A 53,707-nucleotide genomic window follows, 5' to 3' on the forward strand; every position below is an offset into this window, starting at 1 on the left:
GCCCATGGCGGCCGCGAGGTCGTGCTCACCGGCGTCGACCTCCCCGCCTACGGCCGCGACCTCGCCGGCGCGTCCGAAAGCCTCGGCACGCTGGTGCTGGCGATCCTCGCCGCGGTGCCGGCCCTCGCGCGCCTGCGGCTGTCCTCGTCCGCCACCTCGACGGCGAGGTCGGGCGCTCGCACCGGGTGCTGGCCGAGCGCGGCGGCATCGGCCGCACGGAAGGCTTCACGCCGGTGCGGCTCACGGCGGAGCCGGGAACGATCCGGACGGTGGCGATCCTGGGCCACGACGGCCGCGCGCTGCTCGCCGCCTGATCGCAGGCCGTCGGCTGCGCACCCCGCCCGCCCCCGCAGCTCAGGCGGTCCAGCCGCAGGCGAGGAGCCCGCTCCGCATGTGCTCCGGCGCTGGCGCCTCGGCGACGACCGGCGGCTTCTTCGGGTAGAGCGGCAGGGCGAGCTGCCGGGCATGGAGCTTCAGGCCGGGGCCGCCGTGGCGCGGCGCGGTGCCGTAAATCGGGTCTCCCACGATCGGAAACCCCGATGCGGCGCAGTGGACGCGAAGCTGATGGGTGCGGCCGGTGACCGGCACGAGCTCGAGCCAGGCCTGGCTCCCGGACCGGCCGAGCACGCGCCAATGCGTCAGCGACGGATCGCCGGCGGGATCCGCCTTCATCCACCACGAGCGCGGATCGCTCGAGCGCCGGGCGAGTGGCAGGTCGACGCTGCCGGTCTCCTCCGTCGGGCCGCCCTCGACCAGGGCCCAGTACGCCTTCCGGGCCCGCCCGTCGGCGAACAGCTTGTTCAGGCGGGCGAGCGCCTGCGCGTGGCGCCCGAGCGCGAGGCAGCCGGAGGTGTCGCGGTCGAGCCGGTGCGCGGCCTCCGGGCGCCGCGGCAGGCCGAAGCGCAGCCCGTCGAGGTGGTCGGTCAGGGTCTCGCCGCCCTTCGGCCCCGGATGCACCGGCAAACCCGCAGGCTTGTCGATGACGAGGACCAGGGCATCGCGGTAGAGCAGGCGCGCGCCTATGTCAGGGTGGATAGCGGCGGGCGACGACATGCCTCCCGGCTAACGGTGCCGGGGCGCGGGAGCAAGGACGACATGAGCCAAGACGAGAAGCCGGGCTGGTTCGGCCGCCTGTTCGGGCGCAAGGGCGCGACCGAAGCCCCCGAGCCGCCGGCGGACTCGCCCGCTTCGCCGGCGGAGGGCCAGCCGGACTTCGCCACCGGCGCCGACGACGTGGCGCACGTGCCGCTGCCGCCGGCCGAGCCGTCGCCGGTCGACCCCGCCCGCAACGCGGTGCCCGACGCGACCGAGGGCGCAGACCTGCAACCGATCGAGGGCGAGCCCGAGACGCCGCCGGCGGGCACCGCGGGCGACGACCCCGCCCACGGCGCGGGGCCGGCCGACGCCACCACCGTCGCCCGGGAACCGGCGACCGGGACCGAGACCGAGACCGAGACCGGTGCGGCGGCCAGCGCGCCCGACATCCAGCCGGTCGACGTCGCCGCCTCCCTCGCCCACGACGCCGTCAACGACGCGGCGCCGGCCGAGGCGGAGCCGGAGAAGCGCGGCTGGTGGACCCGGCTGACCTCGGGCATGAAGCGGACCTCCTCGGCTCTGTCCGACCGCGTCACCGGGTTGTTCACCAAGCGCAAGCTCGACGCCAACACCCTGGAGGACCTGGAGGACGCGCTGATCCAGGCGGATTTCGGCGTCGAGACCGCCACGCGGATCTCGGAGGCCGTCGGCAAGGGCCGCTACGAGAAGGGCATCTCCCCCGACGAGGTCCGGGCGATCCTGGCGACCGAGGTCGAGCGCGCGCTGGAGCCGGTGGCCAAGCCCCTGGTGATCGACGCCGCCAAGAAGCCGTTCGTGGTCCTGATGATCGGCGTGAACGGCGCCGGCAAGACCACGACGCTGGGCAAGCTCTCCCTCAGCCTCAAGGCGGAAGGGCGCTCGGTGATGCTGGCGGCGGGCGACACCTTCCGCGCGGCCGCGATCGAGCAGCTCAAGGTCTGGGGTGCGCGCACCGGCACGCCGGTGGTGAGCGGGGCGCAGGGCGCGGACGCGGCGGGCCTGGCCTTCGACGCCCTGAAGCGCGCCAAGGCCGACGGCACCGACGTGCTCCTGATCGACACCGCCGGCCGGCTCCAGAACAAGGCCGGCCTGATGGCGGAGCTCGAGAAGATCATCCGCGTGCTGCGCAAGAGCGACCCGGAAGCGCCGCACGCCACGCTGCTGGTGCTCGACGCCACCGTCGGCCAGAACGCGCTGTCGCAGGTCGAGCTGTTCTCCAAGGCCGCGCCGGTCTCGGGCCTGGTGATGACCAAGCTCGACGGCACCGCGCGCGGCGGCATCCTGATCGCGCTCGCCGCGAAGTTCGGCCTGCCCGTCCACTTCATCGGCGTCGGCGAGGGCGTCGACGACCTGGAGCCGTTCGCGGCACGGGACTTCGCGCGGGCGATCGCGGGGCTGGAGAAGGGCTGAGGCCGATCGCCTCCGGTAGACCTCACCATTCCCCGTCGATAGAGACGCCCTGACGTGACGGACCGTTCGGGGACGTGACGGACCGCTCGGATTCCCTGGCCAGACGCATGCAGATCGAATCCGTCCCCCCGCACCGCCACCTGCCGCCGGCCCTGAAGCTCGCCCTGGAGATGGGGCCGCTGGTGATCTTCTTCCTCGGCAACGCCTATGCCGAGCGCTTCGGCGTCGCCGCCGATCAGAAGCTGTTCGTGGCGACTGGGGTGTTCATCGCGGCGACGGTGCTGGCGCTCGCCGTGCACTTCGCCCTGGTGCGCCGGCTGCCGATCATGCCGATGGTCTCGGGCGTGGTGGTGGTCGTGTTCGGCGGGTTGACCCTCTATCTGCAGGACAAGACCTTCATCATGGTGAAGCCCACCATCGTGAACACCCTGTTCGGCCTGGTGCTGCTCGGCGGGCTCGCCTTCGGCAAGTCCCTGCTCTCGGTGGTGCTCGACTCGGTGTTCTCGCTCACCGAGGAGGGATGGCGGAAGCTGACCTTCCGCTGGGGCCTGTTCTTCCTCGCGCTGGCACTGATCAACGAGGTGGTGTGGCGGACCCAAAGCGAGGATTTCTGGGTGAACTTCAAGGTCTTCGGCATCATGCCGCTGACCGTGGTGTTCGCGCTGGCCCAGACGCCCCTGCTCGCCCGCTACGAGCGCAAGAAGACCGACGCGTGAATCGGGCGCAAGCCGAACCGGCGCCGCCGGCTCGGCGGACGGCCCGCCCGGGCCGGTGCGGACCGTCCCTTCCTACTTCGCGGCCACCTTCCCGGCCGCCCGGATCTTGGCGATCACGTCCGCGAGGTTCTCCGGCGTGACGATGCCGACGAGCTTGTCGCGGATCACGCCGTCCGGGCCGATGATGAAGGTCTCGGGCACGCCGTAGACCCCGAAATCGATGCCGACGCGGCCGGTTTCGTCGTGACCCACCGCCTGGAACGGGACGCCGTTCTTGGCAAGGAAGCGGCGCCCGTTCTCGGCCGCGTCCTTGTAGTCGATCCCGACGAGCCGGATGCCGGGCTCGCGCGCCAGCCGCATCAGCATCGGATGCTCGACCTGGCACGGCGCGCACCACGAGGCCCAGACGTTGAGCACCGTGACGCCGCCCTTCAGGTCGGCGCTCGACAGGCCCGGCACCGGCTTGCCGTCCGCGGTCAGGCCGGGCACCGCCGGGAGCGCGAAGCTCGGCACCGGCTTGCCGATCAGCGCGGAGGGGAGGGCGGCCGGATCGACGCCGGAGCGCAGGCGCAGGAAGAACACGCCGGCCAGCACCGCGAAGGCCAGCACCGGGACGACGACGAGGAGCGAGCGGCGGACCGGCTCCGGAGGGGCCTCGACGCTCACCGGCGATCCTCCGGCTGGAGCTGGGCCAACGCCCGCCTCTGCGCCCGCCGGTCGCGGATCGCGTTGAGGACGAGGGCCGCCATCACCAGGGCGGTGAACGCGTAGGAGGCGAGGATGAAGCCGCCGTGGCTGCCGAGGTCGAAGGTCATGGGTTCAGGCGATCCGGATCGGTTTCATGCGTGGGCCACCCGCTCGAGGGCGGCGACGTCCAGCTTGATCATGCCCTGCATGGCCGAGAAGACCCGGGCCGACACGGCGGGGTCCGGGTCGGCCAGGAGGCGGGGAAGCACCTCCGGCACGACCTGCCAGGGAATGCCCCAGCGGTCGCGGAGCCAGCCGCACATGATCGCGGTGCCGCCGTCGGCGGTCAGGCCCGCCCAGAGCCGGTCGACCTCGGCCTGACCGGCGCAGGAGACGGAGATCGACGCCGCCGTGCCGTACTCGACCGGCGTACCGCCGTTCAGCGCCTGGAAGCTCTGGCCGCCGAGGGTGAACGCGACGAGGATCACGTCGCCCGCGGCGCCGCCCGGCCACGCGCTCGGCGCGCGCTGGATGTGATCGATGCGGGAATCGGGCACGAGCCCGACATAGCGGCGCACCGCCGCCTCCGCATCGGTGCCGAACCAGAGGCAGGTTCTCACCGTCTTCATGGGCCGCGTCTCCTTCCGGGATGCGGGGCGCGCCGCACGCGGACGCGTCTCGCGATCAGACGGCCTGGCCGAGCGGCAGGTCGCGCCCGGCGTCCGAGGTCGTCACGGTCGACCCGGCATCGAGGCGCTCGGCCTCGCGGATCGTCAGGGTCCGCACGCGTCGGCGCATGATCTCGGTCCGCATGGCATAGAGGTGCAGGGTGGTGCCGCCGAGGGTGGCGGCGCCGATCATCACCAGCAACGGGTAGAGCATCGACGGGTCGATGGTCGAGCCGCCCATGCGCAGGATCGAGGCCGGCTGGTGCAGGGTCGACCACCAGTTCACCGAGAACTTGATGATCGGCAGGTTGATCGCGCCGACGAGCGTCAGGATCGCGACGGAGCGGGCGGCCCGGTTCGGGTCCTCCATCGTCCGCCACAGGGCGATGATGCCGCAGTAGATCAGGAACAGGATCAGCATCGAGGTGAGCCGCGCGTCCCAGACCCAGTAGGTCCCCCACATCGGCTTGCCCCAGAGCGAGCCGGTGACGAGGCAGATCAGGGTGAAGGACGCCCCGATCGGCGCGGCGGCGCGCTGCGCCACGTCGGCGAGCGGATGGCGCCAGACCAGGGTGCCGATCGCCGACAGGCTCATCGACGCGTAGAAGAACACCCCGAGCCAGGCCGCCGGCACGTGGATGAACATGATCCGCACGGTCTCGCCCTGCTGGTAGTCGGGCGGGGCGACGAACCAGGACAGGTAGAGCCCGAGCGCGAGGATCGCGGTCGAGATCGCGGCGAGCCACGGCACCAGCGTGCCGGACCAGCGCATGAAGTGACTCGGGTTGGACAGGCGCGTCCACAGGGGCGTCGACATGGGCGATGTCTTAGCCCGGGGTGCGGTGCAGCGGCAATGCGCACGTCTGGCGCAGCCTCGCTCGGCGCGGGCACCGGCGGCCTGAGCCCTCGACGCGCGCAGGCGTCGATGTCGCCGCATGCGCCGTCCGGTGAGCCCGGTCGGCGGACGCAGCGGTCGATCAATCACCCCTGGAGGCCGCCGATCCGTCGTGCGGCGTCGCAGGGTGGAACGGTCATTCGCACTCGGAGAGGACGAGCTTGCAGCTGGGGCACTTGTCGAAGGCCATCTCCTTGGCGGCGGCCTCGGTCCGGCCCCAGCCCACGCCGTAGGTGGTGCGATTGGAGACGTAGGCGCCGCAGGCGTCGAAGCGGGCCACCACCTTGCAGTTGTCGTTGCCCATCTTGGCGCATTGGCGCATCGCGGCGGCGCCCGCGGCCTCGCGCGAATCGCCCCAGCCGATGCCGTAGCCCTCGTCGCCGGCCTTCTGGCCCTCCTCGGTGTCCACGGCGAAGGCGCCGGCCGCGGCGGCGGGAGCGGTCGCGAGGAGCGCCAGGAGCAGCGCGGACATCAGGGTCTTCATCGTTACGTCCCCATCGAGCTTGACAGGGCGGCCGAACCCTTCGCGCCGCCGCTGCCAGCCGTCTGATAAGGCAGGGCGGCGCAAAGGAAATTGCACGACCGTTCCGATCTCTTGCGCGAGCGTCCCGCCCTCATTCCGACCAGCGCAGGGCCGCCGCCGCCGCGAAGGTGCCGACCAGCGCGGCAATCAGGCTGAGGCCGGACAGGATCATCAGCGGGGTGGCGAAGGGGACGGTGCCGCCGAGGGCCGACTGCGCGGCCGAGACGCCGAAGATCAGCGTCGGGATCATCAAGGGTAGCACCAGCACGGCGAGGATCAGGCCGCCCCGGCGGATCGAGGCGGTGAGCGCCGCGCCGACCGCGCCGACGAAGGTCAGCGCCGGCGTGCCGACGAGCAGCGTCAGGGCGGTCGCGGCCATGGCGGTCCCGTCGAGCGCGACGAGCAGGCCGAACAGCGGCGAGGCCAGCGCCAGGGGCAGCCCGGTGGTGATCCAGTGCGCGATCACCTTGGCCAGCACCACGAGCTCGAGCGGCACCGGCGCGGCGGTCATCAGGTCCAACGAGCCGTCCTCCTCGTCGGCCTGAAACAGCCGGTCGAGGCCGATCAGCGTCGCCAGCACCGCCGAGAGCCAGAGGATGGCCGGGCCGATCCGCGAAAGCAGGTTGAGGTCCGGCCCGAGGGCGAACGGCACCAGCGCCACGATCATCAGGAAGAAGACCAGCGACAGCATGCCCGACCCGCCGACGCGGGAGGCCAGCGTCAAGTCGCGGGCGACGAGGGCTGCGAGGATGCGGATCACGCCCACGCCTCCTCCGCGTCGTCCGCCGGCTCGGGCGCCCGCGGGGCGGCCTGCGCGATGTGGAGGTTGCGCGCGTCCTCGAGCCCGAGGGCCTGGTGGGTGGCGGCGATGACGAGGCCGCCGGCCGCCCGGTGCTCGGCCATCAGACCGGCGAGCACGCCCTGCGAGGCGGTGTCGAGGGCGGCCGTCGGCTCGTCGAGGAGCCAGAGCGGGCGCGCGCAGACGAGGAGCCGCGCCAGCGCCACCCGCCGCCGCTGCCCGGCGGACAGGTAGGCGACCGGCAGGTCGAGCGCGTGGGCGAGGCCGAGCCGGTCGAGCGCCGCCCGCGGGCTCAGCCGCTTCGTCCCGAGAAGGCTTTGCGCGAAGGCGAGGTTCTCGGCCGCCGTCAGGCTGCTCTTCAGCCCGTCGCGATGGCCGACGGCGTGCAGGCACTCGGGCAGGGCCGCCTCGCCCATGTCGTGGACGGTGAGCCGGCCCGAATCCGGCCGCAGCCGCCCGGACAGGATCGCGAGGAGGCTCGACTTGCCCGCGCCGTTGCGGCCGGTGACGGTGATCGCCTCGCCCGGGCCGATGGCGAAGGTCAGCCCGGAGAAGATTTTTCGCCCCGAGCGGCGGCAGCAGAGGGCATCGACGGTCAGCCGCACGAAGGTTGCCTGTTCAGAGAATGAAACGCTTCGATCTACCGGTAGATCGCGCGCCGGTGGCCGATCCGTACCACGACGACCCTGACGGTCGCGTCGTCGATCGCAGCGATGATCCGGTAATCGCCGACCCGATATTTCCAGAGGCCGCCCAGCCGCGAACCTTTGAGCGCCTCACCGAGGCTTCTCGGATCGTCCAGGGGCGACAGGCGATCCCGCAGGAAACGGAGAATCCGCGCGGCGGCCTCACGATCGAGCCTATCGAGTTCGCGTTCCGCGGACCGTTCGAACTCAATCCGACAAGCCATGCCGATCTATCACCGCCTGCAGCGTGACGGTCCGGCTCTCGCCGCTTTTCAGAGCTGCGACCCGGCTCTCCGCGAGCTCGACGTCCTCGATCTCGTCGAGGTGGTCCTGGATCGCCTCACGCACGTGATCGTCCGCGCTGCGGCCGGTGCGTCGGGCCAGGGCGTCGAGGCGGCGTTCGATCTCCGGCGGCAGGTCGAGGGCGAGCATGGAAGTCTCCGAGGCGCGTCAGGCTTACGATGGCGGCGCGCATCCGTCCATTCTCGGCACCAAGCCCTCTTGCACGACGAGCCCACGGCACCCGCGCCGCCTTGCCCGATTGCGCAAGACGAAGGAGCCGCGCAACCTCACCGTCATCGGGCAAGCGGCGTTCCGCGATCGTGGGACGCCGGGACGCACCGCCGACACGGAGGATGTCGCCATGACCAAGCCGTCGCAATCCGCGAAGCTGCGCGTGAACGACCCGCGGGTCCGCACCGAAGCCGAGATGGCCCGGGATCCCGACGCGCTCGCCGGCCGCGCGATGGTGGAGGCGCGGGTCGCGCGCTGCACCGCGGACGAGCAGGCCGCGTTCTGGGCGGCGGTGCGGCGCTGCTTCGGCGGCCCGGCGCCGGAAGCCGCCGCCTGAGCCGGACGGGACCGAGGACGCGGGCGGACAGCCTCGCGGCACTGTCACCCGCGACCCGGTAGCGGGCAGATTCGAATCGTTCTATACGGTCCCCAGGCTGCGCCGCGCGACCTTCGAGCGTCCAATTCGCTCCTCGCGCACCCTCCTGCCCGGGCACCCCCGGGGCGGCGCGCGCTCCCTGCGAGCGCAGTCAGGCCGAACACCGGTTTCGTGGCGCGGGTTATGCCTGCGCGTGTTCGACAAACGCCAGCGAGGATCAGACCAGCCGTGGCTTCCATCGACAGCTTCAAGTCCCGACAGACGCTTCAGGCGGCGGGCAAGACCTACACCTACTACTCGATCCCCGAGGCCGAGAAGAACGGGCTCGCCAACTCCACGGCCCTGCCCTTCTCGATGAAGGTGATCCTCGAGAACCTCCTGCGCTACGAGGACGACCGTTCGGTCAGGAAGGGCGACATCGAGGCGACGGTCGCCTGGGTCGACAACCGCGGCAAGACCGAGACCGAGATCGCCTTCCGCCCCTCCCGCGTGCTGATGCAGGACTTCACCGGCGTGCCCGCCGTCGTCGACCTCGCCGCGATGCGCGACGCGATGGTGGCCCTCGGCGGCGACCCGCAGAAGATCAACCCGCTGGTGCCGGTCGACCTCGTGATCGACCATTCGGTGATCGTCGACGAGTTCGGCACGCCGAAGGCGCTGGCCGACAACGTCGCGCTGGAATACGAGCGCAACGGCGAGCGCTACACCTTCCTCAAGTGGGGCCAGTCGGCGTTCGACAACTTCTCCGTGGTCCCGCCCGGCACCGGCATCTGCCACCAGGTCAACCTCGAGTACCTGTCGCAGACCGTGTGGACGAAGCGGGACCCCGACGCCTCGGACGGCTCCGAGATCGCCTATCCCGACTCGCTCGTCGGCACCGATTCGCACACCACCATGGTCAACGGCATGGCCGTGCTCGGCTGGGGCGTCGGCGGCATCGAGGCGGAAGCCGCGATGCTCGGCCAGCCGCTGTCCATGCTGATCCCCGAGGTCGTCGGCTTCAAGCTCTCCGGCAAGCTGCCCGAGGGCACCACCGCCACCGACCTCGTGCTCACCGTCACGCAGATGCTGCGCAAGAAGGGCGTGGTCGGCAAGTTCGTGGAGTTCTACGGCCCCGGCCTCGACGAGATGGCGGTGGCCGACCGCGCCACGATCTCGAACATGGCGCCCGAATACGGCGCGACCTGCGGCTTCTTCCCGATCGACCGCAAGACCATCGACTTCCTGAAGGTCACCGGCCGCACCGACGAGCGCATCGCGCTGGTCGAGGCCTACGCCAAGGCGCAGGGCATGTGGCGCGACGCCCAGACCCCCGACCCGGTCTTCACCGACACGCTCGCGCTCGACATGGGCGACGTGCGGCCCTCGCTCGCCGGCCCCAAGCGCCCGCAGGACCGGGTGCTGCTCGACGCCGCCAAGCCCGGCTTCGCCGGCTCGATGGAGACCGAGTTCCGCAAGGCGGCCGACATCGCCAAGCGCTACCCGGTGGAGGGCGCGAACTACGACATCGGCCACGGCGACGTAGTGATCGCGGCGATCACGAGCTGCACCAACACCTCGAACCCGTCGGTGATGATCGGCGCCGGGCTGCTGGCCCGCAACGCGGTGGCCAAGGGCCTGCGCTCGAAGCCCTGGGTGAAGACCTCGCTGGCGCCGGGCTCGCAGGTCGTCGCCGAGTACCTCGAGAAGGCCGGGCTGCAGCAGCCGCTCGATGCGCTGGGCTTCAACCTCGTCGGCTTCGGCTGCACCACCTGCATCGGCAATTCCGGCCCGCTGCCGGCCGCGATCTCGAAGGCGATCAACGACAACGACGTCGTGGCCGCGGCGGTGCTCTCGGGCAACCGCAACTTCGAGGGCCGCGTGAACCCCGACGTGCGGGCGAACTACCTCGCCTCGCCGCCGCTCGTCGTCGCCTACGCCCTCGCCGGCTCGATGCAGATCGACATCACCACCGAGCCGCTCGGCACCGGCTCGGACGGCCAGCCGGTCTACCTCAAGGACATCTGGCCGACGACGGCCGAGGTGGCGCAGTTCATCGAGGCGAACATCACCTCGGCGCTGTTCAAGTCGCGCTACGCCGACGTCTTCACCGGCGACGCGAACTGGCAGGGGGTCGAGGTCACCGAGGCCGAGACCTTCGCCTGGAACGGCGGCTCCACCTACGTGCAGAACCCGCCCTACTTCGAGGGGATGCAGAAGGAGCCGGCGCCGATCACCGACATCCAGGACGCCCGCATCCTCGGCCTGTTCCTCGACTCGATCACCACCGATCACATCTCGCCGGCCGGCAACATCCGCGCGGCCTCGCCCGCCGGCGCCTACCTGCAGGAGCATCAGGTCCGGGTGCAGGACTTCAACCAGTACGGCACCCGCCGCGGCAACCATCAGGTGATGATGCGCGGCACCTTCGCCAACATCCGCATCAAGAACCAGATGGTGCGCGATCCCGCCGGCCAGGTGGTCGAGGGCGGCTGGACCCTGTTCCAGCCCTCGGGCGAGCAGATGTACATCTACGACGCGGCGCAGAGATACGCCGAAGCCGGCACCCCGCTCGTGGTCTTCGCGGGCAAGGAGTACGGCACCGGCTCGTCGCGCGACTGGGCGGCCAAGGGCACGAAGCTGCTCGGCGTGCGCGCGGTCGTGGCCGAGAGCTTCGAGCGCATCCACCGCTCGAACCTCGTCGGCATGGGCGTGGTGCCGCTGGTGTTCCAGGGCGAGACCTCGTGGGCCTCGCTCGGGCTCAAGGGCGACGAGACCGTCACGATCAAGGGCCTCGCCGGCGAGTTGAAGCCGCGCCAGACCCTGACGGCCGAGATCACCGCGGCCGACGGCACCAAGCAGGAGGTGCCGCTGACCTGCCGCATCGATACGCTGGACGAGCTGGAATACTTCCGCAACGGCGGGATCCTGCCCTACGTGCTGCGCTCGCTCGCAGCCTGAAGCTCGGTTCGGGCGGCCCTCGGGTCGCCCGGCCTCACGACACGTCGTCGAGCCGCCGCGGGTCCGTCCCGCGGCGGCTCTTTTCATGCGGTGCGTGCCGGTCGGATCAGGCGGCCGCCTGCGCCGCGTCGAACGCCGCCGCGAAGGCGGCGCCGGGCCGCGCGGTGCAACGATCGACCCAGGCATCGATGGCCGGCACGCCGGGCTTGCCGAACCACGCGAAGGGCGAGTGCAGCAGCAGGTCGACCGCGGTGAAGCGGTCCCCGAGCAGGAACGGGCCGCCGGCGAGTGCGGAGGCCAGGCGTGCCCTGGCCTCCGCGCCGTTCCGGAACGTCTGCGTCAGGAACGGGTGATCCAGCCCGGCGGCCTCGACGACCAGAACCGGCTCCAGCACGCCCGCGTACCAGGCGAGCCACCCGAGATAGGCGCCGCGCTGCCTGTGCCCGTGGGGGACGGCGAGCCCGGCCTTCGGGAACAGCTCGGCGAGGTACTGCACGATGGCGCTCGATTCGCGGACCAGCGTGCCGTCGTGGTCGAGCAGCGGCACCTTGCCCTCGGGATGCGGGTTGCCGGAATCGCGGGTCCCCGACCCGTCCCTGCGCGGGATGGTCACCCGCTCGATCCGGACGTCGTCGAGGGCGTCGAGCTCCTTGAGCAGGGCGACGATGCGGGTCGAGCGGCTGTTGGGGGAATGGTAGAGCGTGATCACGGCGATCTCCTGCTGGCGGGTCGGCAGGGGATGGTCTAGCCAAGGTCTCCTGCCAGTTTCCGTCAGTTGTACGATGGCCCGAGCCGATCGGCTTCTCCGACTGCTCCACGCGATGCGCGTCCTGCCGGCGCCGGTGACGGCGGCCCGGCTGGCCGAGGAGACCGGGGTGTCGTTGCGATCGATCTATCGCGACATCGACAGCCTGCGCACGGCCGGCGCCGGGATCGAGGGCGAGCGCGGCTACGGCTATCGCCTCGTCGAGGACGTCGCGCTGCCGCCGCAGACCTTCGACCGGATCGAGATCGAGGCCCTGGTGCTGGGTCTCGGTGAGGTCCGCCACATGGGCGACCCGGCGCTCGTGGAGGCCGCCGCCTCGGTGCTGGCGAAGGTCGCGGCAACGCTGTCCGACCGGCGCGAGCAGCACCTGCTCCACGCGGTGTCGCAAGTCCGCCGCTTCGGGACGCGCTACCCGGCGACCTTCGACATGACGACGATCCGCACCGGGTGCTGGCGCGAGGAGGCGGTGACCATCCGCTATGCCGACAAGGACGGAGCGACGACCGTGCGGACGATCCTGCCGCTCTCCATCGTCTACCTCGACGACAAGATGACGGTGCTGGCCTGGTGCTGCCTGCGCGCGGCGTTCCGCATGTTCCGCGCCGACCGCATCGCGGCGGCGGAACCGGCCGGCACCAGCTTCCGCCCGCGACGGGTGGCGTTGCTGCGCAGCTACGTCGCCGAGCTCGGCCGCCGCGGATGATGCGGGCCGGGCCCGCCGGCCGGGCGATGCGCGTCTGAGCCAGAAATAAGAGCCGGCGACCGCGAATAGATTGTGCGCAAGGGTGTTTTGCGGCCGCCGCCGCCCCATAACCTCCCGACCACAACCGGGAGATGCCCCATGAAGACCCTGAATGTCCTCGCCCTTGCCGGCCTGATGACCCTGTCCGGCGCCGCCCTCTCGGCCCAGGCGCTGGAGCGCGTCCGCGGCACGATCGAGAAGGCCGACGGCGGCATGGTGACGATCAAGACCGTCGACGGCGCGACCGAGACCGTCGACGTCGGCGGCGCCAAGTTCGCCTGGGTGGTGAAGTCGAGCCTCGACCAGATCAAGGACGGCGTCTTCATCGGCACCGCGACCAAGGGCGAGAACCCGATGACGGCGCTCGAGGTGGTGCTGTTCCCCGAGTCGATGCGCGGCACCGGCGAGGGCCATTACGGCTGGGATTCGATCACCGATCACACCGCCGCGGGCGGCACGGCGGTGAAGAGCTCGATGACCAACGGCACCGTCAAGGCCGAGTCGGGTACGCCGCGCGTCAAGAGCGCGATGACCAACGGCACGGTGAAGGCCGACACGGCCGGCGCCTCTGGCACCAAGACGCTGACCGTCGGCTACGGCAAGGACGGTGCGGCCAAGACCATCGAGGTGCCGCCGACCGCGCCGATCGTCGCCTTCGAGCCGGCCGACAAGGCGATCCTGATGCCCGGATCGAAGATCTTCGCCGTGGTCGACAAGGCCGGATCGAAGATCGAGGGCAAGCTGATCGCCGTCGGCAAGGACGGCCTCACCCCGCCGATGTGATCCCGGGCGCCGGCGGCACGCGGGTCAGTGCCGCCGCGCCTGACTGATCATGTCCGAACGGCCGCGGGATCTCGGATCCCGCGGCCGTTCGCATGTCAGGGGGCCTTCGCGTCTGCGCCGACCGTGAACTCGCGCCACAGCAGCATCAGCGCCGCCATCACCGCCGGGCCGAGGAACAGACCGAGCAGGTGGAAGGTCTCGACCCCGCCGAGGATGCCGAGCAGCACCCACAGGAACGGCAGCTTGGTCGTGCCGCCGATGAGCGCCGGGCGCACGAAGTGGTCGGCCACGAACGTCACGACGAAGCCGGCCACGGCCACGATCACCGCCGCCTTCACCGAGCCGGCGGCCACCAGCAGCAGCGCCGCGATGGCGATGGCGAGCGCGGCGCCGAACGGGATCATCGCGGCGACCGCGGTGAACGCGCCGAGCAGCACCGGGTGCGGCACGCCGGCGAAGTAGTAGACGATGCCGAGCACGACGCCCTCGCCGAGGCCGACGAGGACGAGGCCGTCGACCGTGCCGTGCACCGAGGCGACCATCTGCCGGCCGACCCGCTCGCCGCGCGGCCCGAACAGGCGGTTGCAGGCGACGAGGACCTGATCGCGGATGGTGCGGCCGTCGCGGAACAGGAAGAACAGCGCGACCAGGCTGAAGCCGAACAGCACGATGCGGTGCACCACCTCCTTGCCGACGTTGCGCGACACCCCGATCACCGAATTGTTGTCGAGCCTGCGCAGCATGTCGGAGCCGGCATCCGGATGGCTGAGGTTGGCGCTCCACCACGCCGAGGCCTGCGCCGCGCCGTAGGGCAGGTGGTTGACGACGTCCGGCACCGGAATGCCGTCCTTCTCGGCCGCGCGCACGAAGTCGAGGACGTCGTGGGCCTCGCGCGCCGCCTGGATGCCGAGGACGACGAGCGGCGCGAGGAAGACGAGGGCGACGAGGAGCGTCGCGACGAGCGGGAGCACGACGTTGTGTCCGCCCGGCGGGAAGCGCCGCTCGACGCGCACGTAGAGCGGCCACAGCGCGATCGCGAGCACCACCGCCCAGGCCAGCGCCGGCAGGAAGCCGGACAGGATCCAGAGCCCGAGGGCGGCGAGCGCCAGCACCAGCACGACGCGGGCGACGCCCTGGCCCCTGGCCTTCTCCACCGGCGGAAGCGGCGGCGCGTGTTCGGTGCGAAGCGTCTGGTCCATCAGGCGGGTCCTCCGGCGCGATCCGCCGCGCGCTCATGTAGGCCGCCGCGGGACCTTTGCCATACGCGGAATCCGGGCCCCGGGGGCGGCACGGTTGCCGGGCCGGACCCCCTCGTGTAGAGGTCGCGGCCACATGACGGGGCGGCGCGCGGCGCCCTCCGCCACTGGGCCGTGCGGATGGGGGCGCCGCGTCGAGCACCGGCGGCGGCCCGTCGCACCAATCCCGATTCGGCGAGAACGCATGTCAGACCAGCCCAGCACCGGCACCGCCACCTTCGAGCGCGTTGCCGACATCATCGCCGACACCGCCGACATCCCGCGCGAGAAGATCACGCCCGAGAGCCACGCGATCGACGATCTCGGCATCGACAGCCTCGCCTTCCTCGACATCGCGTTCGCCGTCGACAAGGCCTTCGGGATCAAGCTGCCGCTCGAGCGCTGGACCCAGGAAGTCAACGAGGGCAAGGTCCCGGCCGAGGAGTACTTCGTACTGAAGAACCTCTGCGCCCGCATCGACGCGCTGGTCGCGGAGAAGGCCGCCAAGGTCTGATCCCGGGGTCTCGGCACCGAGACCGGCACCGGCAAGACCCGGGCGGCGACGCCCGGACCGAACGACCCTCCGAAAGCCTGCGGATCGGCAGCCCATGCGCCTCGAATATTTCGAGATGATCGATTCCGTGGTGAGCCTCGACCGCGCCGCCGGCCGGATCGAGGCCCTGGCCCAGGTGCCGATGGAGAGCCCGGTCTTCGAAGGGCACTTCCCCGGCCATCCGCTGGTTCCTGGCGTGCTGCTCACCGAGACGATGGCGCAGGCCTCGGGCTACCTCGTGCTCGCGCACCTGAACTTCGCGCAGATGCCGTTCCTGATGGCGGTGGACAAGGCGCGCTTCCGCTCCTTCGTCGGCCCCGGGGCGACGCTCAGCGTCACCGCGAGCCTGGAGCATGACGGCTCGGGCTACGCCGTGACCAAGGCCGCGATCCGCCACGACGGCAAGCTCCTGGCCGATGCCGAGCTCCGCTTCCGCACCATGCCGTTCCCGGACGGGCTCGACGCGCTGATGCGCGCGCGCACCGCGAAGATCGGCCTGGTGATGGACGGGGATCCGGCGGAGGCCCCGGCAGGAGAACCCGCATGAGCCGCGCCGTCGTCGTCACCGGGATCGGCCTCGTCTCCTGTGCCGGCGAGGGCCTGGCCGCCCATCTCGAAGCGCTCGCGGCCGGCACGCCGCCGCGGACCGACGCGACGACGTTCGCGCCCTATCCCGTCCACCCGGCGCCGGCGCTCGCCTGGGACGGTCAGATCCCGAAGAAGTCCGACCAGCGGCAGATGGAGGCGTGGCAGCGCCTCGGCGTCTACGCCGCCGGGCTCGCCCTCGACTCGGCCGGCGTGAAGGACGACGCCGCCTTCAAGCAGGCGCTCCACCTCGTGGTCGCGGCCGGCGGCGGCGAGCGCGACTACGCGGTCGACGGGGCGATCCTCACCGGCCTGCGCGATGCCGCCGATCCCGGCGCCTATCTCAACGAACGGTTGCAGAACGACCTGCGGCCGACGCTGTTCCTGGCGCAGCTCTCGAACCTGCTCGCCGGCAACATCGCCATCGTCCACGGCGTCAGCGGCGCGTCGCGCACCTTCATGGGCGAGGAGGCGGCCGGCGTCGACGCGCTGCGCATCGGCCAGGCGCGGATCGCCTCCGGCCAGATCGACGCGATGCTGGTCGGCGGGTCCTACAGCGCCGAGCGGCCGGACGTGATGGTCGTCCACGAGATGGGCGGTTTCCTGCGCAAGCCCGACTATGCGGCGGTCTTCGCACGCGAGGACGCACCCGGGTTCATCCTGGGCAGCTGCGCGGCCTTCCTGATGCTCGAGGCCGCCGAGACCGCCGCGGCCCGCGGGGCGCGGGCGCTCGCCCGCCTCGGGCCGGTCGCGAGCGACCGCACCCGGCGCGCGCCCGGCAGCGTCTCGAACAGCCTCGACGCCCTGTGGCGGCAGGCCGGGATCGGGCAGGCGCAAGCGGTCGTCTCCGGCGCCACCGGCGTCGCGGCGATCACCGGCGAGGAGCACGCGTGCCTGTCCGCCCTGGCGCCCGACCGGCCGGTCCATGCGCTGGGCGACCTGATCGGCCACGGCCTCGAGGTGACGGCGCCGTTCGGGGCCGCCCTGGCAGCCGGGCTCGTGGCCGATCGCGGCCTGTCGGAGGTCGCGGTCACCGCCGTGGGCCACCGCCGCGGCGAGGGCGTTCTGCGCCTGATGGCCGTCTGAGCGGCGGCCGTCGCGACAGTCTCCCCGATGCGCCTTCGGCAAGGGTCACTCCCACCCGCCGCCTCATCCTGAGGCGCCTGCCTCGGCGGCCCTCGAAGGGGGCCTCCCGCCGACGCGCGATCCCTCAAGGTCTCCTTCGAGGTCTCCTTCGCGGCGGCTCGCGCCGCACCTCAGGATCAGGGGGGTGGATGGGAGTCGGCCGCCACGGGTCGGCCGCTTCGTCCCTGCTTTCCGGTCCTACTTCGCCGCCGTCGTCAGCGGGCAGCCGCTGGCCTCGGCGGTGGCGAAGGCCTCCGGTCCGGGCACGGTGGCGAGCTTCCTGTAGAGGTCCCACTCGCCCTTGGATTCGGCGGGCTTCTTGACCTCGAACAGGTACATGTCGTGGACCATGCGCCCGTTCGGCAGCACCTTGCCGCCCTTGGCGAAGACGTCGTCGACCGGCATCGTGTGCAGCAGCGTGTTGACCGCCTCGGTCTCGTCGGTCCCGGCGGCCTTCACCGCCTTGAGGTATTGCAGCACCGCCGAATAGGTGCCGACGTGGATCATGTTGGGCATCTTGCCGGTGCGCTTCATGAAGCGCTGCCCGAAGGCGCGGGTCTCGTCGGTGAGGTCCCAGTACCAGCCCTCGGTGAGCGTCAGGCCCTGCGCGACCTTGAGGCCGAGACCCTTCACCTCCGCCAGGGTGAACAGCAGCGCCGCGAGCCGCTGCCCGCCCTCGACGATGCCGAACTCGGCGGCCTGCTTGATGCTGTTGGAGGTGTCGAGGCCGGCATTGGCCAGCCCGATCACCTTGGCGCCGGAGCCCTGCGCCTGGAGCAGGAACGAGGAGAAGTCCTGCGCCGAGAGCGGATGGCGGACGTTGCCCAGCACCTTGCCGCCCTTCGAGGTGACGTAGCGGGCGATCTCGGCTTCCAGCGAGTAGCCGAAGGCGTAGTCGGCGGTCAGCATGAACCAGGTGTCGCCGCCCTGCTGCACCAGGGCGCCGCCGGTGCCGACCGCGAGCGCGTGGGTGTCGTAGGCCCAGTGATAGCCGTAGGGCGTGCAGGCCTTGCCGGTGAGGTCGGCGGTGGCCGCGCCGGTGGTGATGGTGATCTTGCGCTTGTCCTTCGACAGGCCCTGGACCGCGAGCGCCACCGACGAGGTCGTCAGCTCCATGATCGCGTCGACGTTGTCGCGGTCGTACCATTGCCGCGCGATGCCCGACGCGATGTCGGGCTTGTTCTGGTGGTCGGCGGAGACGAGCTCGATCGGCGTCCCGTTCATCGAGCCGCCGAAATCCTCAACCGCCATCCGCGCCGCCTCGATCGAGGAGCGGCCGCCGAACTCGGCGTAGGTGCCGGACTGGTCGTTGAGGATGCCGATCTTCACGACCCCGTCCGAGAAGCCCTGCGCGGCGGCGGGTGCGGCGAGCGCGGCGAGCGCGACCGCCAGCGCGAGACGGACCTGTCCCTTGGTCATGCGTATCCTCCCGGAAGACGTGATCTTGTCGATCGGCCGCCGTTCGGGCGGTCCGGGGCGCATGCTAGGCGAAGGGCGGCCGCGCAACCACGGCGGGCGTAGCCCTCCGTGTTACGCTTTGCGCGGAGCTTCATTCTCGAGGAAGGGGCGGAGCGCCGCGAGGGTCGCGGCCGGGTTCTCCTCGGCCAGGAAGTGGCCGGACTCGATCTCGGCGCCGACCGCGTTCGGCGCCAGCGTCCGCCGCCACGCCGCGAGCGCCGTCTCCGGCTTGTCGCGATCCAGGTAGCGGCTGCTGGCGAGAACGAGGACCGGCATCGCCAAGGTCCGCCCGGCGGCGATGTCGGCCCGGTCGGCTGCGCGGTCGGGGCCGGCGCCCGCGCGGTAATCCTCGCACATCGCATGGATGCGCTCGGGCACGGACCAGGCCTGGGCATAGAGGTCGAGCGCGCGCGGGTCGAACGCCGAGAGGTCCTTGGCCGACGTCCAGCCGGCGATCAGCGTCCGGAAATAGCCGTCGGGATCCCTGCCGATCGCGGTCTCCGGGTTCGGGGCCGGCTCGGCGAGGAACGGCCAGTGCGGGTTGGCGCCCGGCGCGGCCTCGATCCGCTCCCACTGGACCGCCGTCGGCACGACGTCGAGCAGCGCGAGCGTCGAGACGCGGGCGGGCTGGTCCAGGGCGAGGCGGTAGGCCACCCGCGCGCCGCGATCGTGCCCGGCGAGCGCGAAGCGGACATGGCCGATCCGCTCCATCAGCGCGACGATGGCCCCGCCGATCCGGCGCTTGGAGTAGCCGTCGTGGGCCGGATCGCCCTCTGGAGCGGCCGACCAGCCGTAGCCCGGCAGGTCGAGGCAGATCACGCGGTGGTCGCGGGCGAGGTCGGGGGCGATGCGGTGCCAGAGCGCGTGGCTCTGCGGGAAGCCGTGGAGCAGCAGGAGCGGCGGCGCATCCGCCGGGCCGCCGACGCGGGCGAAGGCCTTGCCCCAGGCCGCCTCGGTCCACAGCGCCTCGAACCCGGGAAACAGATCGTCGCCACCGCTCGACATGGGCCTTGCTCCAACCTTCGCCGATCGCGACCCGCGGGTGGCGGCGTCGCGCGCCAGCGTCAAACGCGCTCAGGGGCGTCGGGCTCCGGCGGCGATGCGCCCACGCGCGGCAGGGAATGCGAATAAAATCTTAATCCCTGTCGTGGAGGGTCGCATCACGACTGATGGTGCCCGAATGCCCGTTCAAACCCTGGAAGAGCTCGCGAGGATCGACTCCGACTGGGTCTGGCAGACCGATGCCGCGCAGAACTTCACCTATCTGTCTCCCGAGGTGGAACGCTTCCTCGGCCGAACCGCCGGCGCGCTGACCGGCACGTCGCGGATGACGATCGCCGCGAACGGCGGCGACGGCAGCTTCTGGGAGCCCTACTTCACGGCGCTCGACCGGCGGCAGGCCTTCACCGGCTTCATCTATCCCTACGCCCATCCCGACGGCCACGTGCGCTGGTTCCGCATCAGCGGCGAGCCCGTCGTCGCGCCGGACGGGACCTTCTGCGGCTATCGCGGCACCGGCACTGACATCAGCTCCGAGGGCCAGGCGCGCAGTGCCCTCGCCGACGCGCTCGCGGAGCTGCGCACCTCGCACGCCAGCCTGGTGGAGCAGAACAAGCGCTTCGAGGCGGCGCTGAGCAACATGACCCAGGGCCTGTGCCTGTTCGACGAGGCGGCGCGCCTCGTCGTCTACAACCAGCGCTATTGCGAGATCTTCGGCCTGGCACCGGAGGCCCTGCGGATCGGGATGTCCCAGCGCGAGATCTGCGCGATGCTGGTGGCGGCCGGCTGTTATCGCGGAGGCACCACCGTCGACGTCCTGTGCGAGGGCACGCGCCAGGCCCTGCTCGACCCGGACCCGAAGCCGATCCAGCGCGAGCTCGCCGACGGCCGGATCCTCGCCGTGTGCTATCGGACGATCGAGGACGGCGGCTGGGTCTCGACCTTCGAGGACATCACCGAGCGCCGCCGCAACGAAGCGCGGATCGCGCACATGGCGCGCCACGACGCGCTCACCGACCTGCCCAACCGCACGGCGTTGCGCGAGCACGGCCTCAGCATGCTCGGCAAGCCGCGGCGTGCGGGCGAGACCACGCGGCTCGCGATCCTCTGCCTCGACCTCGACCGGTTCAAGGCGGTCAACGACACGCACGGGCACGGCGCGGGCGACGCGCTCCTGCGCGCGGTGTCCGAACGGCTCTGCGCGCGGGTCCGCACCGGCGACCTGGTGGCGCGCCTCGGCGGGGACGAGTTCGCGGTGCTGCACCGCGTCGCCGACGCGGCCGGCGCGCTGGCCCTGGCCGAGCGGATGATCGAGCTGGTGAGCACGCCCTACGATCTCGACGGCTACACCGTCGAGATCGGCATGAGCGTCGGCATCGCCATCGCCGACGAGGCGGCCGACGACATCGACCGCCTGCTCAAGAACGCCGACACGGCGCTCTACCACGCCAAGGGCAAGGGCCGCGGCACCGCCTGCCTGTTCGAGGCGGCGATGGACGAGACCGCCGAGGTCCGCCGCGCGATCGAGCGCGACCTCGCCGACGCCCTGAAGCACGGGATGTTCGAGGTGCATTACCAGCCGCTGGTCAACCTCGACAGCAACCGGGTCACCGGCCTGGAGGCCCTGGTCCGCTGGCGCCATCCGCAGCGCGGGCTGATCCCGCCGGCCACCTTCATCCCGGTGGCCGAGGAGACCGGGCTGATCGTCGCCCTCGGGGAATGGGTGCTGAACCGGGCCTGCCGCGACGCCGTCGCCTGGCCGGGCGGGATCAGCGTCGCCGTCAACGTCTCGGCCGTGCAGCTGCGCCACCGCACCTTCGCGCAGACGGTGCTGCTCGCCCTGGCCGCGAGCGGGTTGCGGTCCGACCGGCTGGAGCTCGAGATCACCGAGAGCGTCCTGCTCGACGACACCGAGGCCAACCTCGAGACCCTTCATCTGCTGCGCCGGACCGGCATCCGCATCTCGATGGACGATTTCGGGACCGGCTACTCGAGCCTGACCTACCTGCGCCGCTTCCCCTTCGACAAGATCAAGATCGATCGGTCTTTCGTCCAGGATGCCGGGAAGGCGACCGAGGCCGGGGCGATCATCCGCGCCTTGGTGAGCCTCGGCACCAGCCTCGGCATCACCACGCTGGTCGAGGGCATCGAGACCGAGGAACAGCTCGCCGCCGTCCGGGCCGAGGGCTGCCAAGAGATGCAGGGCTTCCTGTTCAGCCGGCCGCGCACGGCCGACGAGATCGCGGCGATGCTGACGGCCGCGCGCGACGAAGCCGCCGCAGCCTGAGACCGGCATATACAACTCCGGATTGTATTTACATCTTTCCTTAAGCCGAAACCCATACGGTAGGTTGCATAGCCGGTTTGCGATGCAAGCTCATGGGATCGCGTGCGATGGGAACGAGGGCGGGACGCGGGGGCGGAAGGCTGGCGGCCTGCCGCGGCGGAAACGCGGCGGTCGAGTTCGCGCTGGTCACGCCGCTCCTGCTGCTGCTGTTCGCCGGCATCTCCGCCTTCGGCATCTATCTCGGCGCCACGCACACCCTGCGCGATATCGCGGCGGAGGCGGCACGCGCCTCGGTCGCCGGCGTCAGCGACGGCGAGCGCGCCTCCCTCGCCCAGGCGGTGGTGCAGCGCAGCCTCGCCGCCAGCGCGATGTTCAAGGCCGGCAGCGTCGGGGTCTCGGTCGGCACCAGCCCGAGCGACGCCACCGTCTACACGGTCACGCTCACCTACGATTCCTCCGGGCTCGGGCTGAAGTCCCTCGGCAAGCTGGTCCCGCTGCCGCCGGACATCTTCACCAGCACGGTCAGCGTGCGCCGGGGCGGGCTGTGAGCCGCCGGGCGCGCGACCTGCGATCGGCCCGGGGCGGCTCGGTCGCGGTTCTGGTGGCGCTCGGGGCCACCGCGCTGATGGGCGCGGCCGCGGTCGGGATCGATCTCGGCATGGTGGTGCAGGCCAAGCGCAAGGCGCAGGGCGCCGTCGACATCGCCGCGATGCTGGCCGCCGCCGGCGGCGGCGGGGCCGACGCGCTCGCCCGCCGCTCGCTGGCCGACAACGGCTACGCCGCCGCCACGGTGACGGTCTCGCCCGGGAGCTACGCCGGCAACGCCAGGATCGCGCCCGCCAGCCGGTTCCAGGCCGGCGCCAGCCCCGCCAACGCCGTCCGCGTCGGGCTGCGGACGGGGGTGCCGGTGCATTTCGCCCAGGTGCTCGGCCTGCCCAGGACCGTGCCGATCCAGGTGACGGGCACGGCCGCGAGCGCGCAGTTCGCCGCCATCTCGATCGGCTCCGGCGTGGCCGCGCTCGATGGCGGCATCGCCAACGCCCTGCTCGGGGCGATGCTGGGGACGAAGCTCTCGCTCTCCGTCCTCGACTACAACGCGCTGCTGTCGATGCATGTCGACGCCTTCCGCTTCCTCGACGCGCTGGCGACCAACCTAAACCTCCAGGCGGCGGACTACACCGACCTCGTCGCCGCCAACGCCAGCGTCGGGCAGCTCACCGCCGCCCTCAAGGTCGCGGCACAGGGCACGTCGGGGGCGGGCGCCGCGGTGACGGCGCTGACGAAGCTGATGGGCGCGCTGCCCAACGCCGGGGCGCTGATCCCCGTGGCGCAGGTCGTCGACCTCGGGGATGCGGCCGCCCTGTCCCCGGCGCGGGGCGCGGCCGGCCCCCTCGTCGGCCTGATGGACGTGATCTCCGACATCGCCGCCAACGCCAACGGCCAGAACCAGATCGCGCTCGACCTCGGCGCGACGGTCCCGGGCCTGCTCAACACGCGGCTGACGCTGGCGATCGGCGAGCGGCGCCAGGATTCCGGCTACGTCCAGCCGGGCACGCCGAACGCGACGGTCCACACCGCGCAGGTGCGGATGCTGCTCGAGACGACGCTGACCGCGCCGCTCGGCCTCGGAACCGTGACCCTGCCGATCTATCTCGAGGCGGCGCAGGCCTCGGCGACCCTGCGCGGGGTCGCCTGCCCCTGGACCGCCTCGACCCGGCGGCAGGCGACGGTGGATGCGCAGCCCGGCCTCGCGACCCTCGCCGTCGCCAACGTCCCGCGCAGCAGCATCGCGGTCGGCGCCGGCACGCCCGACCTGAGCCGGTTCGCGAACCTCATCGCGCTGCCGCTGCTGACGGTGCAGGGAACGGCGCGGACGACCATCGCCAGCCCGGCGCCGCAGACCCTGACCTTCTCCGACGACGAGATCACGCGGCAGGTCACCAAGACCGTGTCCACCACCGGCCTGACGCAATCGCTGACCGGAAGCCTGGTCCAGGGCCTGTCGCTCTCGATCAACGGGTTGATCGTGCCGCCCCTGCTCGGGCCGCTGCTGTCGACCGCGCTGATGGCGGTGACCCCGGCCCTCGACATGGTGCTCGACACGACGCTGCGCATCCTGGGGCTGCGCCTCGGCTACGCCGACGTCACCGTCGACGGCACAATGTGCAACCAGGCCGTGCTGGTACAGTAGCACGCCGCCGCTTCGGCCCGGCGCCTGCCGGACGCCCGGCCCGGCACGATCGATGTGCCGAAGCCCGGCCTCGCCGGCGGCGCGGCGGCACGCGCGCCGCACCGGCCGGTTCGACGATCAGTGCCCGCGCCCCGGCCCGCGCGACAGGGCGGCGATCTGCTGGCCGAGGCTGAGGAGCAGCACGTCGACGAGAAGACGCAACTCCGAGTTGTCGAGCTGATCGATCGTCTCGCGGCAGGCCAAGGCGTGAGCGGCGGCGGTGTCGAGGATCGCCGAGGGGTCCTTCCGCTCGATCTCGGCGAAGGCGCCGAGGTCGAGATCGCCCTCGGTGACGTCGATGATGATCCCGTGGCCGTGCAGCACGGTCCCCGACTCGTTGCGGACGAGCCGGCCGCGATCGAGGATCCGGCGGACGCGGCCGGCGGTCGAGACGGTGCGGTATTCCGCGACGAACAGGCCCCCGCTGCGGCGCAGGCGCTTGAAGTGGCGCGACAGCTTCGGCAAGTCGTCGGGATGGACGCGGGCCTTGGCCCGCTCGAACGGCACGGGCAGCCCGGCGATCGCATGGTCTCCCGCCAGAACGTCGGCGGCCCCGGCATCCAGAATGCAGCGGTCGGGCTGGGCCGACCAGGCCCAGGTTCCGACCACGCCGGAGGCCGACAGGGCCGCCGTCAGGTCGACGGGCCGCGAGCGGGACCGGTCGATCGTTTCTGAGCGCATGGAGGACCTCCACGGTTCGGTTGCAGTTTCGCTTGGGAACCGCCGATATACAACCCAAGATGGAATTAACAACGCGTTAATTCAACACTCGGATCAGGCTCGACACCGCTGCATTCTACCGATTCATGGGGGATGCAGGGCTATCCGATGCTGGGAATGCTGTTCGAGCCCAGTGCAGGCGCGCAGGCCCGGCCGACGAGGCCGAGACGTCGCCCCGTTCGATTCCCGACATCGCTCGGGCGAGGCCCGAGACCGGACGAGGGGGGACGATCAGCCGATCTGGCTGAACAGGGTCACGGCCCCGAAGATCAGAACGGATACGACCACGACGGCGATCAGGATCAGGGCCGCACGCGATTCCTGCAATTCCGGCGACATGCCCGCTCCATCACAGCCGGCGGACACGATGCCTCCGGCCGGCGCTATTCCGGACGAAACCTTGCATCGATCGATCCGGCTGTCGAGATGCGCGCGGTCGCCGGCCGCGGTGCGACAGCGCACAGCTTGGCCGCACGTTCACCCCTACGTTGAAGTCCTGCCGAAGGCCGACCCGTGCTCGCGCGTGAACGGCCGAGCCGGCATGGAGTGATGATCATGACATCGTCCCTGCGCATCGCCGCCCTCGTCCTCGCCGCCCTGCCGATCGCCTCGGCTCACGCCGGCGACACCCGGTTGAAGCCGCTGAGCCCGCGCGACCGCGCCGCCCTCGAGACCGCCCAGAAGTTCTCCGCCCGCATGAGCCGCCTCGATGCGCTGATGGGCGGCGTCCCGCAGAGCCCGGGGACGGCCCGCTCCCGCTCGGCCAACGCCGAGCACTAACGCGACGGCATCCCACCGAGGCCGCCGGCCTCGACGACGAAGCGCGCGACCGCGTCGGCTCCCGCGCCCTCCCGCAGGGATGCGAACACGTAGGGCCGCGGCCCGCGCATGCGCCGGGTGTCCGCCTCCATCACCCCGAGATCGGCGCCGACCAGCGGCGCGAGGTCGGTCTTGTTGACGATGAGCAGGTCCGAGCGGGTGATGCCGGGGCCGCCCTTGCGCGGGATCTTCTCGCCGCCCGCCACGTCGATGACGTAGAGGGTGATGTCGGCGAGCTCCGGCGAGAAGGTCGCCGCGAGGTTGTCGCCGCCCGACTCGATCAGGATCAGGTCGAGCTTCGGGAAGCGCCGGCGCATCTCGGCCACCGCCGCCAGGTTGATCGAGGCGTCCTCGCGGATCGCCGTATGCGGGCAGCCCCCGGTCTCGACCCCCATGATCCGCTCCTCGGGGAGCGCGCCGGCCACCGTGAGGATGCGGGCATCCTCCTTGGTGTAGATGTCGTTGGTGATGGCGCAGATCTCGTAGGTGTCGCGGAAGCGCTTGCAGAGCTGCTCCATCAGCGCGGTCTTGCCCGAGCCGACGGGCCCGCCGATGCCGACGCGCAAGGGTCCATTGTTCGATGCCATGCGGGCAAGCTCCGTCAGAGGATCACGAGCGGAAGATCCGCGAATACTGGGTCTCGTGCCGGAACGAGCCGAGATCGAGGCGAAGCGTCGCCGAGCCGAGGTCGTCGAGGCTGCAGGCCTCGGCCTGCTCGGCGAGCGCGGCGATGCGCGGGCTCAGGCCGGCGATGATCCGCGTGCCCGCGGCCTGCCCGATCGGCGCGGCGCGCAACGCGGCCGAGACGAGACTCTGGACGAAGGCGAGTCCGTAGGCGGCCAGCATCCCCGGCCGGTCCATGCCGTGCGCGCCCGCGGCGGCCCCGACCGCGACCGGGTAGGCGACCGCCCCCGGCAGCGCCCCGGCGACCCCGTCGAGGGGTGGGCACGGCCAAGCCGCCAGGGTCGCGTCGAGGAAGCTGCGGCCCTGCTGGCTCGTCTCGAGGTGAAGCTCGCGCGACGGTGCCAGCGCCAGGGCGAGATCGTTGATCCCGGCGAGGTCCGGCAGAGCCGCCGCCGCCGCGGCGCGGTGGGCGTGGGCCGCCAGGATCAGGTCGTTGCGGCCGGTCCCGTGCTCCATCACGTCGCCGAGCCAGCCGGAGATGCCCGCCTCGTCGGCGACGTCGCCCGCCTCCACCGCCCATTCGAGCCCGTGCGAGTAGGCGTAGGCGCCGACCGGGTAGGTCGGCGACAGCCACGCCATCAGCCGGATGCGCTCAATCATGGGTGTGGTAGCGCCCGTCGCCGTGATGATGGGCGCGGCCGCCCGCGGGCTCGCCAGGGTCGCCGGCATCATGGCCATGCGCCTGGGCGTGGCCGCCGGCATAGGCGCCCCCTTCCGGCCGGAACGGGCGCTCGACCGGCTCGGCGCTGCCGCCGAGGCCCCGCACCATCTCGGCCAGCACATGGTCGAAGGCGATGAACACCGCGTCCGCGGTGATCTCGGCCGGGATGTGCCGGTTGCCGATATGCCAGATCAGCCGCTTCAGGGCGTGGTCCGACCCGGCCCGGACCTCCAGCAGGCGCTCGGGCGCGGCCTCGACCCAGACGAGCCGCCCATCCTCCAGCGCCAGCGCGTCGCCGTCGTCGAGCACCATGGGCTCGGGCAGGTCGAGCAGGAAGGCGAGCCCGCCGACGCCGCGCATCGCCATGCGGCGGCGATGCCGGTCGCCGTGGTCGAGCACAATGCGGTCGACGATCTCGGCTCCGGCGAGAACGTCGGCGCGGATGACGCGGGTGGCGCGGATCATGGGGTCAGGACTGATCCAGCAGGTCGGGCTCCTTGGGCAGGTAGTCGAGGTCGAGCGCCTGAACGACCGTGAACGGCGGCACCTCGGGAAACAGCGTGAAGTCGATGCCGGTCTCCTTCGACGCCAGCAGGCGGCCGGACAGGTAACACGCGTCGAAGACATCCGCCGGGTAGCGCTTGAGGCTGGGGCTGGCGCGCAGAACACGGCCGATCCGGGTCCGCTGCTCGAAGATCGTGGCCGTCCAGCTGTTGTTGCGCAATCCCGGCTGGTACTTCCACTTGAGGAGATGGCCGAGAAGAACGTCCAGGCGGCTTTCGATCTGGTGCTTCTCGCTGCCGCCCACGCTCCTCACCTCGTCGATCAGGTTCCTCAGGTCGAGCTCGTCGAACCGGCGTGCCCGCAGCAGCTCGGCCTGGGCCTGCGTCCAGAGATAGAAGTCCGTCTCATAGGGATCGGCCGCCGGAGGCGGTCTCAGCGCGGCGTTCGACATCGTGGCTCTCCTCGAACGTGCCGATCCTACCTCAAAACAAAAAGTACCGCTGCGCCATCGGCAGAACGTCGGCCGGCTCGCAGACCAGCAGCTCGCCGTCGGCGCGCACGTCGTAGGTCTCGGGGTCGACCTCGATCTCGGGCGTCGCGTCGTTGAGGATCATGCTCTTCTTCGAGATGCCGCCGCGCACGTTCTCCACCGCGACGAGCTGCTTCTGGACACCCAGGCGCTCGCGCAGGCCGTCCGCGATCGCGGCCTTCGAGACGAAGGTCAGCGCGGTCGCGAACGGCGCGCGGCCGTAGGCGCCGAACATCGGGCGATAATGCACCGGCTGCGGCGTCGGGATCGAGGCGTTGGGATCGCCCATCGGCGCCACCGCGATCATCCCGCCCTTGATCACGAGGTCGGGCTTCACCCCGAAGAAGGCCGGCGACCACAGCACGAGGTCGGCGAGCTTGCCCGGCTCGACCGAGCCGATATGGGCCGACACGCCGTGCGCGATCGCCGGGTTGATCGTGTATTTCGCGATGTAGCGCCGCGCCCGCAGGTTGTCGTTGCCCGAGGCGTCGCCGGGGAGGGCGCCGCGCTGGCGCTTCATCTTGTCCGCCGTCTGCCAGGTGCGGATCGCGACCTCGCCGACCCGGCCCATGGCCTGGCTGTCCGACGACATCATCGAGAGCGCGCCGATGTCGTGCAGGATGTCCTCGGCCGCGATCGTCTCCTTGCGGATGCGGCTCTCGGCGAAGGCGAGATCCTCCGGGATCGACGGGTCGAGGTGGTGGCACACCATCAGCATGTCGAGATGCTCGTCGATGGTGTTTTTCGTGTAGGGCCGCGTCGGGTTGGTGGACGAGGGCAGCACGTGCGCGAGCCCCGCCACCTTGATGATGTCGGGCGCGTGCCCGCCGCCGGCGCCCTCGGTGTGGAAGGCGTGGATGGTGCGGCCGGCGAACGCCGCGATCGTGTCCTCGACGAAGCCCGACTCGTTCAGCGTGTCGGTGTGGATCATCACCTGCACGTCGTGCTGGTCGGCGACCGTCAGGCAGGTGTCGATCGCCTTCGGCGTGGTGCCCCAATCCTCGTGCAGCTTGAGCGCGCAGGCGCCGGCCCGCACCATCTCGACGAGAGCGTCGGGGCGCGAGGCGTTGCCCTTGCCGGCAAACGCCAGGTTCATCGGAAAGCTGTCGGCCGCCTCGATCATCCGGGCGATGTGCCAGGGGCCCGGCGTGCAGGTGGTGGCGAAGGTGCCGTGCGCCGGCCCGGTGCCGCCGCCGAGCATGGTGGTGATCCCCGAGCACAGGGCCTCGTCGATCTGCTGCGGGCAGATGAAGTGGATGTGGCTGTCGAAGCCGCCGGCGGTAAGGATCTTGCCCTCCCCGGCGATCACCTCGGTGCCCGGGCCGACGACGATGTCGACGCCCGGCTGGATGTCCGGGTTGCCGGCCTTGCCGAGCCGGACGATCCGCCCCTTCACGATCCCGACGTCGCACTTCACCACGCCCCAATGGTCGAGCACGACCGCGTTGGTGATCACCGTGTCCACCGCGCCGTCGGCGTTGGTGACCTGGCTCTGCCCCATCCCGTCGCGGATCACCTTGCCGCCGCCGAACTTCACCTCCTCGCCGTAGGTGGTGAAGTCGCGCTCGACCTCGATCTCCAGGCAGGTGTCGGCGAGCCGGATGCGGTCGCCGGTCGTGGGCCCGAACATGTCGGCATAGGCGGCGCGGGGGAGGGCGGCGCGGGGGGGCGTGTTGGCCATGCTAGAGCGCCCCCATCACGTCGCCGCGGAAGCCGTACACCGTCCGCCCGCCGGACAGCGGCACCAGGGCCACCTCCCGCGTCGAGCCGGGCTCGAACCGCACCGCCGTGCCCGGCGCGATGTCGAGGCGCCGGCCGCGGGCCTTCTCCCGGTCGAAGCGCAACCCCGGGTTGACCTCGAAGAAATGGTAATGCGAGCCGACCTGGATCGGCCGGTCGCCGACGTTGGCGACCTCAACCACGGTGCGCTCGCAGCCTTCGTTGAACACGATCTCGCCCGGCAGCGTGGTGACGGCGCCCGGCACGTCGGGGGAGGGCGCGCCGCGCACCGGATGGTGCACGGTGACGAGCTTGGTGCCGTCGGGGAAGGTCGCCTCGACCTGGATGTCGTGGATCATCTCGGCGATGCCCGGCATCACCTGGTCCGTGGTGAGCACGTTGGCGCCCGCCTGCATCAGCTCGGCGACCGAGCGCCCGTCGCGGGCGCCCTCGACCACGACGTCGGTGATCAGCGCGATCGCCTCCGGGTGGTTGAGCTTGACGCCGCGGGCGAGGCGGTTCCGCGCGACCTGCGCGGCCATGGCCACGAGGAGCTTGTCTTTTTCGCGAGGCGTCAGCAGCACGAGGAGCCCTCTCGGATTTCGGCTGGTCCGGACTCATTTCGGCCGGTTCGGACCTGGAGCAAGGATCATGCTGGTGCGACGGTCAAGCCTTCCGGGCGACCGGAACGTGCCGCGCCTACCGCTGATTGAACCTTCGCGCGTCCGTACATGGCGCGTTCACGCGCACGCGTCATTCTGCGGATCCGAACATGACGATTCCCCTCCCCATCGCGCTCGTGAACGCGCGCCCCGTCGGCATCGCCGAGCTCGCCGCCTCCGCGGTGGCGCGCGCGCCGGCGCCCGATCGGCACGGCAGCTTCCCCGTCGAGGCGATCGCGGCGCTGCGCGGCGCCGGGCTGCTCGTCGCGCCGCTGCCCGAGGCGTTGGGCGGAGCGGGCTTGTGCACGCCCGGCGGCGCCGACCGCCTGCGCGACGTGCTGCGCGGGATCGGGCGCGGCAACCTCGCGGTCGGGCGGATCTACGAGGGCCACGTCAACGCGCTGGCGCTGGTGCTGCGCTACGGCAGCGATCCGGTGCGCGCGCGCTTCGCGGCCGATGCCCGTGCCGGGCACCTGTTCGGCGTGTGGAACACCGAGCCGGCGGAGCCAGGTGGTCTCGCGCTCGGCACGGAGGCGGATCCGGCGGTGCTGACCGGCGCGAAGTCCTACGCCTCGGGGGCCGGGCACGTCACGCGCCCGCTGGTGACCGCGCGGCTTCCGGACGGGCGCCGCCAGATGCTCGTGGTGCCGCTCGATCCGGAAGCCCGCGCCGAGCTCGCCGACTGGCGCGCCCACGGGATGCGCGCCTCCGCCACCGGCACCGTCGACTTCTCCGGCCTTCGGGTCGAGCCCCTGGACCGCATCGGCGCCCCGGACGACTATTATCGCCAGCCGTTCTTCGCCGCCGGGGCGTGGCGCTTCCTCGCGGTCCAGTGCGGCGGCATCGAAGCGGTGCTGGAGGCGCATCGCGGCCACCTGACCGCGACCGGCCGCGGCGGCGATCCGCACCAGCGCGCCCGCCTCGGGCAGGCGGCCACGGCCGCCGAGACCGCGCGCCTATTCGTGGAGCATGCCGCCCGGCTGGCGACGACGGAGCCCGTCGAGGGCGACCGGGCGGTCGCCTACGTCGCCCTCGCCCGCGGCGCGGTCGAGCGGGCGGGCCTCGACGCGATCGAGCTGGCCCAGCGCTCGGTCGGCCTCTCCGGCTTCCTCGAAGCCCACCCGCTCGAGCGGCTGGTGCGCGACCTCGCGACCTACCTGCGCCAGCCGGCCCCCGACGGCGCCCTCGTCAGCGCGGCGGCCTACGTCGCCGGGGCCGACGCCCCGGTCCACGCGCTCTGGCACGACCCCGAACCGACCTGACAGCCGCATCGACGCACGACCCCGTCGCGCCGAGCCCTGCGAACCGCCGAGACCCGATGCGCGCCGACGCCTTCCTTCCCCTCCTCGACACCCTGCCCGTTGCCGACCTCTCGGCGATGGCGACGCGCGGCCTCGTCGTGGTCGCCCCCCATCCCGACGACGAGAGCCTCGGCTGCGGCGGCCTGATCGCCGAGGCGCGGGCGCGCGGCCTGCCCGTCCGGCTCGTCGTCGTCAGCGACGGTTGCGGCTCGCATCCGAATTCCCGCCTGTACCCGCCCGAGCGGCTGCGCGACTTGCGCGAGGACGAGACCCGCCGGGCGGTCGGCGAGCTCGGGATGGCGCCCGAGCACGTCGCCTTCCTGCGCCTGCCCGACGCGCACGTGCCGAGCACCGGCGCGACGGCGCAGGCCGCGGCCGAGGTAATCGCGGACGCCGTGCGCGAGAGCGGGGCCGATGCGGTCTTCGTCACCTGGCGCCACGACCCGCATTGCGATCACACCGCGGCGGCCGACATCGTCGGGCTCGCCCGCCCGCTGATCCCCGGCATCCGCGCCTACGCCTACCCGGTCTGGGGCTGGACCCTGCCGCCGGAGCGCGAGGTCGGGCCGGCGCCGACCGGATTCCGGCTCGACGTCGAGGCGCACCGCCCCGCCAAGCGCCGGGCGGTCGCGGCGCACGCCTCGCAGACGACGCGGCTGATCGCCGACGATCCGGACGGCTTCCGCCTATCGGAGGCGATGGTCGAGCGCCTGTGCGGCCCCTACGAACGCTTCGTGGAGCTGCCGCGATGAGCCGCCGCGCCGACTCGCTGACGCCGGATTACTTCGCCGGGCTCTACGGCGCCGACCCCGATCCCGATCCGTGGGGCTTCACCACCAGCGCCTACGAGGCCGCCAAGTACGCCGCGACGCTCGAAGCCCTGCCGCGCGAGCGCTACGCCTCGGGCCTCGAGATCGGCTGCTCGATCGGCGTCCTCACCCACCGGCTCGCGCCGCGCTGCGCGGCGCTGCTCGGCATCGACGTGGTCGAGACCGCGCTCGCCGCCGCCCGCGCCCGCAACGCCGCGATGCCGTGGGTGCGTTTCGAGGCCTGCGCGATCCCGGATACGTGGCCGGCGGGCCGGTTCGACCTGATCGTGCTGTCGGAGGTGGCGTACTTCTTCTCGCGCGCGGACGTCGCGCGGATCGCGGCGCGGATCGGGTCGTCGATCCTGCCCGGCGGCCACATCGTGCTGGTGCACTGGCTCGGCGAGACCGACTATCCGCTCTCGGGCGACGCCGCGGCCGAGGCCCTGATCGCGGATGCGCGCTTCGCACGGCCGGTGCATCGGATCCGCGCCGCCGAGTACCGCCTCGACGTGCTGCACGTGGACGGGGTCGCGGCCGAGGTCTCGGCGTGAGCGTCAGCGTCGTCACCCTGAACAAGGGCCGCGGGCACCATCTCGCGCGCCTGCTCGAAGGCCTCGGGCGCGGCGCGCCGCCGGCGGAGGCCGTGATCGTCGAGATGGGCGGCGACGACGGCCCGCTGCCGGATCTCGGCTTCCCGGTGCGGCGCACGCATCTGCGGCGCGACGGCCTGCCCCTCGCCGCGGCCCGCAACGCCGGACGCCGCGCGGCGTCCGGCGACGTCCTGGTCTACCTCGACGTCGATTGCATCCCGTCCGCGACCCTGGTGTCCGGGCTCGCCGCATCCGTCGCCGAGCACGACGGGCTGATCTGCTGCGAGATCCGCTACCTTCCGGGCGCGGCGGTCTCCGACGGCTGGACCGAAGCCGGCCTCGACCGGGTCGGCCACCGCCATCCGGCGCGCCGCTTCCCGGAGGCCGGCGTGATCCCGGCGCCGCAACCGGGCCTGTTCTGGTCGCTCGCCTTCGCGATGCGGGCCGCCACCTACGACCGCATCGGCGGCTTCGACGAGGGCTTCACGGGCTACGGCGCCGAGGACACCGACCTCGCCTTCCGCGCGGCGCAGGCCGGGGTGCCGGTGCTGTTCGCCGGCGGGATGCACGCCTTCCACCAGCACCACCTGTCCTGCGACCCGCCGCTGCAGCACTTCACCGACATCGTCGCCAACGCCCGGCGCTTCCACCGACGCCACGGGATCTGGCCGATGGACGGCTGGCTCGACGCCTTCGCCGGGCTCGGGCTGGTGGCGGCCGACCGCGCCGGCGGCCTCGCCGTGCTGCGTTCCCCGACCGAGGCCGAGATCGCCGCGGCGCAGGTCACCGCCGACCGGCCGTTCTGAGCGCGGGCTCAGCGCGCGTCGAGGCCGGCGGCGATCCGCTCGATCGTCGCGGCCAGCCGCGGCACGGCGTCGGGATCGTGCAGGGCGGACATCGCCGCGGGGTCGAGGGCGAGGCCGGCCGCGACGACGCCGGGCCAGGCGGACGCCTCCGGCCAGGACGGGCGCACCACGGCGGCGCCGAGGCACTCGAGCGCCGCCGCCTTCTCGGTCTGCTCGCCGAAGGCCCGCGGTTCGGGCAGGCAGACGAAGCGGCGTCCCGCAGCCGCCACCGCCGCGACCACGCCGTCGCCGCCGCCCCCAACGACCAGGGCGGCGCGGGCGAGATGCGGGCCGATCTCGGCGACCCATCCGTGCAGGTGCAGGTTCGGGGGCGGATCGGCGACCATGCCCGCGACCGGACCGAGGACGTGCCAGGCGCGATCCGGCACCGCTCGCGCCGCGGCGGCAAGCTCGGCGGCGTCGCCGCCCGCGCCGCCGCGGCCGAACACCACGACGATCGGGCCGTCGGGGTCCGGGGCAGGGCCGGGGCGGGCGGTCGTGCCGATGAAGCCGGCGTAATGGGTCCTGTCGCGCACCCAGGCCGGGACGGACGCGCCGTCGAGGGCGCGCGGGAACGGTGCGATCAGGCGCTCGGCGCTGCGGAAGGCCTCGAGATGGGGCGGATCGGTCCGGGTGCCGGCGAGCCGCACCATCAGCACCGGCACCGACATCAGGCGCGCGAACAGCGCGACCTCGACCGAGACGTCGACCACGATCAGGGCGGGGTCCTCCCGCGCGATCCAGGCCGCGATCGCCGCCATGCGGTCGCGCAGGCCCGCCAGCCCGAGGGGCGCGTAGTGGAAGGCCTCGGGGCGCGTCGCCGCCCCGTCACGGCCGTCGAAAGCGGCCTCGGGCGAACGGGCCTCGGGCAAGCGGTCGTCGGGCAGGTCGAGGACGCTGCCCGGCGCCGCGTCGCGATCGAGGCCGGCCAGCGTGCCGATCAGGGTGCAGGGCCGGTCGAGGTGCCGGGCGATCGCGCAGGCGCGCTGCCAATGGCCGGCGCCCTGATGGTGGACGTAGTAGCCGACCGGCCGCTTCACGCGGCCGCGCTCGGGCGGAGGATCGTGTCGAAGGCGGCGAGGGCTGCGTCGAGTTCCATCTCCGGAGCCGGTCCGTCGGCGGCCTCGCACAGCGGGCCCGCCCGCTCGACGAAGGCGATGTCGTTGACGCAGGCATCCGGGCTGATGGATGCGAGGTCCGCGGCGGTGAGGCCGAACGCCGCGAGGGCGGCAAGGCGCCCGGGTCCGGCCGTGCCGCGGAAGACGCTGCGCAGCGCCGCGCGCCGCGCGATCACGGCTTCCCAGTGGCTCGGTGCGGGCAGGCGGTAGGGGAGGCCGGCGCGGGCGGTGACGGCGCGCCGGACCATCTCGGTGGCCATGCCGCCCTGCGCCCGGCCGGCGGCGCGGTCGGAGACCATCACCGACACCTCGGGACAGTGGCGCAGGCGTCCGCCGGCCTCGCGGACGCGGGCGACGAGGGCGTTGTCCTCGCCGCGCGGCAGCGCCGGCAGGCCGCCGACGCTGCGATACAGCGCGGCGCGCAGCGCGAGGCTCGCGCCGGTATGGTCGCCGTGACGGGGGGCGGGATCGTGCGGCGGCGGATCGAGCGCGTCCTCGATCCGGCGGACGGCGGCCCAGTAACGCTCGATCCGGTCATGCAGGTCGGCGAGCGCCGGATCGGTCTCTTGTTCCGGGTCGATCACGAGACGGCCGCCGACGATCTCGGCGCCCTCCAGCGCCCGGAGGTTGGCAGCGAGCCAGGTCCGCGGCACCCGCGCGTCGGCGTCGGTGGTGAGCAGGATGCCGTCGGGATGCCCGTCGGCGTCGAGCCAGGCGGCGCCGGCATCGAGCGCCATCCGCCGCGCGGTGCCGACATGGGCCTCCGCCGGCTCGAGATGCGCCTCGATCACCCGGATCGCGAGCGCGGGCGCCTCGCCCGCCGCCTCCATCGCGCGCACGGCGGCGACCGTGCCGTCGGTGCAGTTGTTGGCCACGATCAGGACGCGCAGGGGCGTCCCGGCCGAGAGGCCGTCCTGAGCGGCCAGCGAGCGGAGGAGGCGCGGCAGGCAGCGCACCTCGTCGCGGGCGGGCACGCAGACGACCGCTTGTTCGGACGGGCGCATGGTCAGGCCTGCGCGCCGGCGACGCGGCGCAGGCGCGGCACCGGCAGCAGCGAGAGGTCGTGCGCGGCGAGCGCCGCGTCGTAGAGCGCCTCGTAGCCGGCGGTCATCGCGTCGGCGTCGAACAGGTCCTCGGCACGCTGCCGGCAGGCGCGGCGGTCGAGGGCGACGGCGCGGACGATCGCATCCGACAGGCTCGCGACGTCGTCGGGCGCCGCCAGCGCGCCGCAGGTGGCGTCGAGGATGTCGGGGAGCGCGCCGCGGCGGAAGCCGGCGACCGGCGTGCCGCAGGCCAGCGCCTCGGCGACCACCAGCCCGAACGGCTCCTCCCAGCGCGGGGTGACCAGGGCCGCCCGCGCCCCGCCGAGGTGACGCGCGAGCTCGGCATGGCCGAGATGGCCGAGATCGACGAGGTCGTCCCCGAGGCGCGGGGCGATCCACTCCGCCCAGTAGGCGGGATTGGGCCGCGGGCCGGCGAAGTGCAGCGGGAGGCCGGCGGCGCGCGCGGCGTCGATCGCCAGGTGCAGCCCCTTCTCCGGCACGATCCGGCCGGACCAGAACACGTAGGGCACCGGGTCCGGCGCCGGGCGGTAGACGAAGACCGTGAGCTCGACGCCGTTGCCGATGACGACCGGCTCGGCGACGATCTCGCGCCACGCGTCGGCCGTGTGGTTCGAGACGGCGGCGAACGGCATGCCGGCGGGGGCGGCGCGCACGCCCGCCTCAAGCGAGTCGAACGGGGGCGTGTGAAGCGCCGTCACCATCGGCACCGCGAGGTCCCGGCTTCGGCGCAGCGGCAGGTCGTGAAGACTGTTGTTGTGCACGATGTCGAAGTCGCCGGCCCGCACCATCTCCATGATCCGCGCATAGGCTGCGTTCTCGGCGCGATCGATGGACGCATGACGCAGTGGATCGCCGAGCCCGTCACCGGTCGGCGGGCAGACGCAGACCGGCGCAAGTGTCGGATCCGATCCCTCCGAGGCGAACAACGTCACGTCGTGCCCGCGTCGCATCAGGGCGCCGGCGAGGAGATGCGTGTGCATCTCCAGACCGCCCGGATACGGCTGCGCGATGGGGAACTTCAGGTGGGCGATGAGAGCGATCTTCACGGAAGCTCGTTTTCCAGCGACGGAGGCCGTGGTCGCACATCGCATATCCTGTCTGTGTGCAGGATGAACGGATGCAACATTGCTGATTCACCGACCATCCCGGAAGCCGAGGATGACCGCAACGGTTCCCGCGTCAACGCAAGGTGCTGGGGACAGCGGGCTGCCATCGTATACGCCCGGGCGGCACAGGTCTCGCGGCGCCGGGGCCGCGGCGGACTTTCACATTGGATCAATCGAGGGGCCGTGCGATCCTGCGCTATGATGCAGGACCATCCGATCGGCGCACGATGACGGGACGCGAGGACGGCCGGATCCGCCATCCCGCCTGGGTGCGGGCGACGCACTGGATCAACGCCGCCGCGTTCGTCGCGCTCGCGGTCAGCGGCACGGCGATCCTGCTGGCGCTGCCGCGGCTGTTCTGGGGCGAGACGGGCGCGCTCGATGCCCCGGCATGGATCGCCCTGCCGTTGCCGGTGAACCTCGAACAGACCGGCTGGGGCCGCAACATCCACTTCCTCGCCGCCTGGATCTTCGTCCTCAACGGGCTGCTCTATCTCGCCTGGAGCCTCGCGACGCGCCACCTGTCCCGCCGGCTGCTACCGGATGCGGACCAGGTCCGCCCGGCGCACATCGCCGGCACGGTGCGCGAGCACCTGCACCTGCGCGGCCCGGGGCCGACGCAGACCCGCTACAACGTGCTGCAGAAGCTCGCCTACCTGGCGGTCGTCCTGGTGCTGTCGCCGCTGATGCTGCTCACCGGCCTGACGATGTCGCCCGGGGTCACGACGGCGATCCCCGAGCTGTTCGACCTGTTCGGCGGACGGCAGTCGGCCCGGACCCTGCACTTCCTGTGCGCGTCCCTGCTGGTGGCGTTCCTCGCAGTGCATGTCTGGCAGGTCCTGGCCAACGGCCCGGCGGCGCTGATGCGCGGGATGACCATCGGGCGCCGGGCGCCGGCCGCGGAACCCGCGCGGCGGCACGAGCGCGAGGCGAAGCGATGAGCGACATCTCCCGGCGCAAGCTGATCCTCGGCGCCTCGGCCCTCGGCGGCACCGGGCTGCTCGCCAGCTGCGAGAGGATCGGGGAGGGCGGCCCGAGCCGCGGCGGCCTCTACGGGATCAGCGAGCGCCTGAGCTTCACGGTGCAGCGCTTCCTGCTGCGCCATCAGCCGCTGGTGCGCGAGTTCGCCCCGGACGCGATCTCGGCGGTCTTCCCGACGATCAACACCACCGACCCCGACGACGCCGCCTACCGCCGCTCGAAGGAGATCGGCTTCTCGGACTGGCGCCTGCCGGTGCGCGGGCTGGTGGCGAACCCGGCCGAATTCTCGCTCGCCGACTTGAAGGCGATGCCCGCCCGCACCCAGATCACGCTGCATTCCTGCGAGCAGGGCTGGTCGGCGATCGGCGGATGGACCGGGGTTCCGCTGGCCCACGTCCTGGCCGTCGCCGGCCTGAAGCCGGAGGCGCGCTTCATCGTGATCCGCACCGTCGACGGCTGGTGGGACACCTACGACCTGTTCGACGCGCTCCACCCGCAGACGATCCTCGCCTACGGCATGAACGGCGGCGCGCTGCCGATCGCGCACGGCGCGCCGGTGCGGCTCCGGGTCGAGCGGCAGCTCGGCTACAAGTCGCTGAAGTACCTCGCCTCGATCGAGGCCGTCGATCGCGTGGACGGCCTCGGCCAGGGCCGCGGCAGCATGGTCTCCGAACTCGGCTTCAGCTGGTACGCGGGGATCTGAGGCGTCCGCCTCACTGCGAGGCGGCCGCCCCCGTCACCCGCCAGACCGCGTTGCCGACGTCGTCCGAGACGAGCAGCGCCCCGGTCTTGTCGAAGGCCACGTCCACGGGGCGCCCCTGCGCCTTCTCGTCGGCGTCGAGGAAGCCGGCCAGCACGTCCACCGGCGTGCCCGCGGGCCGGCCGTCGGCGAACGGCACGTAGATCACCTTGTAGCCGCTCTTCGGACGACGGTTCCACGAGCCGTGCTGGGCGACGAACAGGCCGCTGGTCCAGGCCGGGGGCAGGTTCGCGCCCCGCGAGAACGCGATGCCGAGCGAGGCCGTGTGGGGACCGAGGGCGTAGTCCGGCACGATCGCCTTGGCGACGAGGTCCGGGCGCTGCGGGGTGACGCGCTCGTCGACGTGCGGGCCGTAATAGCTGTAGGGCCAGCCGTAGAACCCGCCCTCCTTCACCGCGGTGACGTAGTCCGGCACGAGGTCGCTGCCGATCTCGTCGCGCTCGTTGACCGCGGCCCAGAGCGCGCCGGTCTCGGGCTCGATGCCCAACCCGTTCGGGTTGCGCAGGCCGGTGGCATATTCGCGGAAGGCCTTGGTCGCGATCGTGTATTCCCAGATCGCGGCGCGGCCCTTCTCGGCCTCGAGCCCGTTCTCGGCCACGTTGCTGTTCGAGCCGACGGTGATGAACAGCTTGGCGCCGTCGGGGCTCGCGACCACGTTCTTGGTCCAGTGATGGTTGATCCCGGCCGGCAGGTCGACGATCTTCTCGGGCGTCGCGCCGTTCTCGGTCCCGCCGGCCTCGTAGGGCACCCGCACCAGCGCGTCGGCGTTGGCGACGTAGAGGTCGCTGCCGACCAGCGCCATGCCGAACGGCGAGGTCAGGCCCTTCAGATAGACCGTCTTCACCTCGGCGACGCCGTCCCCGTCGCCGTCGCGGAGCAGCACGATCCGGTCCGGGCTCTTCACGCCGGCGCCGGCCCGATCCATGATCTTGCCCGCGATCCAGGCCTTCACGCCGGGAAACGTGCCGTCGGAGGGCGGGGTGTTGCTCTCGGCGACGAGCACGTCGCCGTTCGGCAGGGTGTAGAGCCAGCGCGGATGGTCGAGCCCCTCGGCGAAGGCTGCGACCGAGAGGCCGGCGGCCGGCGCGGGCTTGGCGCCCTTCGCCCAGCCGGTGGCGGGCGCGATGTTGACGGTGGGCAGCGGCGTCGCGTTCGGGGCGGGCAGCGTCGGGCTCGCCCCCTGGCCGTCGGCGAGCGGGAGCGACGCGCTCTCGGGATAGACCGCGAAGCGCACGAAGGCCGCGCCGCCGAGGAGGACCACGGCCAGCGCCGCGAGCCCGAGTTTTGCCAATGTCCGCATGTCGTTCCGTGAGTCCGTCGTTCGTCCGGCGGCCTGCCCCGCCGATCGGACGGGACCGGCCCTGCCGGATGATGATCTTGTCCGAGGATAAGAACCGAGCGGGCAATTGGCTCCGTTCGCACGCCGAGGGTGCCGGCGGCGCCCGGGGACGCGTATAGGACGGTGCGTGGGCCCCTCGCCGAAGGGTCGCGCTCCGGGCGCGAGCGGCGCGGGCGCCGAGCGAGCCCTCGATGACCGATGCGCCCCCAGGCCAGCCGACCTTCGCCGACGTGGCGCGCGCCGCCGAGCGCATCGCCGGCGTGGCCCACCGCACCCCGGTGCTCACGTCGCGCACCGCCGACGAACGCGCCGGGGCGAGCCTGTTCTTCAAGGCGGAGAACCTGCAGCGCGCCGGCGCCTTCAAGTTCCGCGGCGCCTACAACGCGATCGCGGCGCTCGCCGGCGACGCGCGGGCGCGCGGCGTCATCGCCTACTCCTCGGGCAACCACGCCCAGGCGATCGCCCTCGCGAGCCGGCTGCTGAACGTGCCGGCCACCATCGTGATGCCGCAGGACGCGCCGGCGATGAAGGTCGCGGCGACGCAAGGCTACGGCGCCGAGGTGGTGCGCTACGACCGCTACACCCAGGACCGCGTCGCCCTCGGCCGCGAACTCGCGGAGGCGCGCGGCCTCACCCTGATCCCGCCCTACGACCATCCGGACGTGATCGCCGGCCAGGGAACGCTCGCCCTCGAGCTGATCGCCGAGACCGGGCCGCTCGACATGCTCGTCGTTTGCCTCGGCGGCGGCGGCATGCTGTCGGGCTGCGCCCTCGTCGCCGCCGAGCGCTCGCCCGGCTGCGCCGTGATCGGCGTCGAGCCGGAGGCCGGCAACGACGGGCAACGCTCGCTCCGTGAGGGGCGGATCGTCACGATCCCGGTGCCGCGCACCATCGCCGACGGCGCGCAGACGACGTTCCTCGGATCGCTGACCTTCCCGATCATCCAGGAGCGGGTCGCCGACATCGTGACGGTGACGGACGCCGAGCTCGTCGCCACGATGCGCTTCTTCGCCGAGCGGATGAAGCTCGTGGTCGAGCCGACCGGCTGCCTCGCGGCGGCGGCGGTGATGCACAGCCGCCTCGACGTGCGGGGCAGGCGCGTCGGCGTGGTGATCAGCGGCGGCAACATCGACCTCGCATCGTTCGCCCGGCACGTCGCGGGCTGAGGAAGGTGCGCGCCCTGGTCCTCGTCGGCGCATGCCTGTGGGCCGGCGCGGCGCGTGCGGAGGACATGGCCTTCGATGCCGAGGCATGGCCCTACAGCGCGATCGGCAAGCTCAACGTGGTGCTCGGCACCAACCGCCTCCAATCCTGCACCGCGACCCTGATCGGTCCGCGGCTCGCGCTCACCGCCGCGCACTGCCTGTGGGACGAGCCGCGCAAGCGCTGGGTCAACCCGGGCGTCGTCCACTTCGTGGCCGGGTACCGCCAGGGCGCGTATCGCGCGCACAGCCTGGCCGCCGCCTACCGCAAGCCGGACGACTACGCCTTCGCCTACGGCACCGCGCGGCCGAACATGCAGGGCGACTGGGTCCTGATCGAGCTCGCCGACCCGATCCCCGGCACGCCGCTGACGCTGGAGGATCCCGGTGCCGAAGCCGACCCGGCCGCGATCCGCCGCGAGATCCGGCGGGCGGGCTACAGCCGGCTCAAGCCCCAGCTGATGACCGCGCAGGGCGGTTGCAGCGCGTGGCGGGACCCCGGCCCGGCGCCCCTGCTGCTGCACGATTGCCGGGCGGTACCCGGCGAATCGGGCTCGGCGCTTTTGCAGGTCGAGGCGGGCAACCCCGTGGTGATCGGCGTGCTGGTGGCAGGCAGCCGGGAGGAGGGGCGGGCTCCGTCCGTCGCCGTGCCGACCGCCGCATTCCGCGAGACCGCGGCGGCGATGCTGAAAGCGCAGGCGACGACGCGCTGACGCAACCGTCGGTTCACCATGATGCCACAAAATCCGCACCTTTCGGGCCGAGCTTGGCCGGAACGCATCGCATCGGCGAGGCAATGGGCTGGGAGGCCGGGCGGCATGCAGGGTATCGGGACGAGATTGACGGTGCCGGCCCTGTCGGTCCTCCTGCTCGGACCAGGTCTCGGCGCCTGCAACACCAGCGCGAACACCGCTCTCAGCACCGGCTCGACGCGCGGCAAGCCGATGGTGGTGTCGGATACCGAGCGCGATTGCCTCGGCCGTGCGATGTACTTCGAATCGAACCGCAGCGATTCCGAAGGCCTGCTCGCGGTCGGGACCGTGGTGATGAACCGCCTGGAGAACGCCGCCTTCCCGAACGGCGGCATCTGCTCGGTGGTCGGCCAGCCGCGGCAGTTCGCGACCGGCGTGTTGACCAAGCCGATGGCCGAGAAGGACCTGCAGAAGGTCGCCGACGCCGCCGACGCAATCCTTGCCGGCGAGCGCCATCCCAAGGTCGGCCGGGCGATGTACTTCCACACCGCCGGCCGGAAATACCCGTACGACAACATGCACTACGTGGCGGTGGCCGGCGGCAACGCCTTCTACGAGAAGCGCAAGGCCGGGAGCCAGGCCCAGACCCCGCCGCCCGCCTCGACCGCGATGGCCTACGCCGAGGCGATCCCGCCGGCAGCGACCATCGCCCCGGCCGGCCCGGCGCAGACCGAGGTCGCGGCCGCGCAGACGGTGCTGGCCGAACCCGCCCGCGACATCTGCCAGGTGGCGGGCCTCGGCGCGCTTCCGGGCGGCGGCTGAGGCGGCTCAGCCCTCCGGCTCTTCCCTGCCGCGCGCCCGACGCGCGGCCTGCGCCATCGCGATCAGCTCGCGGGCGGTGAGGCGGTGCGCCGTGGCCGTGCCGCGGTCGGCGGTGCCGACCGGCGGCGTGCGGGCGCAGCCGCTGGTTCCGATCCGCAGGTCGCGCGAGCGCCGCGTCGCCCGCAACCGGATCGCCTTCCGCAAGGCCTCGACCATCACCGTTCCCACCGAAAATCCCGTGGACATCGCCATAGCCAAGCTTGACCGCAAGCGACATTCTTGAAGGCGGATTTCCCTGCCCTAGCGCGGCCGGGATCGGCGTGGCCGACGACGCATCGCCGCCTGCCACACGCTGATGCCGCGTCAGTTCTGCGGCTTGTACTTGCTGTACTTGAAGTCCGGCGCGGCCCCGAGCTGCTCCTTGCTCATGTCGAGCGTGGCGGCGTAGCGCTCGCCGCCCGGGGACAGGATCAGCGCGGCCGGCTGCACCGCGACGTAGCGCGTGCCGACGCCGAGGAACCCGCCGATGTCGAGCACCACGGCCGTCAGGGTGCGCCCGTCCTCCATCACGAGGTCGACCACCGTGCCGAGCGCGTTGCCGGCATTGTCCGAGACCTTGATCCCGATTACGTCGGTGGTGAGGAAGCCGGCGGGGCTGAGCTTGTTGCGGCCCTCGGCATCCGCCTTCGATCCGGCGCGCTTGATCCCGACATCGGACGGGCTGCCGCCTGCGCTGGTGCCCGGGCCGGTGCCCTGCACCACCATGCCGTCGCTCTGCGCCGGCTTGTCCTCCGGGCCGACGCCGGCGAGCGCCGGGAACACGAGCGCGAGCATCACGGGTGCGGCGAGTGCGCGGCGCAGGATCCGGGTCAAGCGATCTTCCTTCCGGTGAGGGCCGTGCGGCGGCCGTTGACCCCAAGGAACCGGATCCGTCACGCCGGGTTCCGGGCGGGCGTTGCGGCGGATCGCGCGGGCCCGCCGGCCATGACGAATCCGCGCGCCCTGTCTCGGGATCGTGGGCGACCTGCGGTCGCGCCGGTTTGCGGCGCGGGGCCGGACGTCTTAAGTCGCAGGTGCTCCCCGATACCCGCACCGCGGGTGCCTCGCACGCGGTGTGTCATGGCGACCGTCCTCGATCTCCTGAAGAACGATCCGCGGCCACCGCTTCCGGCCCGCATCCGCCACCCGGAGAAGGCGCACCGGCCGGACCAGCCGGTGCAGCTGCGCAAGCCCGACTGGATCCGCGTGAAGGCGCCGGGCTCCCCGGCCTGGGCCGAGACCCGGGCGATCGTGCGCGAGCACGGCCTCGTCACGGTCTGCGAGGAGGCCGGGTGCCCCAACATCGGCGAGTGCTGGGAGAAGCGCCACGCCACCTTCATGATCATGGGCGACACCTGCACGCGGGCCTGCGCCTTCTGCAACGTGCGCACCGGCCTGCCCAACGCCCTGGATCAGCACGAGCCCGACAAGATCGCGGACTCGGTGGCCAAGCTCGGCCTGCACCACGTCGTCGTCACCTCCGTGGACCGCGACGACCTCGCCGACGGCGGTGCCGAGCATTTCGCCCGCACCATCGCGGCGATCCGGCGGCTCAGCCCCGGCACCACCATCGAGATCCTGACGCCGGACTTCTTGCGCAAGGACGGCGCGCTCGAGGCGGTCGTGGCCGCCAAGCCCGACGTGTTCAACCACAACCTCGAAACGGTACCCGGCAACTACCTCACGGTCCGCCCCGGCGCCCGCTACTTCCACTCGGTGCGCCTGCTGCAGCGGGTCAAGGAGCTCGACCCCACGATCTTCACCAAGTCCGGCATCATGGTCGGCCTCGGCGAGGAGCGGAACGAGGTCGTGCAGCTGATGGACGACCTGCGCTCGGCCGACGTCGACTTCCTCACCATCGGCCAGTACCTGCAGCCGACCAAGAAGCACCACGAGGTCGTCCGCTTCGTGCCGCCGGACGAGTTCAAGGCGTTCGAGACCACCGCCTACGCCAAGGGCTTCCTGCTGGTCTCGGCGACGCCGCTGACCCGCTCGTCGCACCACGCCGGCGAGGATTTCTCGCGGCTCCAGGCCGCCCGCAACGCGCGGCTCGCCCCCGACACCCTCTCAGCCTGAGTCGTCATGCCATCCTTCCGGATCACCCGCTGGGTGCGTCACTCGCCCCAGCAGATGTACGACCTCGTCGCCGACGTGGAGCACTATCCCGAGTTCCTGCCGCTGTGCGAATCGCTGCGCGTGCTGCGCCGCCAGCCCGGCACCGGGGAGGGGACCGAGGTGCTCGTGGCCGAGATGGGCGTCGGCTACAAGGCGATCCGCGAGCGCTTCACCACCCGGGTCGGCCTCGACCGCCCGAACCTCAAGATCACGGCCGAGTACATCGACGGCCCGTTCCGGCATCTCGAGAACCGCTGGGCGTTCAAGCCCGGCCGCGACGGCGGCTGCGACGTCGACTTCTTCATCACCTACGAGTTCAAGAGCTTCGCCCTCGGCCTGCTGATGGGCAAGATGTTCGACCGCGCCTTCCGCAAGTTCACCGACGCGTTCGAGAGCCGGGCGGACCGGGTCTACGGTAGGGCCTGAGGCCGGCCGCGCCGGCGGCATCCGGTTGGGCATACCCGAGAGAAGGCCTGCTCGGCCGTCGGGCTGCGGAGTGGGGCGCGACCGCAGACGAAGAGGACGCGCTGGATCGTGCGCCTCACCGCGGATGCTCCGGGCGGAAGCCGAGGCCGACGATCCGGGCCGGGATGCACTGAAGCCACGGCAGGCGGTCGAGCAGCCGGAGCGCGAGCGGCGGGCTGAGGCGCGCGTCCCCGTGGTCGAGCACCGGGGCGATGATCCGATCCTGGATCAGGCGCTGGACCCGTTGCGTCAGCCGCGTCGGAAGGCTTCGGCGGGCCTGGACCCGCGCGAGGTCGGCCTCGGCGAGGCGTCCGGCCCGCAACGGCCCGGCGAGCAGGTTGGCGGCGGCGACCGCATCCTGGATCGCGATGTTGATGCCGACGCCGCCGACCGGCGACATCGCATGCGCCGCGTCGCCGATGCAGAGCAGCCCCGGACGGTGCCAGCGCTCCAGCCGGTCCACGGTCACCGTCAGCGTCCTCACCGCGTCGAAGGTCCCGATCTCGCCGGTGCGGTCGGCCAGGAACGGCGCGAGGTCGGCGATGCCGGCGCGGAACGCCACGAGTCCGCGCGTGCGGATCGCCTCGTCGCCGCCCTTCGGCACGATTGCGGCGCATTGCCAGTAATCGCCGCGATCGATCGTGATCAGGATGCGGCCCGCCCCGAAGCGACCGGCCGCGGCCTCCGGGTCTCCGGGGCGGCGCGACAGGCGGAACCACAGCACGTCGATCGGGGCCGCGAAGTCGCGCGGCACGAAGCCGGCCCGACGTCGCATCGCGGAATGCCGGCCGTCGGCGCATAGGACGAGGTCGGCGGCGATCGCGATCGCACCGTCGGGGCCGGCGGCACGAACCCCGGCGATCCGGCCATCCGTCTCGATCAGCGACTGCCCCTCGGTCGCCATCAGCAGCCGGAAGCCGGGCAGCTTCCTCGCCTCGCGGCCGAGGAAGTCGAGGAAATCCCATTGCGGCATCAGCGCGATGAAGCGGTTCCGCGTCGCGAGCCGGCGGAAATCGGCGACGCGGAACGTCCGGCCGCCCATCACCGCCGATAACGTCTCGACCCGGCGCTGCGGCAGGGCGCGGAAGGCGTCGCCGAGGCCGAGATCGTCCATCACGGCCAGGGTCGAGGGATGGATGGTGTCGCCGCGGAAATCGCGCAGGAAGTTGCTGTGCTTCTCCAGCACCACGACCGAGACGCCCGCGCGGGCGAACAGCAGACCCGCCATCATCCCCGCCGGTCCACCGCCGACGATGCAGATTTGTGCCGACAGGCTGTCCATGGAACCGCGCCTCCGGTTCGGCGGCGTTCGCCGCAGGACCGCTCCGATCAGGAGACACGAGCGCCCCGATCAGGAAACGAGCGCCGCCTCCAACAGGTCCAACGCATCGACGACGGCGCGACGTCGGATCTCGGCACGGCCGAGATCGCCGTAGCGCCGCTCCAGGTGGCGGACGCCGCCGCCGGTCGCCAGGCCGAAATGCACGAGGCCGACGGGCTTGCCCGGGCTGCCGCCGCCGGGGCCGGCGATCCCGGTGATCGCCACCGCCACGTCGGCCCGCGACGCCGCCAGCGCGCCGCCCGCCATCGCGCGGGCGACCGCCTCGCTGACCGCGCCGTGCACGCCGATGAGTGAGGCGGGCACCCCGATCGCTTCGGACTTGGCCTCGTTCGAGTAGGTGACGAAGCCGCGCTCGACCACCGCCGACGAGCCGGGCACCGCCGTCAGCAACCCGGCGACGAGCCCTCCGGTGCAGGATTCGGCCGTCGCGATCCGGGTGCCGGCCTCGGCGTAGGCCCCGACCAGGGCGGTGGCGCGGGCGAGGAGGGCGTCGTCGAACATCGCGCGAATCCCTTTTTCGTTCGAAGCGGCCTTCGGATGATGCAGCGGACGCGCGTCCGCCCAACCGTCAGCCCTGGCGCATGGCCGTCTCGGCCTGGGCGTCCACCGGGCTCGTCTCCACCTCCTCCGGCAGGCGGATGGTCGCGGCGGCCTGGGCCGCGAGGCCTTCCGCGCGGCCGACGAAGCCGAGCTTCTCCGTGGTCGTCGCCTTGATCGACACCGCGGTCAGCGGCACGGCGCAGATCTCGGCGATGCGGGCGCGGATCGTCTCGCGGTGGGCGCCGATACGGGGCGCTTCCGCCAGCACCGTGATGTCGAGATGGTCGATGCGACCGCCGCGGTCGCGCACCAGCTTGCAGGCATGGGCCAGGAACCGGTCCGACGACGCCCCGCGCCACTGCTCGTCCGAGGGCGGGAAATGGGTGCCGATATCGCCGTCGGCGATGGCGCCGAGCAGCGCGTCGGTGAGGGCGTGCAGCGCGACGTCGCCGTCCGAATGGGCGAGCACCCCGCGGTCGGCCGGGATCTTCACCCCGCCGAGCCAGACATGGTCGCCGTCGGTGAAGGCGTGCACGTCGAATCCGGTGCCGAGGCGGGTCACGTAGGTCGTCATGGCGATGTCCTTCGCACTGTCCTTCGCCGTCTCCTCGCCTGAGCCGGAAAAGGCCCGGTCGGCCTCGATCAGGTCGGAGGGTTGGGTGATCTTGCGGTTCTTCGGGTCGCCGGCGAACACCACCACGGCGAGGCCAGCCCATTCGGCGAGGGCGCCGTCGTCGGTGAAGCCGTGCAGGCCCTCGGCGGCGGCGGCGCGGTGCGCGTCGCGCAAGGTCCCGAAGACGAAGGCCTGCGGCGTCTGCACCGCGCGCAGGTGCTCGCGGGCCGGCGTCTCGCGCACGCGGCCGATGCCGCCCTGCTCGTCCACGAGCTTGATCGTGTCGGCGACGGCCACGCCCGGCACCGCCGCGCCGTGGTCGCGCCCGGCGGCGACGGCGCGGGCGATCAGCCCGGCATCGACGAAGGGCCGGGCCGCGTCGTGGACGAGGACCACGTCCGGTGCGCCCGCCGCCGCGAGCGCTTCGAGCCCGGCTCGGACCGAGTCCTGGCGCGTCGCCCCGCCCTCGACCGGCGGCAGCAGCTTGTCTGCGATGGCGGGCGCGAGCTCGGTGCGGCAGGTGTCGTAGAACGCGGCCGCGTCGGCGGCGATCACCACCTGGATCCGGCCGATCACGGGGTCGCGGCCGAGGGCGTCGAGGGTGCGGGTGAGGACCGCCTGCCCGCCGACGCGACGGTACTGCTTGGGCATCCCGCCGCCGATGCGGATGCCGCGACCGGCCGCCACGACGACGACGGCGACGCTCGATCCGGGTTCGGACATGCCTGGGGGTTTCCGTCGTGCCGGGGCCGAGACCGCCTGCCATGCGGCCGGTTCGGGTCCTCAAAAATCTGCCTGTCGTTTATGCGGGGGATGAAGCGAAATCAAATCGCGCGGTTCCCCGCCCAACCCTCGCCCGGGGGCTTGCGCCGGGCTGGTTTTGTCTATTTGTTGTGCAGAATGATGGCTGATCATTATTTGAGCGTCCTGCGAGGGGAGCGCTCGATCGATCCGGTGGTGCTGCTGGCGCCGCTATCGGGCGTCACTGACCTGCACATGCGCCGCATCGCGCAGGGTGCCGGCGCGAGCGCGGTGGTGTCGGAGATGGTGGCGGCGGCCGAGTTCGCGCGCGGTTCGGAGGAGGCGCGGCTCAGGGCGGAAGGGTCGGGCATCGCGCCGCACATCGTCCAGCTCGCCGGCTGCGCCCCCGAGCCGATGGCCGAGGCCGCCCGGATCGCCGCCGCGAACGGCGCCGACGTGATCGACGTCAACATGGGCTGCCCGGCCAAGATCGTCACCGGCATCGCCTCGGGCTCCGCGCTGATGCGCGACCTCGACCATGCGGCCCGCCTCCTCGGCGCCGTGCGCGAGGCGGTGTCGATCCCGGTGACGGTGAAGATGCGCCTCGGCTGGGACCACCACGGCCTGAACGCCGCGGAGCTCGCCCGCCGGGCCCAGGCGCTGGGGCTGAACGCGGTCACCGTCCACGGTCGCACCCGGCAGCAATTCTACAAGGGCAGCGCCGACTGGGACGCGATCCGGCCGGTCGTCGCGGCGGTGTCGATCCCCGTCATCGCCAACGGCGACGTGAAGGACCTTTCCAGCGCCCGGGCGTGCCTGGCGGCCTCGGGTGCTGCCGGCATCATGGTCGGCCGCGCGGCGGTCGGGCGCCCCTGGCTCGTCGGCGCCCTCGCCGCGGGGCTGGCCAGGCGCCCGGTGCCGACGCTGTCGCGGTCGGCCCGGGCGGGGCTGGCGGCGGCGCATTATGCCGGGCTGATCGCGCTCTACGGCGCAGCGATGGGCGTGCGTCATGCCCGCAAGCATCTGGCGGCCTATGCCGACGCGGCGGGCGGCCTCGATGCGGCCGAGCGCACGCGGCTCCTGACCACCACCGACCCGGAGGTGGCGGACCGGCTCCTGCGCGCCGCCTTCGAGGCCGCCCCGGCGATCGCGGAGGCCGCATGAGCGACGGGGAACCCAGGGACGAGGCGATGCCGATCGGTCTCGACCCCGCCGCCAAGGAGCCCGCGGCGAAACCCCGCGGCATGCCAAGCGCCGAGGCGGTGATCAACGCCCTGCCGTTGCCGGTGCTGACCATCGGCGCGGACGACCGCATCATGCACTGCAACCACGCGGCCGAAACGTTCTTCGACTATTCCGCCCGGCTGATGCAGCGGCGCCGGCTTCGCGACATCATCCCCTTCGCCTCGCCGATCATCGCGCTGGTGGCGGAGGTGCGCCGGCGCGGGTCCAGCGTCAGCGAGTACCGGGTCGAGCTGACGCAACCGCGCTCGGGCGCGGAGCGCAGCGTCGACGTGTTCGCCACCGCGCTTGGCGACGACGGCGAGGCGGTGGTGCTGATGCTCCAGGAGCGCACCATCGCCGACAAGATGAACCGCCAGCTGACGCATCGCGGCGCGGCGCGCTCGATGGTGGCGCTCGGCGCGATGCTCGCCCACGAGATCAAGAACCCGCTCGCCGGCATCCGCGGCGCGGCCCAGCTGCTCGAGCAGTCGGGGCCGGAAGAGGACCGGGTGCTGACCAGCCTGATCTGCGAGGAGACCGACCGGATCGTGCGGATCGTCGAGCGGATGGAGCTGTTCGGCGACGAGCGCCCGGTCGAGCGCGGCCCGGTCAACGTGCACGGCGTGCTCGATCAGGTGAAGCGCTCGGCGCAATCCGGGTTCGGGCGCCACATCCGCTTCGTCGAGACCTACGATCCGTCGCTGCCGCCGGTGCTCGGCAATCGCGATCAGCTCGTGCAGGTGATCCTGAACCTGGTGAAGAACGCGGCGGAAGCGATCGGCGCCGACGCGGTCGACGGCGAGATCACCCTGTCGACCGCCTTCCGCACCGGCCTGCGGCTTCAGGTCCCGGGCTCGCGCGAGCGCGTGAGCCTGCCGATCGAGGTGGCGGTGCGCGACAACGGCCCGGGCATCTCGGCCGAGCTGCTGCCGGATCTGTTCGACCCGTTCGTGACGACGAAGGCGCAAGGCTCCGGCCTCGGTCTTGCATTGGTCGCGAAGATCGTCGGCGATCATGGGGGCATCGTCGAGTGCGATCCCGCGCCCCGCCGCACCGCCTTCCGAATCCTCCTGCCCATGTCGAGCGCCCGCGACGGGCGCGAAGCGGTCGCGGAGCCCGAGTAAGAGTCATGCCCAACGGCCACATCATCGTCGCGGACGACGACGCCGCCATCCGCACCGTCCTCAACCAGGCGCTGTCGCGGGCCGGCTACGAGGTCCGCTCCACCGGCAACTGCGCGACCCTGTGGCGCTGGGTGGCGCAAGGGGAGGGCGACCTCGTCATCACCGACGTGGTGATGCCCGACGAGAACGTGTTCGACCTGCTGCCGCGCATCAAGCGGGTGCGGCCGGAGCTGCCGGTCATCGTCATGAGCGCGCAGAACACCTTCATGACCGCGATCCGCGCCTCCGAGCGCGGCGCCTACGAGTACCTGCCCAAGCCCTTCGATCTGAAGGAGCTGATCGCCATCGTCGGCCGGGCGCTGTCGCGCCCGCGCGGCACGGCCGCCGCCGCCGCGCCGCCCGACAACGAGGACATCCCGCTGGTCGGGCGCTCGCCGGCGATGCAGGAGATCTACCGGGCGCTCGCCCGGCTGATGCCGACCGACCTAACCGTGATGATCACCGGCGAGTCCGGCACCGGCAAGGAGCTGGTGGCCCGCGCGCTCCACGATTACGGCCGCCGGCGCACCGGCCCGTTCGTGCCCGTCAACATGGCCGCGATCCCGCGCGACCTGATCGAATCGGAGCTGTTCGGCCACGAGAAGGGCGCCTTCACCGGGGCGCTGCAGCGCTCGGCCGGCCGCTTTGAGCAGGCGGAGGGCGGCACGCTGTTCCTCGACGAGATCGGCGACATGCCGATGGAGGCGCAGACCCGGCTGCTGCGCGTGCTGCAGCAGGGCGAGTACACCACCGTCGGCGGCCGGGTGCCGATCAAGACCAACGTCCGCATCATCGCGGCGACCAACAAGGACCTGCGGATCTCGATCCAGCAGGGCATCTTCCGCGAGGACCTGTTCTTCCGCCTGAACGTCGTGCCGCTGCGGCTGCCGGCCCTGCGCGAGCGGTCCGAGGACGTGCCCGACCTCGTCCGCCACTTCTTCATCCAGGTCGAGCGCGAGGGCCTCACGCGGAAGATGCTCGACGGCGAGGCGATGGAGCGCCTGAAGCGCTACCGCTGGCCCGGCAACGTCCGCGAGCTGGAAAACCTCGTCCGGCGGCTCGCCGCCCTCTACCCGCAGGAGACCATCACCGGCCCGGTGATCGAGGCGGAGCTCGACACGCTGCCGCTCAGCCCCCCGGCCTCGGCCGGGAACGGCACCGCGCGCAAGGCCGGCGCCGACAACGAGACCCTGTCCGGCGCGGTCGAGCGCCACCTCTCGGACTACTTCTCCGGATACCGCGACACGCTGCCCCCGCCCGGCCTGTATCACCGGATCCTGCGCGAGATCGAAGGCCCGCTGATCGGCGCGGCGCTCGCCGCCACCCGCGGCAACCAGATCCGCGCGGCGGAGCTTCTGGGCGTCAACCGCAACACCCTGCGCAAGAAGGTGCGCGACCTCGACCTGCAGGTGTTCCGAACGGCGCGCTAGGCGGACGGGTAGCGGCGCGCGCCGCGTCAGACGTACATCGCGATGGCCGATTGCAGCATCTCGTTGACGGTGCTGATCACCTTCGTGTTGGAGGAATAGGCCTGCTGCGTCTCGATCATCTTGGAGAACTGGTCCGAGATGCTCGCATTCGACTGCTCGACCGAGCCGCCGGTCACGGTCGCGCCGTTCAGGCCGAAGCTCGGCGCCCCGGTGCTCGCGGTCGCGACGAAGGCGCCGCCGTCGAGCGAGGCGAGCGTGTCCCGCGCGCCGAACTGGGCCAGGGCCAGGGTGCCGAGCGCCTGGGTGCTGCCGTCCGACAGGGTGCCGGTGAGGGCGCCGGCGGGCGAGACCGACAGGCTGGAGAGCGCGCTCGTGGCGGTGGCCGGCACCTGGACCGGCGCGCCCGTCGAGGCCCCGGCGAACAGGTAGTACCCGGCCCCGTTGACGAGGTACCCGCTGGCATCCGGCGCGAAGTCGCCGCGCCGGGTGTAGGCCAGCGTCGAGCCGAAGCTCGGCGCCGACGCGGTCCCGAGATTCTGCCGGACCACGAAGTAGCCGTCGCCGCCGATCGCGAGGTTCGTCGCGATGCCGGTCGACGCCACCGTGCCCTGGAGCCCCAGGTTCGACCGCGTGCTGATCGCGACGCCGCCGGCGGGCTGCGTCCCGGCCTCGGTCTGCGCCAGCATGTCGGCGAAGCTCGTATCCGTGCTCTTGAAGCCGGCCGTGGTGCTGTTGGCGATGTTCCCCGAGATGTTGTTCAGCGCGAAGGATTGGGCCGAGGTCCCGGTGATGGCGTTCGAGAGCGCATCCATCAGGCTCATCGCGGATCTCCATCAAGAACGGCCCGGTGCAACCGGGCCCGACCAGAACGTCGGCCGACCATTCCCCGGCCACCCTGATTTGAGGATTTCATCGTTAATACGCGGTGTGTAACGATTTATGTCTTGAGCTGGCATGAGCTCGCCCTGGAAGCGAAGCTCGACATCTTGGAAACATTTGGAAACGACTGAACTAGCGGCGCTCGGACACGGCACCGGCATGACCTGGGACTACGTGCG

General features: G+C 72.0%; 58 protein-coding genes and 2 pseudogenes (1 of these 60 cut by a window edge). 29 read left to right on the forward strand and 31 right to left on the reverse strand.

What is annotated here, in order from left to right; all coding sequences use genetic code 11:
* Positions 1-134 precede the first annotated feature (134 nt).
* Positions 135-314 (forward strand): annotated as a pseudogene (locus FV227_RS29745) (tRNA (N(6)-L-threonylcarbamoyladenosine(37)-C(2))-methylthiotransferase MtaB); the annotation flags it as partial.
* A 40-nt stretch (positions 315-354) separates the two neighbouring features.
* Here the strand turns inward: FV227_RS29745 and FV227_RS08875 are convergent.
* Positions 355-1,053, reverse strand: coding sequence for an RluA family pseudouridine synthase (locus FV227_RS08875; protein ID WP_147729966.1), 699 nt, complete (start codon positions 1,051-1,053; stop codon positions 355-357).
* A gap of 42 nt (positions 1,054-1,095) precedes the next feature.
* Here FV227_RS08875 and ftsY point away from each other — a divergent pair, with 42 nt between their 5' ends.
* Together ftsY and FV227_RS08885 are read left to right on the forward strand one after the other, a co-directional pair.
* The gene (ftsY, locus tag FV227_RS08880; RefSeq protein ID WP_147858759.1) at positions 1,096-2,484 is read left to right on the forward strand and encodes a signal recognition particle-docking protein FtsY; all 1,389 of its coding nucleotides are present in this window, start codon (positions 1,096-1,098) and stop codon (positions 2,482-2,484) included.
* A gap of 107 nt (positions 2,485-2,591) precedes the next feature.
* On the forward strand, positions 2,592-3,200 hold the full coding sequence (locus FV227_RS08885; RefSeq protein ID WP_147728612.1) for a septation protein A: 609 nt from the start codon (positions 2,592-2,594) through the stop codon (positions 3,198-3,200).
* A 72-nt stretch (positions 3,201-3,272) separates the two neighbouring features.
* On the opposite strand, the gene FV227_RS08890 is transcribed toward FV227_RS08885, so the two are convergent.
* From FV227_RS08890 to FV227_RS08930, 9 genes are all read right to left on the reverse strand, one after another.
* Complete coding sequence (locus tag FV227_RS08890; RefSeq protein WP_147728613.1) at positions 3,273-3,866, reverse strand: DsbE family thiol:disulfide interchange protein; 594 nt, start codon at positions 3,864-3,866, stop codon at positions 3,273-3,275.
* Positions 3,863-4,015, reverse strand: a complete 153-nt coding sequence (ccmD, locus tag FV227_RS08895; RefSeq protein WP_147728614.1) for a heme exporter protein CcmD — start codon at positions 4,013-4,015, stop codon at positions 3,863-3,865. Before ccmD ends, FV227_RS08890 begins: the two co-directional genes overlap by 4 nt.
* Positions 4,016-4,039: 24 nt before the next feature.
* Positions 4,040-4,516, reverse strand: a complete 477-nt coding sequence (locus tag FV227_RS08900; RefSeq protein WP_147728615.1) for a VOC family protein — start codon at positions 4,514-4,516, stop codon at positions 4,040-4,042.
* Positions 4,517-4,571: 55 nt separating this feature from the next.
* Positions 4,572-5,372 carry a heme ABC transporter permease gene (locus FV227_RS08905; protein ID WP_147728616.1) on the reverse strand — a complete coding sequence of 267 codons (801 nt, stop codon included), beginning with the start codon at positions 5,370-5,372 and terminating at the stop codon, positions 4,572-4,574.
* A 214-nt stretch (positions 5,373-5,586) separates the two neighbouring features.
* Entirely contained in the window at positions 5,587-5,934 is a 348-nt protein-coding gene (locus FV227_RS08910) for a DUF4189 domain-containing protein (protein ID WP_147728617.1), read from the reverse strand.
* Between the two features lie 130 nt (positions 5,935-6,064).
* On the reverse strand, positions 6,065-6,733 hold the full coding sequence (gene ccmB, locus FV227_RS08915) for a heme exporter protein CcmB (RefSeq protein ID WP_147842503.1): 669 nt from the start codon (positions 6,731-6,733) through the stop codon (positions 6,065-6,067).
* Positions 6,730-7,377, reverse strand: coding sequence for a heme ABC exporter ATP-binding protein CcmA (gene ccmA, locus FV227_RS08920; protein WP_147842504.1), 648 nt, complete (start codon positions 7,375-7,377; stop codon positions 6,730-6,732). Before ccmA ends, ccmB begins: the two co-directional genes overlap by 4 nt.
* A 35-nt stretch (positions 7,378-7,412) precedes the next feature.
* Positions 7,413-7,682, reverse strand: a complete 270-nt coding sequence (locus FV227_RS08925) for a type II toxin-antitoxin system RelE/ParE family toxin (protein ID WP_147727319.1) — start codon at positions 7,680-7,682, stop codon at positions 7,413-7,415.
* The gene (locus FV227_RS08930; RefSeq protein ID WP_147727320.1) at positions 7,666-7,890 is read right to left on the reverse strand and encodes a TraY domain-containing protein; all 225 of its coding nucleotides are present in this window, start codon (positions 7,888-7,890) and stop codon (positions 7,666-7,668) included. The genes FV227_RS08925 and FV227_RS08930 overlap by 17 nt, the downstream gene beginning before the upstream one ends.
* Before the next feature lie 211 nt (positions 7,891-8,101).
* Between FV227_RS08930 and FV227_RS08935 the strand changes: the two genes are divergently transcribed.
* Together FV227_RS08935 and acnA are read left to right on the forward strand one after the other, a co-directional pair.
* Positions 8,102-8,308 (forward strand): hypothetical protein, encoded by a 207-nt coding sequence (locus FV227_RS08935; RefSeq protein WP_147727329.1) that lies wholly within the window; start codon positions 8,102-8,104, stop codon positions 8,306-8,308.
* 267 nt (positions 8,309-8,575) lie between these two features.
* The gene (gene acnA / locus FV227_RS08940; protein ID WP_147727321.1) at positions 8,576-11,287 is read left to right on the forward strand and encodes an aconitate hydratase AcnA; all 2,712 of its coding nucleotides are present in this window, start codon (positions 8,576-8,578) and stop codon (positions 11,285-11,287) included.
* Positions 11,288-11,393: 106 nt separating this feature from the next.
* Here acnA and FV227_RS08945 read toward each other — a convergent pair whose 3' ends face one another.
* A complete protein-coding gene (locus FV227_RS08945; protein WP_147727322.1) occupies positions 11,394-11,996 on the reverse strand; it encodes a glutathione S-transferase family protein in 603 nt (200 codons plus the stop codon).
* A gap of 73 nt (positions 11,997-12,069) precedes the next feature.
* On the opposite strand from FV227_RS08945, the gene FV227_RS08950 reads away from it, so the two are divergent.
* Together FV227_RS08950 and FV227_RS08955 are read left to right on the forward strand one after the other, a co-directional pair.
* Positions 12,070-12,756: a YafY family protein gene (locus FV227_RS08950; protein WP_147727323.1), complete on the forward strand. Its 687-nt coding sequence runs from the start codon at positions 12,070-12,072 to the stop codon at positions 12,754-12,756.
* A gap of 138 nt (positions 12,757-12,894) precedes the next feature.
* Complete coding sequence (locus FV227_RS08955; protein ID WP_147727324.1) at positions 12,895-13,578, forward strand: metal ABC transporter permease; 684 nt, start codon at positions 12,895-12,897, stop codon at positions 13,576-13,578.
* Positions 13,579-13,673: 95 nt separating this feature from the next.
* Here FV227_RS08955 and FV227_RS08960 read toward each other — a convergent pair whose 3' ends face one another.
* Positions 13,674-14,777, reverse strand: a complete 1,104-nt coding sequence (locus tag FV227_RS08960) for an AI-2E family transporter (RefSeq protein WP_147858760.1) — start codon at positions 14,775-14,777, stop codon at positions 13,674-13,676.
* Between the two features lie 241 nt (positions 14,778-15,018).
* Here FV227_RS08960 and FV227_RS08965 point away from each other — a divergent pair, with 241 nt between their 5' ends.
* From FV227_RS08965 to FV227_RS08975, 3 genes are all read left to right on the forward strand, one after another.
* Complete coding sequence (locus FV227_RS08965; protein ID WP_147727326.1) at positions 15,019-15,327, forward strand: acyl carrier protein; 309 nt, start codon at positions 15,019-15,021, stop codon at positions 15,325-15,327.
* A gap of 94 nt (positions 15,328-15,421) precedes the next feature.
* Complete coding sequence (locus FV227_RS08970) at positions 15,422-15,913, forward strand: 3-hydroxyacyl-ACP dehydratase FabZ family protein (protein WP_147727327.1); 492 nt, start codon at positions 15,422-15,424, stop codon at positions 15,911-15,913.
* A complete protein-coding gene (locus tag FV227_RS08975; protein WP_147858761.1) occupies positions 15,910-17,037 on the forward strand; it encodes a beta-ketoacyl-ACP synthase in 1,128 nt (375 codons plus the stop codon). The genes FV227_RS08970 and FV227_RS08975 overlap by 4 nt, the downstream gene beginning before the upstream one ends.
* Positions 17,038-17,274: 237 nt before the next feature.
* Here FV227_RS08975 and FV227_RS08980 read toward each other — a convergent pair whose 3' ends face one another.
* Positions 17,275-18,495, reverse strand: a complete 1,221-nt coding sequence (locus FV227_RS08980; RefSeq protein ID WP_147728415.1) for an ABC transporter substrate-binding protein — start codon at positions 18,493-18,495, stop codon at positions 17,275-17,277.
* 111 nt (positions 18,496-18,606) lie between these two features.
* Positions 18,607-19,539 carry an alpha/beta hydrolase gene (locus FV227_RS08985; protein ID WP_147728414.1) on the reverse strand — a complete coding sequence of 311 codons (933 nt, stop codon included), beginning with the start codon at positions 19,537-19,539 and terminating at the stop codon, positions 18,607-18,609.
* Positions 19,540-19,714: 175 nt separating this feature from the next.
* Between FV227_RS08985 and FV227_RS08990 the strand changes: the two genes are divergently transcribed.
* The 3 genes from FV227_RS08990 to FV227_RS09000 all read left to right on the forward strand — a co-directional run bounded on the left by FV227_RS08990 (position 19,715) and on the right by FV227_RS09000 (position 24,011).
* On the forward strand, positions 19,715-21,820 hold the full coding sequence (locus FV227_RS08990) for an EAL domain-containing protein (protein WP_147728413.1): 2,106 nt from the start codon (positions 19,715-19,717) through the stop codon (positions 21,818-21,820).
* Between the two features lie 107 nt (positions 21,821-21,927).
* Positions 21,928-22,368: a TadE/TadG family type IV pilus assembly protein gene (locus tag FV227_RS08995; protein ID WP_147728412.1), complete on the forward strand. Its 441-nt coding sequence runs from the start codon at positions 21,928-21,930 to the stop codon at positions 22,366-22,368.
* A complete protein-coding gene (locus FV227_RS09000) occupies positions 22,365-24,011 on the forward strand; it encodes a TadG family pilus assembly protein (protein ID WP_246686380.1) in 1,647 nt (548 codons plus the stop codon). The genes FV227_RS08995 and FV227_RS09000 overlap by 4 nt, the downstream gene beginning before the upstream one ends.
* A 117-nt stretch (positions 24,012-24,128) precedes the next feature.
* Here the strand turns inward: FV227_RS09000 and FV227_RS09005 are convergent, their stop codons facing one another.
* Positions 24,129-24,731 (reverse strand): PAS domain-containing protein, encoded by a 603-nt coding sequence (locus FV227_RS09005; RefSeq protein ID WP_147729382.1) that lies wholly within the window; start codon positions 24,729-24,731, stop codon positions 24,129-24,131.
* A 594-nt stretch (positions 24,732-25,325) separates the two neighbouring features.
* On the opposite strand from FV227_RS09005, the gene FV227_RS09010 reads away from it, so the two are divergent.
* Positions 25,326-25,550, forward strand: coding sequence for a hypothetical protein (locus FV227_RS09010; protein WP_147729383.1), 225 nt, complete (start codon positions 25,326-25,328; stop codon positions 25,548-25,550).
* Here the strand turns inward: FV227_RS09010 and ureG are convergent.
* From ureG to FV227_RS09040, 6 genes are read right to left on the reverse strand one after another with little or no spacing between them, the layout of a single operon-like run.
* Positions 25,547-26,176 (reverse strand): urease accessory protein UreG, encoded by a 630-nt coding sequence (gene ureG, locus FV227_RS09015; RefSeq protein ID WP_147729384.1) that lies wholly within the window; start codon positions 26,174-26,176, stop codon positions 25,547-25,549. The genes FV227_RS09010 and ureG overlap by 4 nt on opposite strands.
* A gap of 22 nt (positions 26,177-26,198) precedes the next feature.
* Positions 26,199-26,873 (reverse strand): urease accessory UreF family protein, encoded by a 675-nt coding sequence (locus tag FV227_RS09020; RefSeq protein ID WP_147729385.1) that lies wholly within the window; start codon positions 26,871-26,873, stop codon positions 26,199-26,201.
* On the reverse strand, positions 26,866-27,399 hold the full coding sequence (locus FV227_RS09025; protein ID WP_147858762.1) for an urease accessory protein UreE: 534 nt from the start codon (positions 27,397-27,399) through the stop codon (positions 26,866-26,868). Before FV227_RS09025 ends, FV227_RS09020 begins: the two co-directional genes overlap by 8 nt.
* A gap of 4 nt (positions 27,400-27,403) precedes the next feature.
* Positions 27,404-27,889 carry a DUF29 domain-containing protein gene (locus FV227_RS09030; protein ID WP_147843752.1) on the reverse strand — a complete coding sequence of 162 codons (486 nt, stop codon included), beginning with the start codon at positions 27,887-27,889 and terminating at the stop codon, positions 27,404-27,406.
* 31 nt (positions 27,890-27,920) lie between these two features.
* Positions 27,921-29,648 carry an urease subunit alpha gene (ureC, locus tag FV227_RS09035; RefSeq protein WP_147729309.1) on the reverse strand — a complete coding sequence of 576 codons (1,728 nt, stop codon included), beginning with the start codon at positions 29,646-29,648 and terminating at the stop codon, positions 27,921-27,923.
* 1 nt (position 29,649) lies between these two features.
* A complete protein-coding gene (locus tag FV227_RS09040) occupies positions 29,650-30,270 on the reverse strand; it encodes an urease subunit gamma (RefSeq protein ID WP_147729308.1) in 621 nt (206 codons plus the stop codon).
* A gap of 188 nt (positions 30,271-30,458) precedes the next feature.
* Between FV227_RS09040 and FV227_RS09045 the strand changes: the two genes are divergently transcribed.
* The 4 genes from FV227_RS09045 to FV227_RS09060 are packed head-to-tail and all read left to right on the forward strand — an operon-like array spanning position 30,459 to position 33,854.
* Complete coding sequence (locus tag FV227_RS09045) at positions 30,459-31,610, forward strand: acyl-CoA dehydrogenase family protein (RefSeq protein WP_147858763.1); 1,152 nt, start codon at positions 30,459-30,461, stop codon at positions 31,608-31,610.
* A 56-nt stretch (positions 31,611-31,666) separates the two neighbouring features.
* Positions 31,667-32,401 (forward strand): PIG-L family deacetylase, encoded by a 735-nt coding sequence (locus FV227_RS09050; RefSeq protein ID WP_147729492.1) that lies wholly within the window; start codon positions 31,667-31,669, stop codon positions 32,399-32,401.
* On the forward strand, positions 32,398-33,009 hold the full coding sequence (locus FV227_RS09055; RefSeq protein WP_147729493.1) for an SAM-dependent methyltransferase: 612 nt from the start codon (positions 32,398-32,400) through the stop codon (positions 33,007-33,009). Before FV227_RS09050 ends, FV227_RS09055 begins: the two co-directional genes overlap by 4 nt.
* Positions 33,006-33,854, forward strand: coding sequence for a galactosyltransferase-related protein (locus FV227_RS09060; RefSeq protein ID WP_147858764.1), 849 nt, complete (start codon positions 33,006-33,008; stop codon positions 33,852-33,854). Before FV227_RS09055 ends, FV227_RS09060 begins: the two co-directional genes overlap by 4 nt.
* 8 nt (positions 33,855-33,862) lie before the next feature.
* Here FV227_RS09060 and FV227_RS09065 read toward each other — a convergent pair whose 3' ends face one another.
* Genes FV227_RS09065 through FV227_RS09075 form a run of 3 tightly spaced genes read right to left on the reverse strand, consistent with a single transcriptional unit; the run spans position 33,863 to position 37,121 of the window.
* A complete protein-coding gene (locus FV227_RS09065; protein WP_147858765.1) occupies positions 33,863-34,933 on the reverse strand; it encodes a glycosyltransferase in 1,071 nt (356 codons plus the stop codon).
* Positions 34,930-36,015: a glycosyltransferase gene (locus FV227_RS09070; protein ID WP_147858766.1), complete on the reverse strand. Its 1,086-nt coding sequence runs from the start codon at positions 36,013-36,015 to the stop codon at positions 34,930-34,932. The genes FV227_RS09065 and FV227_RS09070 overlap by 4 nt, the downstream gene beginning before the upstream one ends.
* 2 nt (positions 36,016-36,017) lie before the next feature.
* Positions 36,018-37,121 carry a glycosyltransferase family 4 protein gene (locus FV227_RS09075; RefSeq protein WP_147843158.1) on the reverse strand — a complete coding sequence of 368 codons (1,104 nt, stop codon included), beginning with the start codon at positions 37,119-37,121 and terminating at the stop codon, positions 36,018-36,020.
* 287 nt (positions 37,122-37,408) lie between these two features.
* Here FV227_RS09075 and FV227_RS09080 point away from each other — a divergent pair, with 287 nt between their 5' ends.
* Positions 37,409-38,122 (forward strand): cytochrome b/b6 domain-containing protein, encoded by a 714-nt coding sequence (locus tag FV227_RS09080; RefSeq protein ID WP_147728915.1) that lies wholly within the window; start codon positions 37,409-37,411, stop codon positions 38,120-38,122.
* Positions 38,119-38,865 (forward strand): molybdopterin-dependent oxidoreductase, encoded by a 747-nt coding sequence (locus tag FV227_RS09085; RefSeq protein ID WP_147858767.1) that lies wholly within the window; start codon positions 38,119-38,121, stop codon positions 38,863-38,865. Before FV227_RS09080 ends, FV227_RS09085 begins: the two co-directional genes overlap by 4 nt.
* A gap of 10 nt (positions 38,866-38,875) precedes the next feature.
* Here the strand turns inward: FV227_RS09085 and FV227_RS09090 are convergent, their stop codons facing one another.
* Complete coding sequence (locus FV227_RS09090; protein WP_147728913.1) at positions 38,876-40,222, reverse strand: sorbosone dehydrogenase family protein; 1,347 nt, start codon at positions 40,220-40,222, stop codon at positions 38,876-38,878.
* Positions 40,223-40,452: 230 nt separating this feature from the next.
* On the opposite strand from FV227_RS09090, the gene FV227_RS09095 reads away from it, so the two are divergent.
* The 3 genes from FV227_RS09095 to FV227_RS09105 all read left to right on the forward strand — a co-directional run bounded on the left by FV227_RS09095 (position 40,453) and on the right by FV227_RS09105 (position 42,977).
* Positions 40,453-41,427, forward strand: a complete 975-nt coding sequence (locus FV227_RS09095) for a threo-3-hydroxy-L-aspartate ammonia-lyase (RefSeq protein WP_147858768.1) — start codon at positions 40,453-40,455, stop codon at positions 41,425-41,427.
* Between the two features lie 5 nt (positions 41,428-41,432).
* Positions 41,433-42,176: a trypsin-like serine protease gene (locus FV227_RS09100; RefSeq protein ID WP_147729571.1), complete on the forward strand. Its 744-nt coding sequence runs from the start codon at positions 41,433-41,435 to the stop codon at positions 42,174-42,176.
* Between the two features lie 126 nt (positions 42,177-42,302).
* Positions 42,303-42,977, forward strand: coding sequence for a cell wall hydrolase (locus FV227_RS09105; protein WP_348642582.1), 675 nt, complete (start codon positions 42,303-42,305; stop codon positions 42,975-42,977).
* A gap of 6 nt (positions 42,978-42,983) precedes the next feature.
* Here the strand turns inward: FV227_RS09105 and FV227_RS09110 are convergent, their stop codons facing one another.
* Both FV227_RS09110 and FV227_RS09115 read right to left on the reverse strand, forming a co-directional pair.
* Positions 42,984-43,223, reverse strand: a complete 240-nt coding sequence (locus FV227_RS09110; RefSeq protein WP_147858770.1) for a hypothetical protein — start codon at positions 43,221-43,223, stop codon at positions 42,984-42,986.
* A 117-nt stretch (positions 43,224-43,340) separates the two neighbouring features.
* Entirely contained in the window at positions 43,341-43,850 is a 510-nt protein-coding gene (locus FV227_RS09115) for a PRC-barrel domain-containing protein (RefSeq protein WP_147728943.1), read from the reverse strand.
* Positions 43,851-44,096: 246 nt separating this feature from the next.
* Between FV227_RS09115 and lipA the strand changes: the two genes are divergently transcribed.
* Entirely contained in the window at positions 44,097-45,092 is a 996-nt protein-coding gene (gene lipA, locus FV227_RS09120) for a lipoyl synthase (protein WP_147728942.1), read from the forward strand.
* A 6-nt stretch (positions 45,093-45,098) separates the two neighbouring features.
* A complete protein-coding gene (locus FV227_RS09125; protein WP_147843149.1) occupies positions 45,099-45,557 on the forward strand; it encodes a type II toxin-antitoxin system RatA family toxin in 459 nt (152 codons plus the stop codon).
* A 115-nt stretch (positions 45,558-45,672) separates the two neighbouring features.
* Here FV227_RS09125 and FV227_RS09130 read toward each other — a convergent pair whose 3' ends face one another.
* The 3 genes from FV227_RS09130 to FV227_RS09140 all read right to left on the reverse strand — a co-directional run bounded on the left by FV227_RS09130 (position 45,673) and on the right by FV227_RS09140 (position 48,814).
* Positions 45,673-46,878: an FAD-dependent oxidoreductase gene (locus tag FV227_RS09130; RefSeq protein ID WP_147858771.1), complete on the reverse strand. Its 1,206-nt coding sequence runs from the start codon at positions 46,876-46,878 to the stop codon at positions 45,673-45,675.
* A gap of 69 nt (positions 46,879-46,947) precedes the next feature.
* Complete coding sequence (locus tag FV227_RS09135) at positions 46,948-47,439, reverse strand: CinA family protein (protein WP_147858772.1); 492 nt, start codon at positions 47,437-47,439, stop codon at positions 46,948-46,950.
* Positions 47,440-47,506: 67 nt separating this feature from the next.
* Positions 47,507-48,814: a bifunctional 2-C-methyl-D-erythritol 4-phosphate cytidylyltransferase/2-C-methyl-D-erythritol 2,4-cyclodiphosphate synthase gene (locus tag FV227_RS09140; protein WP_147858773.1), complete on the reverse strand. Its 1,308-nt coding sequence runs from the start codon at positions 48,812-48,814 to the stop codon at positions 47,507-47,509.
* A gap of 177 nt (positions 48,815-48,991) precedes the next feature.
* On the opposite strand from FV227_RS09140, the gene dusB reads away from it, so the two are divergent.
* The 3 genes from dusB to ntrC are packed head-to-tail and all read left to right on the forward strand — an operon-like array spanning position 48,992 to position 52,649.
* On the forward strand, positions 48,992-49,996 hold the full coding sequence (gene dusB / locus FV227_RS09145) for a tRNA dihydrouridine synthase DusB (RefSeq protein WP_147858774.1): 1,005 nt from the start codon (positions 48,992-48,994) through the stop codon (positions 49,994-49,996).
* 26 nt (positions 49,997-50,022) lie between these two features.
* Positions 50,023-51,180: an ATP-binding protein gene (locus FV227_RS09150; protein ID WP_187274736.1), complete on the forward strand. Its 1,158-nt coding sequence runs from the start codon at positions 50,023-50,025 to the stop codon at positions 51,178-51,180.
* Positions 51,181-51,185: 5 nt separating this feature from the next.
* Positions 51,186-52,649: a nitrogen regulation protein NR(I) gene (ntrC, locus tag FV227_RS09155; protein WP_147728390.1), complete on the forward strand. Its 1,464-nt coding sequence runs from the start codon at positions 51,186-51,188 to the stop codon at positions 52,647-52,649.
* A 26-nt stretch (positions 52,650-52,675) separates the two neighbouring features.
* Here ntrC and FV227_RS09160 read toward each other — a convergent pair whose 3' ends face one another.
* Positions 52,676-53,470 carry a flagellar hook basal-body protein gene (locus FV227_RS09160; RefSeq protein ID WP_147728389.1) on the reverse strand — a complete coding sequence of 265 codons (795 nt, stop codon included), beginning with the start codon at positions 53,468-53,470 and terminating at the stop codon, positions 52,676-52,678.
* A 217-nt stretch (positions 53,471-53,687) separates the two neighbouring features.
* On the opposite strand from FV227_RS09160, the pseudogene FV227_RS29495 reads away from it, so the two are divergent.
* Positions 53,688-53,707, forward strand: a pseudogene (locus FV227_RS29495) (alpha-hydroxy-acid oxidizing protein); its annotated part runs 391 nt beyond the window's last position; the annotation flags it as partial.

The organism is Methylobacterium sp. WL119 (assembly GCF_008039875.1).
In the GTDB taxonomy this organism is placed as follows: Bacteria; Pseudomonadota; Alphaproteobacteria; order Rhizobiales; family Beijerinckiaceae; genus Methylobacterium.

What these genes read in the sequence shown, in the direction of transcription:
- FV227_RS08875 (WP_147729966.1), bottom strand. Translation starts at nt 1,053, where the DNA reads ATGTCGTCGCCCGCCGCTATCCACCCTGACATAGGCGCGCGCCTGCTC.
- ftsY (WP_147858759.1), top strand. Translation starts at nt 1,096, where the DNA reads ATGAGCCAAGACGAGAAGCCGGGCTGGTTCGGCCGCCTGTTCGGGCGC.
- FV227_RS08885 (WP_147728612.1), top strand. Translation starts at nt 2,592, where the DNA reads ATGCAGATCGAATCCGTCCCCCCGCACCGCCACCTGCCGCCGGCCCTG.
- ccmD (WP_147728614.1), bottom strand. Translation starts at nt 4,015, where the DNA reads ATGACCTTCGACCTCGGCAGCCACGGCGGCTTCATCCTCGCCTCCTAC.
- FV227_RS08900 (WP_147728615.1), bottom strand. Translation starts at nt 4,516, where the DNA reads ATGAAGACGGTGAGAACCTGCCTCTGGTTCGGCACCGATGCGGAGGCG.
- FV227_RS08905 (WP_147728616.1), bottom strand. Translation starts at nt 5,372, where the DNA reads ATGTCGACGCCCCTGTGGACGCGCCTGTCCAACCCGAGTCACTTCATG.
- FV227_RS08910 (WP_147728617.1), bottom strand. Translation starts at nt 5,934, where the DNA reads ATGAAGACCCTGATGTCCGCGCTGCTCCTGGCGCTCCTCGCGACCGCT.
- FV227_RS08925 (WP_147727319.1), bottom strand. Translation starts at nt 7,682, where the DNA reads ATGGCTTGTCGGATTGAGTTCGAACGGTCCGCGGAACGCGAACTCGAT.
- FV227_RS08930 (WP_147727320.1), bottom strand. Translation starts at nt 7,890, where the DNA reads ATGCTCGCCCTCGACCTGCCGCCGGAGATCGAACGCCGCCTCGACGCC.
- FV227_RS08935 (WP_147727329.1), top strand. Translation starts at nt 8,102, where the DNA reads ATGACCAAGCCGTCGCAATCCGCGAAGCTGCGCGTGAACGACCCGCGG.
- FV227_RS08950 (WP_147727323.1), top strand. Translation starts at nt 12,070, where the DNA reads ATGGCCCGAGCCGATCGGCTTCTCCGACTGCTCCACGCGATGCGCGTC.
- FV227_RS08955 (WP_147727324.1), top strand. Translation starts at nt 12,895, where the DNA reads ATGAAGACCCTGAATGTCCTCGCCCTTGCCGGCCTGATGACCCTGTCC.
- FV227_RS08960 (WP_147858760.1), bottom strand. Translation starts at nt 14,777, where the DNA reads ATGGACCAGACGCTTCGCACCGAACACGCGCCGCCGCTTCCGCCGGTG.
- FV227_RS08965 (WP_147727326.1), top strand. Translation starts at nt 15,019, where the DNA reads ATGTCAGACCAGCCCAGCACCGGCACCGCCACCTTCGAGCGCGTTGCC.
- FV227_RS08970 (WP_147727327.1), top strand. Translation starts at nt 15,422, where the DNA reads ATGCGCCTCGAATATTTCGAGATGATCGATTCCGTGGTGAGCCTCGAC.
- FV227_RS08975 (WP_147858761.1), top strand. Translation starts at nt 15,910, where the DNA reads ATGAGCCGCGCCGTCGTCGTCACCGGGATCGGCCTCGTCTCCTGTGCC.
- FV227_RS08980 (WP_147728415.1), bottom strand. Translation starts at nt 18,495, where the DNA reads ATGACCAAGGGACAGGTCCGTCTCGCGCTGGCGGTCGCGCTCGCCGCG.
- FV227_RS08985 (WP_147728414.1), bottom strand. Translation starts at nt 19,539, where the DNA reads ATGTCGAGCGGTGGCGACGATCTGTTTCCCGGGTTCGAGGCGCTGTGG.
- FV227_RS08990 (WP_147728413.1), top strand. Translation starts at nt 19,715, where the DNA reads ATGCCCGTTCAAACCCTGGAAGAGCTCGCGAGGATCGACTCCGACTGG.
- FV227_RS08995 (WP_147728412.1), top strand. Translation starts at nt 21,928, where the DNA reads ATGGGAACGAGGGCGGGACGCGGGGGCGGAAGGCTGGCGGCCTGCCGC.
- FV227_RS09005 (WP_147729382.1), bottom strand. Translation starts at nt 24,731, where the DNA reads ATGCGCTCAGAAACGATCGACCGGTCCCGCTCGCGGCCCGTCGACCTG.
- FV227_RS09010 (WP_147729383.1), top strand. Translation starts at nt 25,326, where the DNA reads ATGACATCGTCCCTGCGCATCGCCGCCCTCGTCCTCGCCGCCCTGCCG.
- ureG (WP_147729384.1), bottom strand. Translation starts at nt 26,176, where the DNA reads ATGGCATCGAACAATGGACCCTTGCGCGTCGGCATCGGCGGGCCCGTC.
- FV227_RS09020 (WP_147729385.1), bottom strand. Translation starts at nt 26,873, where the DNA reads ATGATTGAGCGCATCCGGCTGATGGCGTGGCTGTCGCCGACCTACCCG.
- FV227_RS09025 (WP_147858762.1), bottom strand. Translation starts at nt 27,399, where the DNA reads ATGATCCGCGCCACCCGCGTCATCCGCGCCGACGTTCTCGCCGGAGCC.
- FV227_RS09030 (WP_147843752.1), bottom strand. Translation starts at nt 27,889, where the DNA reads ATGTCGAACGCCGCGCTGAGACCGCCTCCGGCGGCCGATCCCTATGAG.
- ureC (WP_147729309.1), bottom strand. Translation starts at nt 29,648, where the DNA reads ATGGCCAACACGCCCCCCCGCGCCGCCCTCCCCCGCGCCGCCTATGCC.
- FV227_RS09045 (WP_147858763.1), top strand. Translation starts at nt 30,459, where the DNA reads ATGACGATTCCCCTCCCCATCGCGCTCGTGAACGCGCGCCCCGTCGGC.
- FV227_RS09050 (WP_147729492.1), top strand. Translation starts at nt 31,667, where the DNA reads ATGCGCGCCGACGCCTTCCTTCCCCTCCTCGACACCCTGCCCGTTGCC.
- FV227_RS09055 (WP_147729493.1), top strand. Translation starts at nt 32,398, where the DNA reads ATGAGCCGCCGCGCCGACTCGCTGACGCCGGATTACTTCGCCGGGCTC.
- FV227_RS09070 (WP_147858766.1), bottom strand. Translation starts at nt 36,015, where the DNA reads ATGCGCCCGTCCGAACAAGCGGTCGTCTGCGTGCCCGCCCGCGACGAG.
- FV227_RS09080 (WP_147728915.1), top strand. Translation starts at nt 37,409, where the DNA reads ATGACGGGACGCGAGGACGGCCGGATCCGCCATCCCGCCTGGGTGCGG.
- FV227_RS09085 (WP_147858767.1), top strand. Translation starts at nt 38,119, where the DNA reads ATGAGCGACATCTCCCGGCGCAAGCTGATCCTCGGCGCCTCGGCCCTC.
- FV227_RS09090 (WP_147728913.1), bottom strand. Translation starts at nt 40,222, where the DNA reads ATGCGGACATTGGCAAAACTCGGGCTCGCGGCGCTGGCCGTGGTCCTC.
- FV227_RS09095 (WP_147858768.1), top strand. Translation starts at nt 40,453, where the DNA reads ATGACCGATGCGCCCCCAGGCCAGCCGACCTTCGCCGACGTGGCGCGC.
- FV227_RS09110 (WP_147858770.1), bottom strand. Translation starts at nt 43,223, where the DNA reads ATGTCCACGGGATTTTCGGTGGGAACGGTGATGGTCGAGGCCTTGCGG.
- lipA (WP_147728942.1), top strand. Translation starts at nt 44,097, where the DNA reads ATGGCGACCGTCCTCGATCTCCTGAAGAACGATCCGCGGCCACCGCTT.
- FV227_RS09125 (WP_147843149.1), top strand. Translation starts at nt 45,099, where the DNA reads ATGCCATCCTTCCGGATCACCCGCTGGGTGCGTCACTCGCCCCAGCAG.
- FV227_RS09130 (WP_147858771.1), bottom strand. Translation starts at nt 46,878, where the DNA reads ATGGACAGCCTGTCGGCACAAATCTGCATCGTCGGCGGTGGACCGGCG.
- FV227_RS09135 (WP_147858772.1), bottom strand. Translation starts at nt 47,439, where the DNA reads ATGTTCGACGACGCCCTCCTCGCCCGCGCCACCGCCCTGGTCGGGGCC.
- FV227_RS09140 (WP_147858773.1), bottom strand. Translation starts at nt 48,814, where the DNA reads ATGTCCGAACCCGGATCGAGCGTCGCCGTCGTCGTCGTGGCGGCCGGT.
- dusB (WP_147858774.1), top strand. Translation starts at nt 48,992, where the DNA reads ATGATGGCTGATCATTATTTGAGCGTCCTGCGAGGGGAGCGCTCGATC.
- FV227_RS09150 (WP_187274736.1), top strand. Translation starts at nt 50,023, where the DNA reads ATGCCGATCGGTCTCGACCCCGCCGCCAAGGAGCCCGCGGCGAAACCC.
- ntrC (WP_147728390.1), top strand. Translation starts at nt 51,186, where the DNA reads ATGCCCAACGGCCACATCATCGTCGCGGACGACGACGCCGCCATCCGC.
- FV227_RS09160 (WP_147728389.1), bottom strand. Translation starts at nt 53,470, where the DNA reads ATGAGCCTGATGGATGCGCTCTCGAACGCCATCACCGGGACCTCGGCC.